Genomic DNA, 57,671 nt, shown 5'->3' on the forward strand with positions numbered 1-57,671 from the left:
TGGTACCAGCCCGACCTCGGTGGCCAGCAGCCACCGGGCTATCAAACGCGGCGGATCACCGTGGTGAAGTTCGACAAGAACCGCTACGCGCAGATCGCGCTGTATCCCGGCGACGCGCAGGAACTGGGGGCGCTGCAATCCCTCGCCCAGGGCATGAACCTGACGCCGTCGGCCGTGGCCGCCGGGCGCTGAAGATGACGGGGATGCTGAAACGCACGCATCCCCGCACCGGCACTGCAGCGGGGCCGGCCTTAGAAGCGGCCTTCCTGGAAGTCCACGAACGCCTGCATCAGCTCCTGTTTGGTGTTCATCACGAACGGGCCGTGGCGCATCACCGGCTCACGCAGCGGCCGCCCGGCCACCAGGATCAGCCGCGCGCCGTCGGCGCCGGCCTGCAGCTGGAGCTGTTCACCGCCGCCCAGCACGGCCAGCTCCTGCCGCGCGACCGGACGCGCATCCTCGCCTTCGCCGATCGACAGATCGCCTTCAAACACGTACGCGAAGGCGTTGTGCCCTTCCGGCAACGGGTAGCTCCACTGCGTCTGCGCGGCGAGCGTGATGTCCAGGTAGAGCGGGTCGGTGGCCGGCTGCACGATCGGGCCGACCGTGTCGCCGACCTGCCCGGCGATCACCTTGACCTGCACGCCGGCCGCCGGGGTGGCCACCGGAATGCGCTCGGGCGCGAACTCCTGGTACTTCGGCTCGGTCATTTTGTCGCGCGCCGGCAGGTTCACCCACAGCTGGAAGCCGCGCATCTGCCCGGACTCCTGCTCGGGCATCTCCGAATGCACCAGGCCCCGCCCGGCGGTCATCCACTGCACGCTACCGGGCGTCAGCAGGCCTTCGTTGCCGTGGTTGTCCTTGTGCCGCATGCGCCCATCGAGCATGTAGGTGACGGTCTCGAAGCCGCGGTGGGGGTGGCTGGGGAAGCCGGCGAGATAATCCTCGGCGCGGTCGGTGCCAAATTCATCCAGCAACAGGAACGGGTCCAGGTCGGGCAGCGACGGCCCGCCGATCACCCGGGTCAGGCGCACGCCGGCCCCATCGGAGGTGGCCATGCCACGGATGGTGCGCTGCACGCGCACCGGGGTTGGGCTGCTCATGTCGACTCCGACGAAAGGATGGTACCGACAAGATGGGCGCGCCATGCCAGGTGGCCAACCGTCATGTCCGCAACCAATTGTTCCAGCGATGGTGTCCGCCGCCTGTGCAGGGCGCGTGGACGCGCACGGCCACTGTCCGCCTTTTCACTCCACCCGCGTTGCGACCTACGACCAAAGTACTAGCGGCAAGCCCCTGCCTGTGCATTGACCGTGCCGGTGGCAAGGGGGACTCTTACGACGATCTCCAGGGAGACGCAATCTCATGAAAGGTTTTTCCAAGCTGGGCTGGGCCGCGCTCGCGCTGCTCGGCGCATTCTGTCTGGGCGTGGTCGCACTGCGCCGGGGCGAATCCATCAACGCGTTGTGGATCGTGGTCGCCGCGGTCTCGATCTATCTGATCGCCTACCGCTTCTACAGCCTGTTCATCGCCGACAAGGTGATGCAGCTCGACCCTACCCGGGCCACCCCGGCCATTCTCAACAACGACGGGCTCGACTACGTCCCCACCAACAAGCACGTGCTGTTTGGCCACCACTTCGCCGCGATTGCCGGCGCCGGGCCGCTGGTGGGGCCGGTGCTGGCCGCACAGATGGGCTACCTGCCCGGCCTGCTGTGGCTGGTGGTCGGCGTGGTGCTGGCCGGTGCGGTGCAGGACTTCATGATCCTGTTCATCTCCAGCCGCCGCAACGGTCGCTCGCTGGGTGACCTGGTGCGCGAGGAAATGGGCCCGGTGCCCGGCACCATCGCCCTGTTCGGCGCGTTCCTGATCATGATCATCATCCTGGCGGTGCTGGCCATGGTGGTGGTGAAGGCGCTGGCGGAAAGCCCGTGGGGCATGTTCACGGTGATCGCCACGATGCCCATCGCGATCCTCATGGGCCTGTACATGCGCTACATCCGCCCCGGCAAGATCGGGGAGATTTCCATCATCGGCCTGATCCTGCTGCTGCTGGCGATCTGGTACGGCGGGCGGATCGCGGCCGACCCGGTCTGGGGCCCGGCCTTCACCTTCACCGGCATCCAGATCACCTGGATGCTGATCGGTTACGGCTTCGTGGCCTCGGTGCTGCCGGTATGGCTGCTGCTGGCCCCACGCGATTACCTGTCCACGTTCCTGAAGATCGGCACCATCGTGGCGCTGGCGATCGGCATCCTGATCGTCATGCCGGAACTGAAAATGCCCGCGCTGACCCAGTTCGCGGCCAGTGGCGACGGCCCGGTGTGGAAGGGCGGAATGTTCCCGTTCCTGTTCATCACCATCGCCTGCGGCGCGGTCTCCGGTTTCCACGCGCTGATCGCCTCGGGCACCACGCCCAAGCTGCTCGCCAATGAGCGCCACATGCGCTACATCGGCTACGGCGGCATGCTGATGGAATCGTTCGTCGCAGTGATGGCGCTGGTGGCCGCCTCGATCATCGAGCCGGGCATCTACTTCGCCATGAACAGCCCGGCGGCGGTCATCGGCCCGGACGCGGTATCGGCGGCGCATTACATCAGCACCACGTGGGGCTTTGCGATCACCCCCGAGCAGCTGGAAGCCACCGCATTGGCGATCGGCGAGCCGACCATCCTGCATCGCGCCGGGGGTGCCCCCACCCTGGCGGTGGGCATCGCGCAGATCCTGCATGAAGCCATTCCCAGCGGCAGCAACGCGATGATGGCGTTCTGGTACCACTTCGCGATCCTGTTCGAGGCGCTGTTCATCCTCACCGCGGTGGATGCCGGTACCCGTGCCGGTCGCTTCATGCTGCAGGACCTGCTGGGCAACTTCATCCCGGCCCTGAAGAAGACCGAATCGTGGACGGCCAACATCATCGCCACTGCCGGCTGCGTGGCCTTGTGGGGCTACCTGCTGTACACCGGCGTGGTCGATCCCTTCGGTGGCATCCAGACCTTGTGGCCGCTGTTTGGCATCTCCAACCAGATGCTGGCCGGGATCGCGCTGATGCTGGGCACCGTGGTGCTGTTCAAGATGAAGCGCGACCGCTTTGCGTGGGTAACCGGCGTGCCGGCGGTATGGCTGCTGATCTGCACCACCTATGCGGGCCTGATCAAGATCTTCGACAAGAACCCCGCCCAGGGCTTCCTGGCGCAGGCGCACAAGTACCAGGACGCGATCGCCACCGGCACCATCACCGCGCCGGCCAAGAGCCTGGAGCAGATGCAGCAGATCGTGGTCAACGCCTACGTCAACACCGGCCTGACCGTGCTGTTCCTGTTCGTGGTGGCCTCGATCCTGTTCTATGCGATCAAGACGATTGCCACCGCGCGTCGCAACCCGCAGCGCAGTGACAAGGAAACCCCGTACGTGGCCCTGCAGCCCCACCAGATGGCGGACCTGTAATGAGTACCGAACTGGTTCCTGTGGGGCAGTACCAGGCGCACCGCCGGCTGTGGCGGCGCCTGGTGCAGACGGCCCGGCTGTGCTGCGGCATTCCCGATTACGACAACTACGTGCGGCACGTGCGGGAAAACCATCCGGACCGCGAACCGATGGACTACAAGACCTTCTTCCGTGAGCGCCAGGAGGCGCGGTACGGGGGAAAGAATGGTGGCCGCTGCTGCTGAGCGGCGACACCGGTTGAATACGGCAACGGCGGCGCGAAAGCGCCGCCGTTTTTCATGGCCGGGCCAGGTTGTCGTCCGGTAACCATGAACCACACCCGGTTCGCCCGGTACCCGTGAACCTCACCCGGTAGTGCCGGCCGCTGGCCGGCTCCTCATGAACCCAAGGTTTCACCTGGAGCCGGCCAGCGGCCGGCACTACCCGGAATGATCAGCTCCGTTGCCAGGGACGTGCGACTCCCTACCCGGTCAGGCCCCGGCCATCCATTTCAGGATCAGCCCGGTGACGTAGGCCAGGCCGGTGCCGGTGGCGTAGCCGACGGTACCCAGCAGCACGCCGACCGGGGCCAGGCTCGGGTGGAACGCGGCAGCAACCACCGGCGCCGAGGCGGCCGCGCCGATGTTGCCCTGCGAACCGATCGCAAAGAAGAACAGCGGCGCGCGCAGCAGCTTGGCGGCAATCCACAGCACCAGGATGTGGGTCAGCATCCAGATCGCCCCCAGCGCGAACAGCCACGGACGGTCCAGCAGCGACAGCAGGTCCATCTGCATGCCGATGCAGGCAATCAGGAAATACAGGAACAACGTGCCCAAGCGCGATGCCCCGGCCGATTCCAGCCGGCGCGCGCGGGTGAAGCTCAGGCCGAGGCCGAGCGCGGTGGACAGCAACACCACCCAGACGAACGCGCTGTCCAGGCTGAACTGGCTGGCCCAGCTCACGTTGGCCTTGAACCAACCGCTCAATGGCGCGGCAATGGCATGCGCCAGACCCACCCCGCCCAGCGCCACGCCCACGATCACCATCAGGTCGGTAAGGCTGGGAATGCGTGCGTTCTGTGCCTCATAGGCCGAAATGCGTTCCTTCATTTCGTCGATGGCGCGGGTGTCGGCACCGCTGCGCGTATCGATCTGCTTGGCGCGGTTGGCCAGGAACAACAGCACCGCCATCCACAGGCTGGCGCAGGCCACGTCGACCACCGCGAACTGGCCGAAGGTGGTGGCATCGGTGCCGAACACCTCGCGCATCGCCACCATGTTGGCGCCGCCACCGATCCAGCTGCCGGCCAGTGCAGCCATGCCCTTCCAGGTATCGCCGGCGACGGTGGCCGGGTGGATCCACGACATCGCCTGGAACGACACGATCGCACCGAGGATGATCCCCAGCGTACCGGCGCAGAACATCACCAGCAGCTTCGGGCCGAGCTTGAGGATGCCCTTGAGGTCGATCGACAGGGTCAGCAGCACCAAGGCGGCCGGCAGCAGTACGTCGCGGGCGACCGGGTTGTACAGCGATGTGTTGTGGCCGTCGATGACACCGGCGGTGTTGTAGATGGCCGGGATGAAGTAGCACAGCAGCAGCGCCGGCACCCAGGCGAAGATCTTCTTCAGCAACGGGGTTGGGCCACTGGCGGCCCAGAAAATCAGCGCCAGGGTAGCGGCGATCAGGCCGAGGCCGACGATGTCACTGGTGATGAGGGCAGTACTGGGTTCGGTCGGCATGCAGCCATCCTCTGTCGATCGAAGGGGGAAAAAGAAAACGCCGCTATAGAGCGGCGCTTTCATCAGCTTAACATTGTCTTCACGGTGCGCATGGCGCACCGCAGCGCCACCTCAGGCCGACGACGTCACCGTGCCGGGCCCGCGCGGTGGCAGCGACGCGCCGAGGTCGAGGATCACGCGGGTCCCGCGCGGCAGGCAGGGCTCGATCTGCAGCGCCCAGCCCAGGTGCTCGCACAGCTTGGCGATCAGCTCCAGGCCGATGCCGCTCTGGCCGGTGCGGTCGCCGCGCGCCAGCCGCGCGTAGACGGCCGCGATCTCTTCCGGGCTCATGCCATGGCCTGGGTCCTGCAGGGTCACCACGGCCCGCCCGGACACCTGAACGTGGATGGTGCCGCGCCCGCTGTTCTCGATCGCATTGCGCAGCAGGTTGCCAATGGCCGCCTGCACCACGGCCGGCGGCGCCACGATATCGACCCGGGCCAGGCCGTCCAGTTCGATCCGCAGGTCCTTGTCGCCCATCAGGTGGCGATGGTCCTCGATGATGTCCGGCAGCAGTTCATCCAGCGCGATGCGTTCGCCCAGCGCGGCCAGCCGTGCCGGTTCGCGGGCCAGCACCAGCAACAGCTGGATCAACTGCTCCACGCCCTGGGCGGTGCGGTGCACGCGCTGCATCTGCTGGCGCGCACGCTCGGGCAAGGCGGGCTGTTCCAGCGCCAGTTCGGCAGCACCGGTGATCACCGCGATCGGCGTGCGCAGCTCGTGGCTGGCGGTACTGACGAACACCCGTTCGCGCTCGACGAATTGTTCGTTGCGGGCCAGGTAGTCATTGAGCGCATCGGCGATCACGTACAGCTCCGAACTCCCGCGTGGATCCACCTCGACCCGTTGCCCGGGCATGCCCGGCCTGAGCCCATGGATGTGCTGGGCGAGCGACCGCAAGGGGCGCACCAGCCGGCTGACGCCCAGCGAGGCCATCAGCACGGTGACCACGATCATCACCACGCCGGCCAACATCACCCACCGCGTGGCGAATTCTTCCAGCTCGTGGAAATCGTTGATGTCCAGCACCAGCGCCAGCCGGCCCAGTGCTTCGGTGTCGCGCACCATCACCGCGCTGGAGCGGCCACTGACCAGCACGCCATCGTGCAGGCCGGGATGCAAGGTGCGCAGGCTCGCCGGCACTGTATCGGCGCCGTTGAGGGTGAACAGGCGCAGCGTGTCCGAATCCTGCCAGCGGTAATGCGGCTCGTGCTGGATATGGTTGACGATGCTGTCCAGTTCGGAGTTGAGCAGCGCGCGCCAGGCCGAATGCTCGGCATGTTCATGAACGTAGTTGCCCACGCTGAACACCGCCACCGAAATCACCGCCAGGTACGCCAGCAACCACCAGACCAGGCGCCGGTGCAGCGGCACGGGCTTACGCTTGCGCATCGTCACTTTCCGTCGCCACCAGGCCCAGCCGGTAGCCGACCCGCGGCAGGGTATGGATCAACTTCTGCTGGAACGGGCCATCAACGCTGCGGCGCAGTTCGTACACGTGCGAACGCAGCAGGTCGCCATCGGGCGGTTCATCGCCCCACAGCGCGAACTCCAGCTGCTGGCGGGTGACCGCGCCCGGGCTGGCACGCATCAGCAGTTCCAGCAGCTTGCGGCAGGCCGGATACAGGTGCAGTACCTGGCCGTTGCGGTGTGCCTCCAGGGTCGCCAGGTCCAGTTTGAGATCGGCCACCTCCAGCACCTTGCGCGGGTTGCGGCCCTTGGCGCGCACCATCAGCGCCTCCAGCCGCACTTCCAGCTCGGGCAGCGCAAAGGGTTTGGTCAGGTAGTCGTCGGCCCCGGCGCGGAAGCCGGCGATCTTGTCCGGCAGCTCGTCGCGGGCGGTGAGCATGATCACCGGCACCTCCGAAGCGTGCTCGGCACGCAGCCGACGCAGCACTTCGGGCCCTTCCATGCGCGGCAGCATCCAATCCAGGATCAGCGCGTCATACGGATGGGTCGCCGCCAGGTGCAGGCCGGTGACACCATCGGGGGCCACGTCGAGCACATGCCCGCGCGACTCGAAATAGTCGAACAGGTTGGCGACCAGTTGGCGGTTGTCTTCAATGACCAGGAGCCGCATGGCAGACTCTCGAAAGCGGATCGGCGCATGGTAGCCGGATCCGTGTCGGAATCCGGTCGCAATGCGGCGGTTTCGACGCTTTTCCTACGCTGTCAGGGCGACAGTGGCTGTTTTGCCGAAGGGTTCCTCCGTGTCCGACTCGCTGCTGCTGCGCCACCGTTGGCAGATTCTTGCCTGCGTGTTGATCGTGCTGGCCCTGGCGGCCGGTATCGGCCTGCGCCAGCCGTCGCCCCCTGACGAGCCGCGTTTCGTGCTGGCGGCGCGGGCGATGATCGACAGTGGCCAGTGGCTGCTGCCGCACCGTGGCAGCGAGCTGTACGCGGAAAAACCGCCGGTGTTCATGTGGATGCAGGCGGCCAGCTACCAGGTGCTGGGGCACTGGCCGGTGGCATTTCTGCTGCCTTCGCTGCTGGCCGCGCTGCTGACCCTGTGGCTGAGCTGGGACCTCACCGGCCGCCTGTGGAACCGGCGGATCGCGTGGTGGGCGATGTTGGGGTTGTTCAGCTGCCTGCAGTTCGGCCTGATGGCCAAGCGAGCCCAGATCGACATGGTACTGGTGGGGCTCACCACGCTGGCCATGTGGGGCCTGCTGCGCCACCTGCTGGAAGCCCCCAACCGCCGCGCGTTGTGGATTGCCGGGTTTGCCGCCGGGCTGGGGACGGTCACCAAGGGCGTGGGCTTCCTGCCACTGCTGGTGCTGCTGCCGTGGGCGCTGTGGCGCTGGCGCATGCGGGGCAGTGAGGATGGCCACGGCGGCCGCGGCACGGCATTGTGGTGGCTGTTGCCGGCGTTCGTGCTGGGCACCCTGGTATGGCTGGCGCCGCTGGGCATCGCACTGCTGCACGGTTCGGACCCCAGCCTGCGGGCGTACGCCGGCGAGCTGTTGCTCAAACAGACCGGCACCCGTTACACCAACGCGTGGCACCACGTGAAGCCGGCCTGGTACTACCTGCAGGTGATGGCCACCCTGTGGCTGCCCGGCAGCCTGCTGCTGCCTGCCCTGTTGCCAGCGTGGTGGCGACGGCTGAAGCGGCGGGACGGGCGCTGGTGGCTGCTGCTGGGGTGGGCGCTGCTGGTGCTGCTGTTCTTCAGCGCCAGCCCGGGCAAGCGCGAGGTCTACCTGTTCCCGATGCTGCCGCTGCTGTGCGTGGCCGCCGCGCCCTTGCTGCCGGGCCTGCTGCGACGCGCCGGACCGCGCTGGCTGCTGCTGGCCTACGTCGGCGTGCTGGCGGCCGCCGCGCTCTACGTTGGCAGCCAGCTGCTGGGCGGCAGTGCGTGGGCCCACGCGCAACTGGGCCGGCGCGGCATGCCCGACAGCCTGTTGCCGCTGCTGGGCGGCTGGATGCTGGGGGCTGGCATCGTGCTGGCCGTGCTGGTGGCCTGGCTGCGCCAGCGGCGGGCCGCGCTGCTGGTGGTGCTCACCGCCGGCCTGCTCTGGAACCTGTACGGCTGGGGCCTGATGCCGGCGCTGGATCCTTACAGTTCGGCCTCCGCGCTGATGCAGCGGGTGGGCGAGCGGATCGGGCCCGATGCCGAGCTCGGGCTGCTGGCCTGGCGGGAACAGAACCTGTTGCAGGCCGATCGCCCGGTCACCGAATTCGGGTTCAAACGGCCCTGGGAAGCGCAGTGGCAGCAGGCCGGGCCGTGGCTGGCGCAGTCGCCGGCGACGCGCTGGATGCTGGTGCTGGACCAGGCGATGAGCCCGTGCGTGGATCCGGCCCAGGTGATCGACATCGGCAGCAGCAACCGCAACCGCTGGCAGCTGGTGCCCGGTAGCGCGTGGCGGCAGGACTGCCGGGCGCACCTGTCCGACGATGCGGCCTCGCCCGACGAAGCGGACTGAACCGGACTGAACCGATAGCGTCTGCAACGTCGGTTTAACCCGCGCCGAACACGGCTCCGACCGCGCTCCGACAGGCCACTGACGACCATGGCGCCGGTTTCCCGATCCGGCCCTCCGTTGATGTCCTACCCGTCCACCGTGTCCCTGCCTGCCCCGCCCCTGGCGTCGGCCCTGTCCCCGCAGTTCCTGCGCGGGCACCTGTGGGTACCCTTGCTGGCCACCTTGTTGGCCAGCGCCGCGTTGATGGGCGCCGGCGGCGACCAATGGCTGGCCGATCAGTTCTACCGGCTGGAAGGCCATCACTGGGCCCTGCAGAACGCCTGGGTCACCAGCCATCTGGTGCACAAGGTGGGCAAGTGGGCGAGCAGCTTCGCCGCACTGGTGGCCATCCTGTTGTGCTTCCACGCATGGCGCAGCGAATCGGCGGCCCGCTGGCGCTGGCCGCTGCTGTACCTGGTGCTGGCGGTGGCGCTGGGAACGGGAGCGGTGTCGCTGCTCAAATCGGTCACCAACATGGATTGCCCCTGGGACCTGGCCCGCTATGGCGGCCTGCGCGACTACGTCGGTCTGTTCGCCAGCCGTGCCCCCGGGATGCCGCGCGGGGTGTGCTTCCCGGCCGGGCATTCCAGTGCCGGCTTCGCCTGGGTCAGCCTGTACTTCTTCGCCGTGATGGTGCGCCCGGCCTGGCGCTGGCGTGGGCTGGCGGTGGGCCTGCTGGCCGGGGCGGTGTTCGGGCTGTCGCAGCAGCTGCGCGGCGCGCATTTCCTTTCGCATGACCTGTGGACGCTGGCGACCTGCTGGGCGGTGTCGCTGGGCCTGTACCTGCTGGTGCAGCGTATCGATGCCGGCCCATTGGCAGTGCGCACCTTGCGCACCCCGGAAGACGCCGCATGAGCGCCACCCTGCCGCGCACCGCGCGCTTTCCGACCCTGGCGGCTGCATTGGCCTGGCGCCCGCAGCTGTCCACCGAACGTCTGATCGTGCTGACCAGCGTGTTCTTCGCGCTGGCCTGCAACGGGCTGTTCTGGCACAGCGCGATGGCCACGCATCCAGGCAGCCTGCGCTTTGCGACCTCGCTGTTGCTGTTTCTGGTCGGTGCGCACTGCCTGCTGATGGGGCTGCTGGTGTGGCGCTGGAATGCCAAGGTCGTGATCGGGGTGCTGCTGCTCGGCACGGCGATGGCTGCGCACTACATGAGCAGTTACCACATCTACCTGGATGCGGACATGCTGCGCAACGTGCTGGCCACCGACCACAAGGAGAGCCGCGAGTTGATGACCCCGGCGCTGATCGCGCCGCTGCTGCTGTTGGCACTGCTGCCGATGCTGGTGCTGTGGCGCGTGCAGCTGGTCAAGCGCGGCTGGGGCAAGGCGTTGCTGTGGCGGGGTGGCTTCCTGCTGCTGTCGGCGTTGGTCACGCTCGGCGGTGCGATGCTGTCGTTCCAGGAAATGTCGGCGCTGATGCGCAACCAGCGCGAAGTGCGCTACCTGGCCACCCCCGGCAACTTCCTGCTGGGGCTGCCCAAGGCGTTGCGCGGCGACAACCCGATGCAGCGCGCGCCGAAACTGCCACTGGGCACCGACGCCATGGCGACCCCGCGCGCAGTCGGTAGTCGTCCACGGCTGCTGGTGATCGTCATGGGCGAAACCGCGCGCGCGCAGAACTGGGGCCTCAACGGCTATGCCAAGCAGACCACGCCGGAACTGGCCCAGACCAGCGTGATCAACTTCCCGGACATGCATTCGTGCGGTACCAGCACCGAAGTATCGCTGCCCTGCCTGTTCTCGCCGTATGGCCGGCACGACTACGATGAAAAGAAAATCCGTGCGCACCAGTCGCTGCTGCACGTGCTCGAGCATGCCGGCATCAAGACCTTGTGGCGCGACAACCAGTCCGGTTGCAAGGGCGTGTGCGAAGGTCTGGAAATGCAGCCACTGGATGATGCGAAGAACCCGGAACTGTGTGCGAACGGCCGTTGCATGGACGAGATCCTGATCGACAACCTGGCCACGCAGGTGCGGGCCAGGCCCGGCGACCGGGTAGTGGTGCTGCACCAGCTGGGCAACCACGGGCCGAGCTACTTCGAGCGCTATCCGGCGCGGTTCCGCCGCTTCACCCCCACCTGCGACACGCCCGACCTGGGCAAGTGCAGCCGCGAACAGATCACCAACAGCTACGACAACGCGCTGCTGTACACCGACCATATGCTCAGCCGCACGATCGGCACGCTGCAGGGCATGGACGACTACGACACGGCGATGATCTACCTGTCCGACCATGGCGAATCGCTGGGCGAAAAGGGCCTGTTCCTGCACGGCGTACCGTATGCGATCGCCCCGCAGGAACAGACGCGGGTACCGATGACGATGTGGTTCTCGCCCTCCTTCGCTGCAAACCGCGGGCTCAACCTGGCCTGTGTGCGCCAACGCGCAACGCAGTACACCGACCACGACAACCTGTTCCCGTCGGTGTTGGGGCTGATGCAGGTGAAGACATCGGTGTATGAGCGCGACCGGGATCTGTTCGCGGCGTGCGAGGGCTGAGTTGGCGGATGGTTCCAAATGCCCCTGTGCGCACCGCAAGCCGAGTCCTGGCGCAGCGTTGAGGATCTTGGTTTTGCACTGCGGTCCCGAACGCTGATGGGCCAGCGTCACCACCAACGGTGGTGACCTACCTAGGCAAAGGCATGGGTGCCCGCATATCTGGAACATTGGCAGCCCGTGGCAAAGATCGACGTGTGCCCGTGTGTTCCGCAAGCCGAGCCCCTTGGCGGCCGGCAGGCCCTTGGCAAAATAAAGGAGGAGGCCGTCGCCGCAGGCGTCGGCCGGGGGACATTTGCACAAGGGCCTGCCGGCCGCCAAGGGGCCCCACACGCTCGCGGCATGCCCAAGCGAAGACACCGCAGCAGTGATGCCCTGCGCCGTGGCCGTGGCCGTGGACATGGACGTAGAGAGGATCGTGCTGCCCTGCCCCTTGCGGTAGAACCGGCGCCCCACTAGCCTTCGCCGGTCTGTCACCACCCAAGGATGTCCCCGTGAACCATCGCCCGCTCCTGCTGGCCCTGGCTGTGAGTGCTGCTGCACTGACGCTGGCGGCCTGCCAGAAGGAACCCTCCCCGGCCGACGCGCCCGCCGCCAGCACTGCCGCGCCGGCCGAGACCGCGGACCAGTTCATTGCCCGCGTCAACGCCGAGTACAAGGCCATGTACCCGGAAATGACCTCCGCCCAGTGGCTGTCCTCGACCTACATCAACGAGGATTCCGAGCGCGTGGCGGCCAAGGCCAACGAGCGCTGGTTGACCGTGCTCAACACCTGGATCACCCAGGCCGGCAAGTACGACGGCCAGCCGATGAGCGAAGACACCAAACGCCAGATCCACCTGCTCAAGCTCATGACCTCCATGCCGGCCCCGCGCGACCCGGCCAAACTGTCCGAACTGACCCGCATCGCCAGCCGCATGGAAGGCGCCTACGGCTCGGGCAAATACTGCACCGACGAGGCCAACCCGCAGAGCTGCCGCCAGCTGGGCGACCTGGAACAGGTCCTGGCCAGCAGCCGCGATTACGACAAGCAGCTGGATGCCTGGCAGGGCTGGCATGGCACCACCAAGCCGATGCGCGCCGATTACCAGCGCTTCGTCGGCCTGGTCAACGAAGGCGCCAAGGAAATGGGCTTCACCGATGCCGGCCAGATGTGGCGCAGCGGCTATGACATGCCGCCTGAACAGATCGGCCCGGAAACCGACCGCCTGTGGGAACAGGTCAAGCCGATGTACGAGCAGCTGCACTGCTATGCGCGTACCAAGCTGGACGACACCTACGGCAAGGACAAGGCCGAAACCGACGGTGGCCTGATCGCCGCCCACCTGCTGGGCAACATGTGGCAGCAGGACTGGTCCAACCTGTGGGACCAGCTGGAGCCCTACCCCGGCGCTGGCAGCCTGGACATCACCGCCGCGCTGGAAAAGCAGTACCAGACCAACCTGAGCGGCGCGCTGGCCAAGGCCGGTGGCAGCAATGCCAACGTCGAAGCGCTGTACAAGGCGCAGCGTGAGGCCGAGCTGCGGACCGCCAAGCAGATGACCGAACGCGCGCAGGACTTCTACGTCTCCCTCGGCATGCCCGCGCTGCCGAAGTCGTACTGGGACAAGACCCAGTTCATCAAGCCGCTGGACCGCGACGTGGTCTGCCACGCCAGCGCGTGGGACATGAACATGGACGGCGACGTGCGCACCAAAATGTGCATCAAGCCCACCGAAGAAAACTTCACCACGATCTACCACGAGCTCGGCCACATCTATTACGACCTGGCCTACAACCCGCTGCCGCCGTTGTTCCAGGGCGGTGCCAACGATGGCTTCCATGAAGCGATCGGCGACACCATCGTGCTGGCCATGACCCCGCAGTACCTCAACTCGATCGGCCTGGTCGACAAGCCGCAGGAAAGCCGCGAGGCCACCATCAATGCGCAGATGCGCATGGCACTGAGCGGTGTGTCGTTCCTGCCGTTCGGGCTGATGATCGACCGCTGGCGCTGGGGCGTGTTCGATGGCTCGATCACCCCGGACCATTACAACCAGGCGTGGTGGGAGCTGAAGGCGAAGTACCAGGGCGTGGCCCCGGCCAGCGCGCGTGGCGAGGAGTTCTTCGATCCGGGCGCGAAGTACCACGTGCCGGGCAATACCCCGTACACGCGCTACTTCCTGGCGCGCATCCTGCAGTTCCAGTTCTACAAGGGCCTGTGCGATGCGTCCGGCTACAAGGGTCCGTTGCACCAGTGCAGCTTCTACGGCAACAAGGAAGCGGGGCAGAAGTTCTGGGCGATGCTGAGCAAGGGTGCCAGCCAGCCGTGGCAGGCCACGCTGCGTGAAATCACCGGCGGCGACAAGCTGGATGCCGGCCCGATGATCGAGTATTTCACGCCGGTCAATGAATGGCTCAAGCAGCAGAACCAGGGCCAGATGTGTGGCTGGAAGGCGCCCACCGCAGCGGCGGCACCGGCCGCGCCCGCGCCCGCAGCACCCTGACCGATGGGGCCGGGCCCTGCCCGGCTCCATCGAGTGCAGAAAAAACGGGCTTCTCCCCGGTGAGGGGAGAGGTTCACCCCACGGGCGATGGCAGCTTGCGGGGTGTCTTCGCTTGGTTCTTACGCTAGCGTCCGGGGCCGCTTGGCGGCTCGGCTTGCGGTACGCGGTAGGTCACCACCGTTGGTGGTGACTCTGGTCGCCGGAGAAGAACCAAAGAAAAACCGGCCGAAAGGCCGGTTTTTCTACCTCCGCGCAATGATCTGCTCGCGCCGATGAGGGGATTTACGCGTTCGGCTTCAGGCTTGCCCCGAATTCCAGTTTGAACTGCTCGAAATCCTTGCCATCGGCCTGCGCCTCGGTGTGCGCGGCCTCCTTCAACGCGTCCGAATACACCAGGCGCACCGGCGTACCCTGCCGCTCGTGCAGTTCGGCCGCCTGCATGATCAGGCACAGCACGCGCGCGGCGCTTTCGGTCTGGCCGGCGATGCGACCGTCCATGCCCAGTACCCACTCACCATCACGGCGCACGATGCCGGCCAGCAGCGTGCGCTGCTGGTCGCGCAGTTCGGCGTGCGGTTCCACCGGCGAGGCATGGGCCTGCTCACGGTTGGCGGCCTGGGTTTCACGGCGCCGACGGATGTCGCGGCGCAGTTTGGAGGTGGTCGACATCGGGGGAGTTCCGGACTGCAGCAAAGCGCCAAGGATACCGCACGCGCCCTGGGGGCCTGCGTGGGCGGGCCGCGGAGCCGGTCAGTCGATCACCCGGCCGTGCCGCCAATAGCCCATGAAGGTGATCGCGCGCTTGTCGATGCCGCAGTCCTTGACCAGGTGCCGGCGGATCGCCATCACCGCGCCGGCCTCACCGGCGACCCAGGCATACAGGGCACTGCCATCGGCGCTGGCCTGTTCCCAGAGGATGTCCTGGTCGATATCGATATCGGCCAGCTCCTGCTCGGTGGCGCGGGTGCCGAGCAGCCCCACCCGCGTACGCACGGCCTCCTGCAGCAGGGCCCCGTGCGGCGCACCTTCACGTGCAAGCCAGAACAACTGTGCGCCCACCGGCGCCTGCAGCGGCAACACGTCGGCATCGTGCTCGACCTCCAGGAAGGCCTGCACCTGGGGCGGATGCGGCCACTGCGCCAGCGCTTCGAGGATGCCGGCGACGGCCGGCAGCGCGGTGTCGTCTGCCACCAGCAGTACCCGCCGGGCCTGCAGCGGCGGCTTCCACTCGTAGCCTTCGCTGCTGGCCTCCACCTGCGCATCCGGTGCCAGCAGGCTTACCCGGTCGCCGATGCGGGCGTGGGTGGCCCAGCGCGAGGCCGGCCCGGTCTCGCCGTGCAGCACGAAGTCGACATCGACCTCGCCCGCTTCCGGGCGCAGCGCACGGATGGTGTAGGTGCGCATCGGTGCGCGCTGGTGGTCGGGAAGTGCGCGGTAGCGCGGGTACCAGTCCTCGCCCTGGGGCACGTCGGGCGAGTCCTGGCCGGGCAACGGGAAGAACACCTTGATGCGCTGGTCCGGTCCTTCGGTCTTCATGTTGGCCACGTCGGGCGCGGCGAAGACCATGCGGGTCAGCGAAGGAGACAGCGTGGTGCGCTGCTTGAGCGCGACATCGAACAGGCGGTAGGTCTGCTGGGCAGCCATGCGATCACCCTGGAGCGTGGCGGAAGTGGATTCCGCAGGCGGCGTAATGGCTGTCGTGGAGCACGAACTGGCTGGCGAACGCACAGGATACGCCGCCGGTCACCGCTGGCAATGCCTGCGACGCCAGGCGTGCTTTGTAGGCACGCCTGGCCTGCGCCGAATGCTAGCCGGGGAGGGCCGCCGCCGCGCGGCGACGCTCGCAGTGGCGTTCCCAGTACCAGAAACTGGCACCGATGGCGAAGAACCCGGCATAGCCCAACGCCAGGTGTATTGGCCGGCTGCTGAGCATCGGTGAGACCACGCCCGCCACCAGCGTATTGATCATCAACTGGATGAACATCTGCATCGACGAGGCCAGGCCGCGCTGGTGCGGGTACATGTCCAGCACCGCCAGCGCCAGGATCGGGAAGATCAGCGCCATCCCCACCCCGCCCAGGAAGATCGGCATCACCGCCCACGGCAGCGCGATCTGCGGCACCGCCAGCACGTAGCCGACATTGAGCAGCGCCGACACCGCGCACAGGCTGAAACCGATCGCGATCTGCCGCTCAGCCACCACCCGGCCGGCCATGCGCCCGGACAGGAACGAGCCCATGGTCATGCCGCCGATGGTGGGAATGAACAGCCAGGCAAAACCGCCCTCGCCCAGCTTGAGGTGCTGCATCACCACTACCGGCGCCGAGGCGATGTAGAGGAAAATGCCGGAGAAATTGAACGCACCCGCCGCGGCCAGGCGCAGCAGCCGCGCATTGGAGCCCATGCGCAGGTAGCTGCGCAGCAGTTCGCGCATCGACAGCGGGGTGCGTGCCTGCACCGGATGCGTTTCCGGCAGCCACTTGCCGGTCGCCAGCAGCAGCACCACGCCGAACAACACCAGGAACCAGAAGATCAACGGCCAGTCACCGCCGCCGAGCAGGATCCAGCCGCCGATGATCGGTGCGATCGCCGGGGCCACGCCGAAGATCATCGACACCTGGCTCATCAGGCGCTGCGCGTCCGCGCCGTGGTACAGGTCGCGGATCACCGCGCGGCCCACGATCACCCCGACGCCAGCGGTCACGCCCTGCAGCGCGCGGAACACCAGCAAGGTGGGCATGTCGCGCGACAGTGCGCAGCCGATCGAGGCACCGATGAACAGCACCAGCCCGCCGATGATCACCCGCTTGCGCCCGAACGCGTCGGACAACGGCCCGTGCGCCAGGCTCATCAGGCCGTAGAACAGCAGGTAGACACTGATGGTCTGCTGGACCGCGACCTGGTCGACCTGCATGCGGTCACCCAGCAACAGGAAGGCCGGGAAGATGGTGTCGATGGAGAACGGGCCGAACATCGCCAGGCCTGCGAGCAGCAGGGCCAGACGGCGGGTCGAGGGCGAGGCGGGCGTCATGCGGGCTTCCGTCTGGGCTATGCGCGAAACGCACGGCGGGCGCCAGCCCGGAACGGGCGACGCCAGATGAATACGAGGATCCGGCCATCATAGGCCTTTGCCGGGCACCGCACCATGCCTACCGCCCCGTTCCGGCGTGGGCGGGTGCGCCCATTCATGCGTGGTAGGGCCGCAGCCGGCGAGGCCACTGGGCTATAATCGCCGGGCTACATGGTGGGAGAAGCGGAGCGTTGTTTTGAAGCCCCCGCTGCCGAAGGCGCAACGCCCGTAATCGCTCAGGCCCGATACCACCCGCATCAAAACTCTGGAGAGACCGGCCACTGCCGGCGCCGAAGGGGCACGAAGCACGCAGATGCGCGCTTTTAAACTCTCAGGCAAAAGGACAGAGGGGCACCCAGGAAGACCGCAAGGTCCGGTGGTTGGCGCGCGCCTGCGACGCGCCCCGGTCCGTGCAGACTTCCGAACGTGCGTGCCCACTCTTCGAGATGCCAGCCATGTCCCCGACTACCTCCGCCCAGCGCGCCCCCTCCCTGCGCGAGCTTGAACACAGCCACGCGTTCGTCGAACGCCACATCGGCCCCAACGACGCCGAGATCGCGCAGATGCTCGACGTGGTCGGCCACGCCTCGCTGGACGCGCTGACCGATGCGATCGTCCCGGCCGGGATCAAGTCGCCGGCCCCGCTGGCGCTGCCCGACTCGCTGACCGAAGTGCAGGCACTGGCCAAGATCCGCGCCATCGCCGACAAGAACCAGGTGTTCCGCACCTTCATCGGCCAAGGCTACTACGGCACGCTCACCCCGAACGTGATCCTGCGTAACGTGCTGGAAAACCCGGCGTGGTACACCGCCTACACGCCCTACCAGGCCGAGATCTCGCAGGGCCGCATGGAAGCGCTGATCAACTTCCAGACCCTGTGCGCCGACCTCACCGGCATGGAGATCGCCAACGCCTCGCTGCTGGACGAAGCCACCGCCGCGGCCGAAGCGATGACCCTGGCCAAGCGTTCGGCCAAGAGCAAGTCCGACACCTTCTTCGTGCATGACGCGGTGCACCCGCAGACGCTGGAACTGCTGCGCACCCGCGCCGAGCCGATGGGTATCGTGCTGCGCGTGGGCACCCCGGCCGAAGCGCTGGAAGCGGACAGCTACGGCGTGCTGCTGCAGTACCCGGACACCTTCGGTCATATCGGTGACTACAAGGCGCTGGCCGATGCCGTGCACGCACGCGGCGGCCTGGTGGCCGTGGCCACCGACCTGCTCGCGCTGACCCTGATCGCCGCTCCCGGCGAATGGGGCGCGGACATCGTGGTGGGCAACTCGCAGCGCTTCGGCGTGCCGTTCGGTTTCGGTGGCCCGCACGCGGCCTTCATGGCCTGCCGCGACGCCTACAAGCGTTCGATGCCGGGCCGCCTGATCGGCGTCTCGGTCGATGCACAGGGCAACGCCGCCTACCGCCTCACCCTGCAGACCCGCGAGCAGCACATCCGCCGCGAGAAGGCCACCTCCAACATCTGCACCGCACAGGTGCTGTTGGCGGTGATGGCCTCGATGTATGCGGTGTACCACGGCCCGGACGGCCTGACCCGCATCGCGCGCCGCACCCACCGCCTGGCCGCGATCCTGGCCGCCGGCCTGCGCAGCGCCGGGGTGAATGTCGGCGAGCACTTCTTCGATACCCTGCATGTCAAGGACATCGACGCCAAGGCGATCCATGCCAAGGCCGCCGCGGCGCGCATCAACCTGCGCGCGATCGACAGCGAAGCAGTCAGCATCAGCCTGGATGAGACCGCTACCCGCGCTGACATCGTCGCGCTCGGCCAGCTGTTCGGCGCCACCGTCGACGTGGACGCGCTCGACGCGGCCACCACCGATGCACTGCCGGCCGGCCTGGTGCGCACCAGCGCGTTCCTGACCCACCCGGTGTTCAACACCCACCACAGCGAACACGAACTGCTGCGTTACCTGCGTTCGCTGGCGGACAAGGACCTGGCCATGGATCGCACCATGATCCCGCTGGGCAGCTGCACCATGAAGCTCAACGCCACCGCCGAGATGATCCCGGTGACCTGGCCGGAGTTCGCCAACATCCATCCGCTGGCCCCGGCCGACCAGGCCACCGGCTACAAGGAACTGATCGACGGGCTGGAAGCGATGCTGGTGGAATGCACCGGCTACGACGCGGTCAGCCTGCAGCCCAACTCCGGCGCGCAGGGCGAATACGCCGGCCTGCTGGCGATCCGCGCCTACCACCGCTCGCGCGGCGAAGGCCATCGCGATGTCTGCCTGATCCCCGACTCGGCGCACGGCACCAACCCGGCTTCGGCGCAGATGTGCGGCATGAAGGTCGTGGTGACCAAGACCGATGCCAACGGCAACGTCGATGTCGAAGACATCCGCGTCAACGCCGAGAAGTACGGCGACCGCCTGGCCGCGCTGATGATCACCTACCCGTCCACGCACGGCGTGTTCGAGGAAGAGGTGGTGGAGATCTGCGAGATCATCCACCAGTACGGCGGCCAGGTGTACACCGACGGCGCCAACATGAACGCCCTGGTTGGCGTGGCCAAGCCCGGCAAGTGGGGCTCGGACGTGTCGCACCTGAACCTGCACAAGACCTTCTGCATTCCGCACGGCGGCGGCGGCCCGGGCGTCGGCCCGTGCGCGGTCAAGTCGCACCTGGCGCCGTTCCTGCCCAAGGTACTGGGTGGCGAAGGTGACGTGGGCATGGTCAGCGCGGCCAGCTTCGGCAGCGCCTCGATCCTGCCGATCAGCTGGATGTACATCACCCTGATGGGCACCGCCGGCCTGCGCAAGGCCACCCAGGTGGCCCTGCTCAACGCCAACTACATCGCCAAACGCCTGGCCCCGCACTTCAAGACCCTGTACACCGGCCGCAACGGGCTGGTCGCGCATGAGTGCATTCTGGACGTGCGCCCGCTGGAGAAGACCTCCGGCATCGCCGCCGAGGACGTGGCCAAGCGCCTGATCGACTTCGGCTTCCACGCCCCGACCCTGAGCTTCCCGGTGGCCGGCACGCTGATGGTGGAACCCACCGAAAGCGAATCGCTGCACGAACTGGATCGCTTCATCAACGCGATGATCCAGATCCGCGAGGAAATCGCCGCGATCGAAGACGGCCGCCTGGACCGCGAAGACAACCCGCTCAAGCACGCCCCGCACACCGCCACCGCAGTGTCGGCCAGCGAGTGGCCCCATGCCTACCCACGCGAACTGGCCGCCTTCCCGCTGGCCAGCCTGCGCCAGCAGAAGTACTGGCCGCCGGTGGCGCGCGTGGACAACGTGTACGGCGACAAGAACGTGATGTGTGCGTGCATCCCGGTGGATGCGTACAAGGAAGATGAAGGCGTGGAGGTCTAAGCCTTCCTGCCCGGTAGGTGCCGACCGTTGGTCGGCACACAACGAAAACGGCCCGCGCAAGCGGGCCGTTTTCGTGGGTTTGACCCGTCCTGAATTGAGTTGACACCTTTTCCCACAGGAAGAGGAATGTTCAATGAATTCAACAATCAGGCGCAGCCAGCGGGATTACTCGCTGGCCTTCAAGTTGTCGGTGGTGGACCAGGTCGAGCGTGGGGAGCTGACCTACAAGCAGGCCCAGGAGCGCTACGGAATCCAAGGACGGAGCACCGTGCTGTCGTGGCTTCGGCGACATGGTCGGCAAGACTGGTCAGGTGGGGCATCATCTGCCCCCATGACCACAGCTCCCAAGTCCGGAACGGCCAAGCCGCTGACACCGGAACAACAGATCAAAGTCCTGCAGGTTCAGCTGCGGGAGGCGACCGAGAAGGCGCAGCTTTTCGAGGCCATCGTGGATGTGCTCAAGGAAGACTACGGGGTGCGCATCGTAAAAAAGCCTTCCGGCAAGTCCTCACGCAAAGGCGCCTCCAAGGCGTAAGCGTGGCAAGGGCTTGCCGGCATTTTGGTATCAGTCGCCAAGCGTACTATCAGGCAGGCCATCGTCAGCAGCGGCAATTGGCCGACGGTGCTCGGGCGCTCGCGCTGGTAGGTGGCTATCGAGCGCGCCAGCCGCGCATCGGCACGCGCAAGCTGCATCATCTGATTGGACCGACGCTTCAAGCATCGGGAGTGGCAATGGGGCGCGACCGTCTGTTTGGCGTCCTTCGTGATGCCCGGCTGCTGGTCCCCATGCGGCGGGCGTACCACAAGACGACCGACAGCCATCACCGCTTCCGGCGGCACCCCAATCTTCTCAAGCCCGGCGAAGGGCGCGTGGTACCGACCGGCAGTGAGCAGGTCTGGGTAGCCGACATTACCTACCTGCCCACGCAGGGGAAATTTGTATACCTGAGCCTGATTACCGATGTGTGGTCGCGCAGGATCGTGGGCTGGAGCGTGCACGACACCCTGCAGACCGAACAGGTCGCCCAAGCACTGCAGATGGCGCTGAAGGAACGAAAAACGCGGCAGCAGCTGATCCATCACTCCGACCGGGGCATCCAGTACTGCTCGGACTACTACCAGAAGATCCACGCCAGGCATGGGGTGACCTGCTCGATGACCGATGGCTACGACTGCTACCAGAATGCGCTGGCCGAACGGGTAAATGGGATATTGAAGGGCGAGTTCCTGCTGCACCGGCCCCGGGACCTGCTGCAGGCACGCCAGATGGTCGCCGAGTCGGTGGGGATCTATAACGCCGAGCGGCCGCACCTGTCGCTTAAAATGCAAACGCCCGATGCGGTGCATCGGGCGTCTCTGGCCGCCTGACGGCGGCCAGATCATCCGCCACAGGTGTCAACCTATGGCAGGACGGGTCAGTTCTTCGCGCGCATGCCTGCAGTTCTCCTGCCTGGGCGGGGATGGGCACGCCCATGGGGCACGCGTCCTGCGGGTGAGCCTCCCCCACATGAGCGAAGACCACGTTTCCGGGCACCCCTCGAGCTGCCGGCGATGTGCCGACCAACGGTCGGCACCTACCCGGGCGCGTCCGAGCCCGCTGGCGGCCGGCAGGTCCTTGGCAAAATAAAGGAGGAGGCCGTCGCCGCAGGCGGCGGCCGGGGGACATTTGCACAAGGGCCTGCCGGCCGCCAGTGGGCTCGGACGCGTGCGCCCTGGCCGAACAGTGCGATACCCCGCTGTTGCGGTCGCGCCCTGCGGGTGAACCTCCCCCACATAGGCGAAGACCACGTTTCCGGGCACCCCTCGAGCTGCCAGCGATGTGCCGACCAACGGTCGGCACCTACCCGGGCGCGTCCGAGCCCGCTGGCGGCCGGCAGGTCCTTGGCAAAATAAAGGAGGAGGCCGTCGCCGCAGGCGGCGGCCGGGGGACATTTGCACAAGGGCCTGCCGGCCGCCAGTGGGCCCCGGACGCGCGCGCCCTGGCCGAACAGCGCAGTACCCCGTTGTTGCTGTCGCGCCCTGCGGGTGAGCCCGTCCCCATCCGGGCGAACACATTTTTATGGGCCTCCCTCGATCTGCCAGCGATGTGCCGACCAACGGTCGGCACCTACCGGGGTGGTGCCACGTTGGCTGCGTGCGCCGACCAACGGTCGGCACCTACCGGAATCGGCGCGCCACTTCGCTGCTGATCGCAATCACCGCCGTCAGCGCGGCCATCGACAGGAACTGCAGGCGGGTGTGGCTCTCGGACAGCAGCAGGCCGAAGATCAGCGCCAGTACCGCCAGACCAATCACGGTGAGGTACGGGTAACCGGCCATGCGGAACGGCAGGCGGGTGCCATCGCGGTCGGCGCGGTGGCGCAGGATCAACTGCGACAGCAGCGAGATCGTCCACACCAGCAGACAGGTCGAGCCGACGATGTTGAGCAGCACCGGCAGCACTTTGTCCGGGAACAGCAGCTCCATCACCGTGGCCGCAAAACCAAACAACACGCTGGCCAGCACCGCGATGATCGGCACCTGGCGCGGGTCGGTCCAGCCCAGCACGGCAGGTGCTTCGTTGCGCTGAGCCAGCGAATACATCATGCGCGAGGCGCCGTAGAGGTTGGCATTGAGCGCCGACAGCAGCGCGATCACCGCAATCAGGGTGATCGCCGTGGCCGCGCCGGGAATGTTGGCCACCTGCAGCACCGCGGCGAACGGCGACTTCAACGATTCGCTGTTCCACGGCACCACCGCGATGATCACGCTCAGCGAGCCGATATAGAACACCAGGATGCGCCAAGCCACGGTACGGATCGCCCGCGCGATGCTGCGCTCGGGGTCTTCGGTTTCGGCCGCGGCCACTGCCACGATTTCAGTACCGCCGAAGGCGAAGATCACCACCAGCAAGGCCGCACCCACCCCGGCCAACCCCTTGGGCGCGAAGCCGCCGTGGTCGGTGAAGTTGGACAGGCCCGGCGAGGCCACGTCCGGCAGCCAACCCATCAACAGCGCCACGCCGATCAGGATGAAGGCAATGATCGCGACCACCTTGAGGATGGCGAACCAGAACTCGAACTCACCGAAGTTCTTCACCCCGAGCAGGTTGATCGCAGTGAAGAACAGCATGAAGGCCAACGCGGCCATCGGCACCGGCACCACCGGCCACACCGTGGCCAGCAGCCCGGCCGCACCCACCGCTTCGGCGGCGATCACGATCACCAGCTGCACCCACCACAGCCAGCCCACGGTGGCCCCGGCGGTAGCGCCCATGGCATCGGCGGCATAGACCGAGAAGGCACCACTGGTCGGCTTGGCCGCGGCCATCTCGCCCAGCGCGTTCATCACGATGATCACCAGCGCACCGGCCACCAGATAGGACAGCAGCACGGCCGGCCCGGCGGCCTGCACGCCGACCCCGGAGCCGAGGAACAGGCCGGCGCCGATCGCGCTGCCCAGGCCCATCATGATCAGCTGGCGAGGCTTGAGCGCGTGGCCCAGGCGGGTGGCGGCAGGCGTCGGAGTCTGGGATGCGGGCATCGGAATCGCTTGGCGGGCAACAGGTGCGACACGATACCCTGTCCGGCCAGCGGACGGCATGGGCCGGAAGCCCCGGCCGGGATCAGGCGTCGCTGCGCTCGCCGATCTGCGCGCGGTAGCCACGCGGGGACACCCCGACTTCGGCCTTGAATTTACGCGTGAACGCGCTCTGGTCGGTGAACCCGCAGGCCTGGCCGATGCTGGCGATGGAATCGGGGCCGTGCAGCAGGTGCACCGCCATCTGGATGCGCAGGCGCGTCAGCACCTGCTGCGGGGTCATCTGGAACACCTTGCGGAAGGTGCGCTCCAGCTTGGACAACGAGAACCCGGTGATGTCCAGCAGGGTCTGCATGCGCACGTTCTCGGCGTAATGCGCGTTCAGATGCGCCAGCGCCAGCCGCAGCTGCTCGTACTGGGTGCCCAGGCTGTCCTTCTGGCCAAGGTCGCGCGAGATGCCGATCAGCCCCTTGATCTCCCCCTCCACCAGCAGCGGCCGCTTGCAGGTGAGGCACCAGCCAGGCTCGCGATTGGCGAACAGGTGCAGCTCCATCAGGTTTTCGATGACCTTGCCGGCCAGCACCTGCTCGTCCTGGGTGGCGTAATCGGCGCCCAGTCCGGTCGGGTAGATCTCCGCCGCAGTGCGGCCGATCACGTCCTTGCGCGATTTCAGCCCCAGCCGGCGCAGCATGGTCTGGTTGATGTGCGTATAGCGCCCGTCGCGGTCCTTCATGAAGAACAGCACGTCGGGGATCGCATCAAACAGGGCTTCGATGTCGGCAGGTTCAACGCGCATGGGGCGGCGGGACGCAGGTGGGCACGGCAGCAAGGATACCCGCCCCGCCGCGCCCCACCCAGCGCCGGGCGGCGGCATGTGAAGCGCGGGTGGATGCACGGTCGCGATTTCGCACCGTCGATTAACGCCGCGCACGCCAGTGTTGCAACTTGAACCCACGCCAGCCCGGAGCCGCCTCATGGCCGCCAGCAAGCCCCGCAGCAAAGCCACCGCCAACCCGCCCGCCGATGCCCGCGGCAGCGGCGACGAACTCCACCAGCGTGCCGGCGGCAGCCATCGGGTACTGACCAGCAACCAGGGCATCCCGGTCGATGACAACCAGAATTCGCTGCGTGCCACCCCGCGCGGGCCGACCCTGCTGGAAGACTTCATCCTGCGCGAGAAGATCACCCACTTCGACCACGAGCGTATTCCCGAGCGCATCGTGCACGCCCGCGGGACGGCGGCGCATGGTTACTTTGAACTGACCCGTTCGTTGTCCGACTACACCCGCGCGCGGGTGCTCAGCGAGGTGGGCGTGCGCACCCCCGTGTTCACCCGTTTCTCCACCGTCGCCGGCGGCGCCGGTTCGGTGGATACCCCGCGCGACGTGCGCGGCTTCGCGGTCAAGTTCTACACTCGCGAAGGCAACTGGGACCTGGTCGGCAACAACATCCCGGTGTTCTTCATCCAGGATGCGATCAAATTCCCAGACCTGATCCACGCGGTGAAGATGGAACCGGACCGCGGCTTCCCGCAGGCGGCCAGCGCCCACGACACCTTCTGGGACTTCATCTCGCTGATGCCCGAATCGCTGCACATGGTGATGTGGGCGATGAGCGACCGCGCCATCCCGCGTTCGCTGCGCATGATCGAGGGTTTCGGCATCCACAGTTTCCGCCTGCTCAACGATGCGGGCGAGTCGACCTTCGTCAAGTTCCACTGGCGGCCCACGTTGGGCGTGCAGTCCACGGTGTGGGATGAAGCGGTGAAGCTGCAGGGCGCCGACAACGACTTCCATCGCCGTGACCTGTTTGAAGCGATCACCGCCGGCGACTTCCCCGAGTGGGAGCTGGCGGTGCAGTTGTTCACCGAAGAAGAGGCCGACGCGTTCCCGTTCGACCATCTTGACTCGACCAAGATCATCCCCGAATCGCTGGTGCCCCTGACCGTGGTCGGGCGCATGGTGCTGGACCGCTGGCCGGACAACTTCTTCGCCGAGACCGAGCAGGTCGCCTACTGCCCGGCCAACGTGCCACCGGGGATCGACTTCAGCAACGATCCGCTGCTGCAGGGCCGGTTGTTCTCCTACCTGGATACGCAGCTGAGCCGACTCGGCGGCCCGAACTTCCACCAGATCCCGATCAACACGCCTAAATGCCCGTTCGCCAACCACCAGCGCGACGGCCACATGCAGATGGGCGTGCCCAAGGGCCGGGTGGCCTACGACCCCAGTTCGCTGCAGGACGACAGTCCCCGCGAAAGCGCGGACGGCTTCCCCAGCCACGCCACCCCGCCCGATGACGGGCGCAAGGGCCGGGTGCGCGCCGAGAGCTTTGCCGACCATTACAGCCAGGCGCGGATGTTCTTCCGCAGCCTGGACGCGCCGGAGCAGGCGCACCTGGCGTCAGCGATCGTGTTCGAACTGTCCAAGGTCGGGACTGCCAAGGTGCGCGAGCGTACGGTCGGCCATCTGCGCAACATCGATGAAGCGCTGGCCAAGCGGGTGGCGGCAGGCCTTGCGATGCCCACACTGCCTGCCCCCGCAGCAACGGCCACGCCGGCCCGGGACTTTCCCCAGGCACCGGAAGTACGTGTCATTGGCCGCGGTAAAAACCTGCTCAAGGGCCGCTGCATCGGCATCCTGTTCGACGAGGGCTCAGATGCGGGGTTGATCAACAGCCTGCGCAAGGCCGCCGACAAGGCCGGTGCCCGCATCACGCTGGTGGCCCCCAGGCTGGGGGGCGGCAAGCTCAGTGATGGCAAGGTGCTGGTCGCCGACGGGCAACTGGCCGGTACCCCATCGGTGCTGTTCGATGCGGTGGCGGTGGTGCTCGGCAACGACGCGGCCAAGCGCTTGGCCAAGGAGTCGGCTGCGGTCAATTTCGTTGCCGATGCCTGGGCGCACCTCAAGGCGATTGCCGCCGATGAAGGTGCGCAGGCGCTGTTGAAGACCGCGCGTGTGGGCAAGGATGCGGGCGTGGTGGAAGCCGAAGATGCCAAGGGCTTTCTGGCCGCTGCCGCCACCCGCCAGTGGGCCCGTGAACCGAAGGTACGCACGCTGGCCTGATCCTTTTTTCCGGCACAGGAGACCTGTCATGCCCCGTGGCGATAAATCCAGTTACACCGACAAACAGAAGCGCCAGGCCGAACACATCGAGGAAAGCGAGAAGGAGCAGGGTCGCAGCGATGAAGCGGCCGAGCGCATCGCGTGGGCCACAGTGAACAAGCAGGATGGCGGTGGCAAGAAGGGCGGGGCCACCGGCAAGACGGCGAAGTAGCGGCAACGAAGCACACCACTGCGTGCACCGTCGGCGAGGCGAACACAACGACCCTGTGCGGGTGCTGCGCATGCCGCACCCGTGTCAGTGGTTGCTGCCTGCCAGCGCCTTGTTATTGCAGGCCAGGCCGCCGGCGTTGAGCGCCTCGATGCGCAGGCATCCTTGCAGACGCTCGATCCGCGCCGGATCCACCGCGATGAAATCGATCCCATCGAAGTACACGCACCAGCGGCTGCCGCAGTCGAGCAACAAGCCTGTCTGTGCGGCCGGGTGGTTGGTTAGATGAACCAGGGTAAACGCACGCTGTTGATGCTCCGGTGCACTCCATAGGCGGTAGCGCTGATCGGTGCGTGCGGCCATGTCTTGGCCCACGTGGGTACCCCACAACGGAGCGAACACCATCACGACCAGCCCGACCAACAGCAACAGCAACCCCGTGGCCCCTTTTTCCCATTGGGTGGCGATACGATCCAACCGGGTGACCTCGCTGCGCTTGAGCCATGCCCCACTGCGAAGGCGTGTTCTCAGCCCGAGCCGAAACAGGCGCAGCCGAGCGCGGGTTCGACGTACCCAGCGTCGCCGAAAAAGGCGCACGAAGATAATCAGCCCCCCGACGCCAGCGCCACCGATCAGTAATCCCGCAAGCGCCGCCAATGGGACCGGGATGCCCAACCGTGGCAGCCACTGCAAGCCGCGCGCGAGCGTGTACCAGACCACCTCGAACCCTCGATAGACCACTGATTGGGCGTCGTGATCGATCAAGCCGCTGCCCAATCCCAAGCCGCTCCAGTATGCCTGCTCGTAGGTCCGCCCCAGCAGGTACGCCCCCGGAACCACGATCACCAGCAGCTTGCCCAGACCTTCCAGCCAACCCCACAAACGTGGGGGACGTGGGATGGCGCCCCCGCTCATGGTGACGCGCGCGCGGGCTTGGGCACTGCCGGTGCCTTGACCGGCACCACGACCGCCTGGACGCGCTTGATGGACGAGATCGGTACTGCTTCAGCGCGGTGTTGCCATGGCCACCACAGGAACACGAACGCGCTGCTGCTGCCGAGCAGGCGCGCCTCGCCGGGCAGCGGCGCGCTGTCGCCAGCCAGATGCACCGTGACCGCGGTTCCCTGCCCGCCGTCACGGATGCTCTCGGCCTTGTCCAGCGAGTAGATCGCCGCGCCCAGCGCCATGAAACAGACCACCGCGATGCACAACCCGGTCAACGGCCGCAGTCCGTAGACCTCCCAACTGGTCAACGGCGAGCGCGAGAACAGCACACGCCAGCCCCAGTGCCGCGCGCGCAACGCATCCACTTTGGCCGGATTACGCCGGCGCAGGGTATCCGGCCAGCCGGCGATGATGGCCAGCACGATGCCGCCGCCCAGAATGGTCACGTACGCAGGATCACGCAGCCCGGCGACAAGAAAGTCGCTGATCTGCAGGTAGTCCAGGATCGACAGCTGAAAGCGCAGGTAGAAGAAATAGCTCGACCACAGTCCGAGCACCGACAGGAATACGTAGCCAGCGCTGACGATCAACGCCGGTTCCTGGCGCAGCTGTCGCCACAACATCATCACCACGGAATCTTCATTGCCATGCGCCACTGGCAACACCGACCAATCGGTCGCCGGGTTGCCCTCCTGTGCTGCTGCCTGGCCGCTGCCGAGGTGCGCGATGGCCGGCACGTCGCCATGAATATCGCTCTGTTCCCTGTTTTCCATGCAGCCCCCTGGAATCTGGGCAGAGCATCGCCGAAAACGTGACGGCAAGGAAGACGCTGCGCAGTCGCCGATGACATCCTGCGCGGGGTGGTTACCGGTCCGAGCAGACCGGCAACCACGATTTCAACGCTCGCCCATCACGCCGCGCGGCGTGCCGCCGTTGCGCGGGCGTGGCCTTGTTCCAGCGTGAACACCGCCACCGATTCGGTCAGCGCGTGCGCCTGTTCCTCCAGCGAACGGCTGGCCGCGGTGGCTTCTTCCACCAGGGCCGCATTCTGCTGGGTCACCTGGTCCATCTGCACCACCACCTGGTTGACCTGCTCGATACCGGCCGCCTGTTCCTTGGTGGCTGCGGCGATGTCGCTCATCAACTGGTTGGTCCGCGCGCTGGCCTGGGTCAGCCGCGCGATCGCCGCTTCCGATTCCACGGTGACGCTCAGCCCGGTCTTGACCTTCTCGCTGGACTCGTCAATGAGGTCCTTGATTTCCTTGGCTGCGGTGCCGGCACGCTGGGCAAGCGTGCGCACCTCGCTGGCGACCACGGCAAAACCACGGCCGTTATCGCCTGCGCGGGCCGCTTCGACGGCAGCGTTCAGGGCCAGGATGTTGGTCTGGAAGGCGATGCCGTCGATCACCGAGGAGATCTCGGCGATGCGCGCGGAGGACCTGTCGATCTCGCCCATCACCGCCGCCATCTGCGCGATCGCCTGCTCGGTGGCGCGCACGGCAATAGCCGACGCATGCGCTTCCTGATCGGCCTGGCTGGCCAGCTCGGCATTCTGGCGCACGGTGGAGGTCAGTTCTTCCATCGAAGCAGCCGCTTCTTCCAGGTTCGCTGCCTGCTGCTCGGTGCGACGCGACAGGTCATTGTGGCCGGCCGCCAGTTCCTGCGCGGCGTCATTGATGCTGCCGGCGGCGCCCTGGATCTGCTGCACGATGCCGGTCAGCTGCGCGGCGGTGAGGTTGGCGTCGTCGCGCATCTGCGCGAACACCCCTTGGTAATGCCCTTCCATGCGCGAGGTGAGATCACCGGTGGAGATCGCGCGCAGCACGATCGACAGGTCGGCGATGCTCGACTGCGAGCTGGCCATCATGCCGTTGAGGTTGGCCACCATCGCGCGGAACTGGAACTGGAACGCGGGCTCGTCGCCACGCACCGAGAAGTCACCGGCACGTGCGGCGTTGGCCAGCGTATCGATCTGCTGGTTGATCGCCACCAGACTGGCCTTGACCGTGGCCATGGTGCGGGTCAGCAGGGCTTTCTCACCAGGATAGCTGTCCAGGTCGCGGCGCAGGTCGCCGATCGCGTAGTCCTGCATCACCTCGACCATGTGGGTCTGCACCGCCACATGCGAGCCGACCAGTTCGTTGGTGGCGCGCAGCATGCGGCCGTAGTCGCCGGGCAGCGCGGCGGCATCCATGCGGTAGCTGATCGCGCCGGCCTCGTGCTGCTGGGCCATCCGCAGCTGGGCGGTGATGGCCGCCTGCACGTTCTCGCGCACGCTGGCCATGGCGTTGCCGAGCAGGGTCAGCTCGTCGCGGCCGCCCAGCCGGAAATCCTGGTCCAGCTCGCCGCGGGCCATGCGCTCGGCCAGGCCGACCGCACGGGCCAGGGGCCCGGTCAGGCTGCGGCCAATCAGGATCGAGGCGGCGATGCCGACCAGCAGCGCGGTGCCACCGAGCACCAGCAGCTGCAGCAGGGTCCGCTCGCCCAGGCGTATCGCCTCGGCGGCGGCCTCGCGGCTTTCCTTTTCCTCATAGGCCACGCCATCGGCCAGCGCCTTGTTCCAGCCATTGGCGGCCTCCTGCACCGGGCCCAGGGTGAGCGCAACGGCGCCGGGGAAATCGTCCTGCGCCATCAGATCGCTGGTCTGCTTGTTCAGCGGACGGGCCTGCGCGCGCCGGGCGGCGATCTGCTCACCGATCATCTTGCCATCGGTATCGGTCGGCAGCGCCTGATAGGCGCTCCAGCTGGCCTCGTAGCGCTTGACCAGTGCAGCGATGCGGGCTTCATCGGCTTCGCGCTCCTGGCCCTGGCGGATCAGCATCTCGCGGCGCACGACCATCATCTGGTTGTTGGCATCGAGCATCTCCGACAGCAGCCGTACCTTGGCCACGCCGATCTCGACCACCTGCTGCATCGCGTGCTTCTGTACGGCACTGCCGGTGGCACCGGTAGCAACCACGGCCGCGACCAGCAGCAACAACAGGCCAAAGCCCATACCTAGACGCCAGACGACTCTGACGTTCCTCAAAAAATCCATGACGACAATCCAAAACGTGGGGGGTGCCGGGTTATCGGCCCACCCCGCCGCGTTCTTGATCGCCGCCCCTTGACGACTGGGGCGCGGTTCACCTTGATGGCCACCGTGCCAGCCAGCGGCATCCTTCTTCCATACGGGGGTTTCCCTGCTTTCGAGAGGCCTACGGATCGCTCGATGCCATCGGGAAGAATGGATTACCGATGCGGGGCCAGAACCAGGCCCAGGGCTGTGCAGACCGCGTCGCACGCGCCGATCAGATCCAGTACCAACCGCTCGCTTACGTCCATATCGCCCTCATACTCGGCGACATTGCGCTGTTGATGGCACTTGTCCAGCACGCGCCACACTTCCGGCCCCAACCGGAGTGTATGCGGCAGTGTCTGAAAAACGATGTAGCGATGCGCTGGACGAAAGCCCTGCCGCCTCAATGCAGCCAATCAGAGGGCATGGGCCGCGTTATAGGCCAGGTCAAACCGGCTTTCCAGAGACAAGGAGGGGTTACGGGCGTCATGCAGACGCGCCATGCCCGAACGCCGCAGACCTTCAAGCTCCCGTGCATCCGGGGGCTCGATTGCCAGCGGCTTACCCGCCCCGGCCAGATTGTGCAGCGCTGAGTTCATCCTCTCCTCCGATGACCCAGATTTTGGGCTGTGCCATCACGCGCATCAAGAAGGCATTTTCATCGTGAACGCGCTTGGCGAATTCATGGCTTGAATACAGCGTGGGATTCACCGGCCGGCCCAGCCGCGCCTCAACCCCATCCAAGGCAAGCATCACGTCGGCGTAGCCCAAGGTGTCCGACACGATCAACAGATCGATATCGCTGCGCGCAGTGTCGCTGCGTTTGGCGATGGAGCCGTAGACGAAGGCAGCCTTGATGCGTTCCTGCAACGGTGCAAGCGCCTCACGCAAGGGCCCAGCCAGTCCGACGGTCTTCTGCACGATCGACACCAGCTCGTTGTAAACCGGTGCCGAGTGGTTGGCTTGGTAGCGCTTCTGGTTGCCCGAACGCCTGAGGGTGATCAAGCCTGCGCCCTCCAGCTTGGCCAGCTCCCGCTGTACCGCCCCAGAGCCCGCACCGAGTGCCGAAATCAGTTCGGCCACGCCGCATTCGCGATGGGGTTGCCCGAACAGCAGGCCCAGCACGCGTTGCTGGGTCTGGGTGAACAGTGCATCGGCCAAGCCAACGCCCCGGCGTGGATTGCGCATGGAAGGATTCGTTTTCGTACCCATAATGGGTATGTTAATACCCATATTGGGTATTTGCAAGCCGGCCGTACGTGTCGGTAGCGCCAGACCCCATGAAAAAGCCCCGCTTTCGCGGGGCTTTTTCGTTACACATCAACGCGGCACAGCCCATGCGGCCGGGCAGAGCCCGGCGCTACATGGCCCTCAGGCGAACGGGTCCTGCAGGACCATGGTGTGGTCGCGGTCCGGGCCGGTGGAGACGATGCTGACCGTGCAACCGGCCAGCTCTTCCAGCGCGCGCAGGTAAGCGCGGGCGGCCGGCGGCAGGTCGTCCCAGTTGGTGATGCCGTGGGTGTTCTCGGTCCAGCCCGGGAACTCCAGGTACACCGGCGTGCACTCTTCCCAGCCCTGCGCGTCCAGCGGCGCGTACTCGGTGCGCTTGCCGCGGTATTCGTAGGCGATGCAGACCTTCAGTTTTTCCATGCCGTCCAGCACGTCCAGCTTGGTGATGCACAGGCCGCTGATGCCGTTGATGGCCACGGCGCGCTTGAGCGCGACGATGTCCATCCAGCCGCAGCGACGCGGGCGACCGGTGGAAGCGCCGTATTCGGCGCCGCGGTCACGGATGCCCTGGCCGACTTCGTCGTCCAGCTCGGTCGGGAACGGGCCGCCGCCGACGCGGGTCGCGTAGGCCTTGGCGATGCCCAGCACGTAGTCGATCGCGTCCGCGCCCACGCCGGCACCGGCCAACGCGCCACCGACGGTGGTGTTGGAACTGGTGACGTAGGGGTAGGTGCCGTGGTCGATGTCCAGCAGCGCCCCCTGCGCGCCTTCGAACAGCACGCGCTTACCCTGCTTGCGCAGGTCGTGCAGGATGCCGGCCACGTCGGACTTCATCGGCTCGACGTACTCGCCGAAGGCCAGTGCTTCGTCGTAGGTCTTCTGGAAGTCGACGGCGTCGGTCTTGAGGTAATTGGTCAGCACGAAGTTGTGGTAATCCAGCGCGGTGCGCAGGAGTTCTTCCAGCTGGGCCGGGTAATGCAGGTCGGCGATGCGGATGCCGCGACGCGCCACCTTGTCTTCATACGCCGGGCCGATGCCACGGCCGGTGGTGCCGATCGCCTTGCCGCCGGCAGCGCGTTCGCGCGCCTGGTCCAGGGCGATATGGTAGGGCATGATCAGCGGCGCGGCCGGGGAGATCTTCAGGCGCGAACGCACTTCCACGCCGGAGGTTTCCAGCTCGGCGATTTCCTTCTGCAGCGCGGCCGGGGAGATCACCACGCCGTTGCCGATCAGGCACAGCGCGTCGGCACGCAGGATGCCCGACGGGATCAGGTGCAGCACGGTCTTCTTGCCGTTGATGACAAGCGTGTGGCCGGCATTGTGGCCGCCCTGGAAGCGCACGACGGCGCCGATTTCCTCGGTGAGCAGATCGACGATCTTGCCCTTGCCTTCATCGCCCCATTGGGCACCCAACACGACAACTGACTGACCCATGACGGGTAACTCCTGGTTTTGTGCGGCCATCGGGGCCGCGGGTTTGGGACCGTGACGGGGCGGCCGGTCAGCGCGGGATGGCGCGCTCCAGCGGGGAGCGGGCCGACGCTGGGGTACCCAGACACGGAAAAAGCCGGACGAGAGGCTCCATGACAGAGTGCCCGACCGGCTTTTGTGCATTATCCGGGTTTCCGGTGGCGCCCGCCACCCCGGCCAGCGGCGGCTTCATGCGGCGTTGTCGTGCCGGCCGCTGGCCGGCTCCTCAGCCAGGATCGGGAGCCGGCCAGCGGCCGGCACTACCTAGTGCTTCAGCCACCACAGGGTGGTCAGCCCGGCCAGCAGGATCACCCCGCCCCAGGTGCGCAGGGCGGTGCTGCGCAGCATCAACAGCTGTTCGGCCATGCGCTTCCAGGCCAGCGGCGCGACGAACAGGAACAGGCCTTCGAGGACGGCCACCAGGCACAGCGCGGAGAACAGTTCTTTCATTGCAGCTCCAGAAATGAAACGGGGACCCGGTCTGCACCGGGTCCCCGTGGGTTGCTGCCGTCTGCGGCCTCAGCGATCGCTCTTGAGGTACTGCAGGAACGGGTCGTTCTTGTCCAGCACGATCACGCCGTTGCCGTCGGTCATGGAGGTACGGTAGGCCTCCAGGCTGCGGTAGAAGGCGTAGAACGACGGGTCGGCCGAACCAGCCCTGCCGTAGATCCGTGCGGCTTCGGCATCGCCGGCACCGCGCAGCTGCTGGGCGTCACGCTCGGCTTCGGCCACGATCACCGTGCTGTCGCGGTCGGCCTGGGCACGGATGGTCAGCGACTGCTCCTCACCCTCGGCGCGCAGCTTGGCGGCCTCCTGCTTGCGCTGGGCGCGCATGCGCTCGTACACATCGTTGATCACCTGGCTGTCGGTGGGCAGGTCGATCTGCTTGATGCGCAGGTCGATGATCTGCATGCCCAGCTCCTTCACCGCTTCGTTGATCCCGGTCAACTGGCCGGCGATCAGTTCGCTGCGGTCACCGGACACCAGCTGCTGCAGCGAGCGCGAGTTGATCTGGTTGCGCAGCGAATCGGTGACGATCGGCGCCAGGCGCGCATCGGCCACGGTGGCGTCGCCGCCGGTGGCACGGTAGTAATCGCGCACGTTGGAGATGTAGCCAATGGCGAAGAAGTCGACGCTGACGTCCTTCTGCTCGGCCGTGAAGTAGCGGGCCGGGGCAGTGGCAAGGACCTGGAAGCGACGGTCGAACACCCGCACCGTTTCCACCAGCGGCACCTTGAAGTGCAGGCCCGGCTTGATGTCCGCACGGACCACCTTGCCCAGGTTGAGTACCATCGCGGTCTGGTCCTCGCGGACCACGTAGACCGACCCCAGCAGGCCCAGCAGGGCGGCCACGGCCAACCCGATCCAAAGGGAATTTTTCATCGGCTGGCTCCTTCACGACCGGTCGGGCGGGTGGTCGGGCGTTCGGTGTTGCGCCCGCCATCCACCGGGGTACTGGCGGGCAGCGAGGGCAGCATCACTTCCGGAGTGACCGCCGGGGCGGCGCTGCTGCGGTTGTCGCCGGGCATCGGCACGTAGATCAGCTGGCGGCCATCGCCACCGATGATCTTGCGGTTCTCCGACAGCACCTGTTCCACGGTTTCCAGCCACAGGCGCTTGCGGGTGACCTCCGGGGCGTCCTTGTACTGGGTCTGCAGCAGGGTGAAGCGCTGTGCATCACCCTCGGCCTTGGAGACGGCAGCCAGCTTGTAACCTTCGGCGGTGGTACGGGCCCGCGAGGCCTGGCCACGCGCTTCGGGCACCACCTTGGCCGCATAGGCCTGGGCTTCGTTGATCAGCCGTTCCTTGACCTGCTGGGCACCGTTGACCTCGTCGAACGCGGGCTTCACCTCTTCCGGCGGGCGCGCGTCAGGCAGGGTCAGGCCGGTCACGGCCAGGCCGGTACGGTAGGCCTTCAGCGCGGCCTGCAGGCGTTCCTGGGCGACCAGGGCCAGCGGGCCACGGTTGTTGAGCACGGCATTGAGGTCGGCACGACCGACCTGCTCGCGCACGGCGCTCTGCGCGGACTGCTCCAGCACCTGGTCGGCGGAGACCGAGCCGAACAGGTACAGGCGCGGATCGTCGATGCGGTACTGCACGTTGACCGAGACGTTGACGATGTTCTCGTCACGGGTCAGCACCGGCACCTGGCTGCTGAAGGTCTTGATCTGGGTGGCGTTGACCTTGGTCACCGACTCGATCGGCCACGGCAGCTTGAAGTTGGGGCCGGGCAGCAGGACCCGCGAGTACTCGCCGAAGCGAAGTACCACGCCGCGTTGCTGTTCGCCGATCAGCTGGAAGCTGGAGAACAGCAGCAGCAGGACCACCGCGGCTGCCACCCAACGCAGGATGTTGCCATCGAACATGTCCTTCAGAGGGCCGGGAAAACCACCCCAACCGCCGCCATTGCCGCTACCGCGGGGTCCAAACGGCCCCCGTCGATTCTCGTCGGGGCCTTGTCCGCCCTTGTTGCCGCCGGGTGTATTCCAGGCCATGCACGCTCCATCAGTGAAAGGTTGCCTGCGGGTCATTCCGCACCGTCAACCATGAATCCTGCTCGATTCTACAAGATGGGGCGCTTTCACAGGATTGGAAGGGCCATGTGATAGCCGGGAGCGATTCATCCCCCGCGCGCGCCCAAACCACCGGCCCCGGGACAGCAGCGGGTAAGGTGTCGCTTCCCCCCTGTCAGGCATCTTCATGGCAATCCCCGATCGTTTCAACGCCTTCCGCATCCACCAGGACGACGGCGGCCATCGCAGCGGCATCGAATCGATCGGGCTGGACCAGCTCAACCCGGGCGAGGTGGTGATCCGCGCGCAGTGGTCCTCGGTGAACTACAAGGACGCGCTGGCCGGGACCGGCAAGGGCCGCATCCTGCGCCGTTTCCCGCTGGTGGGCGGAATCGACGTGGCCGGGGTGGTGGTGGCCTCCACCGACTCGGCCTGGCGGGAGGGCGACGCGGTGCTGGCCACCGGCTGCGGGCTCAGTGAGGACCGCGATGGCGGCTACAGCCAGTACGTGCGGCTGGCCTCGAGCGCGGTGATCGCCCAGCCCGGCGGGCTCACCCCGCGCGAGGCAATGGTGATCGGCACGGCCGGCTTCACCGCCGCACTGGCGCTGCTGCGCATGACCGACAACCGGCTCACCCCCGCACACGGCCCGCTGGTGGTGACCGGCGCCACTGGCGGGGTGGGCTCGCTGGCGGTGGATATCTTCAGCCGGGCCGGCTTCGAGGTGCACGCGGTAAGCGGCAAGGCCGACCAGGCCGGCTTCCTGCGCGGCCTGGGTGCCCGCGAGGTGCTGCCGCGCGAGGCGCTGGCCACCACCAGGCCGATGGAATCGGCGCGCTTCGGCGGCGGCCTGGACAATGCCGGTGGGCCGATGCTGGCCAGCCTGCTGGCCCAGACGGTGCCCTATGGCAGCGTGGTCAGTGCCGGGCTTGCGGCCAGCCCGGCGCTGGACATGACGGTGATGCCGTTCATCCTGCGCGGCGTGTCGCTGCTGGGCGTGTCCTCGGCGGCGGCACCGCGTGCACTGCGCGAGCAGGTGTGGGAGCGGCTGGCCGGCGACTGGAAGCCACGCCACCTGGCGGCCATCTGCACGCGCGAAACCGGCCTGGACGGGTTGACCGGGGTGTTCGACGCGATGCTGGCCGGCGGCGCGCTGGGCCGCACTGTCGTGCGGATCGACTGAGCGTCGCAGGCAGGCGACGGACGGCAGGCCGGGCGCTTCCCGGCCATGCGGGCGCAGCACTACACTGCGGGCATCACATGGGGAACAACATGGCACGCATTCTGATTGTCGACGATTCACCGTCGCAGCTGCTGGGGATACAGCGCATCGTCGAGAAGCTCGGGCACGAAATCCTGACCGCCACCGACGGCGCCGCCGGGGTGGAAGCGGCCAAGGCAGAGCTGCCCGACCTGGTGCTGATGGATGTGGTGATGCCCAACCTCAACGGCTTCCAGGCTACCCGCACGCTGGCCCGCGATGCGACCACCAAGCACATCCCGGTGATCCTGGTGACCACCAAGGACCAGGACACCGACCGCATGTGGGGCATGCGCCAGGGGGCCAAGGCCTACATCACCAAGCCGTTCTCCGAAGACGAATTGTCCGAAGTACTGGAGCGGGTCTTCAGCAACCAGGAACCGCCGACGGCGTGATCGCTACGTTTTTCGTCCGTTGCCGCGCGTTGCGCGGCCAGCCGACCAACGGTCGGCTCTACGCGCCGAACTACCGTGTGACCCATCGACCCGGCGCGTGTACCGACCCTGGGCCGGTACACGCGCGGATTCACATCGTTTCGCCGAACGCCTTGGCCAGCGCCCGATAGGCCTTCTTCTGCGCCTCTTCGGTGGGCGCCGGGGCGATGATTTCCAGTTCGACGATCTGGTCCCCGTCCGGGTTGCCCGGCAGGCCACGACCGCGCAGGCGCAGCTTGCGGCCGGCATCGGATTCGGCCGGCACCTTCAATTCCACCGCTCCGCCCAGGGTCGGCACGCTGATGCTGGTGCCCAGCGCGGCCTGCCACGGGGTCACCTGCAGCGTGTACAGGATGTTGCGGCCATCGACCTCGAACTGCGGGTGTTCGGCGTATTCCACTTCCAGCAGCAGGTTGCCGCCGCCGGTGCCCTGCCCGGTCAGGCGGATCACCTGGCCCGGCCGGATGCCCTTGGGAACCCGTACGTCCAGCTGCTTGCCGTTGACGGTGATGCGCAGGCTGTCGCCCTGGTAGGCCGCTTCCAGCGGCACCGACAGTTTGGCGCGGGTGTCGCGGGTGGGCTGCGGGCCCTGCCCGGCACCGCCAAAGCCACTGGCCCGGCCTGCCCCCGCCCCCGCACCCCCACGCTGGCGCGCAAACAGGCTTTCGAAGAAGTCGCTGAAACCGCCGCCGGCACCGCCGCCGAAGGTTTCCTCGAAATCGAAGCCGCCCGGGCCACCGCCGTAGTTCGGCGGCGCATGGAATTCTTCGCCCGGCCGGTAGCCCTGGGCCTTGAGCTGGTCATAGGCAGCGCGCTTCTGCGGATCGCGCAGCGCTTCATAGGCCTCGTTGAGCGCCTTGAACTTGTCCTCCGCGCCAGCCTCCTTGCTCACGTCGGGGTGGTACTTGCGCGCCAGCCGGCGGTAGGCGGTCTTGATTTCGGCATCGCCCGCGCTGGGTTCCACCCCAAGCGTGGCGTAGTAATCCTTGAATTCCATCGATACACCTCAGTAAGTTCGGTCGCCCGCGCGCCGGCGGACACCGTCCACATAATTCTAACGGCTGGCGAAAGGCGCTGCCGTGAGCCTGGCCGCTTGATCCTGCGCAATGCGGCGGCAACAGGCCGGGGCGTACGCTGGCCCCGGCAGCGTCGCACTGCCGTTGGATGGGGTGTACCGGTCTGGATTTCAACGTGTTGACACGGCCATCCCACACCCCCCACTACCCTGCCTGAGTCCAAGGAGCCCACATGACCATCCACGTTGGCGACCGCATTCCCGAAGTCACCCTCAAGCGCATCCGCGAGGGCATGGAAACCATCGATACCCATGCCCTGTTCGATGGCCGACGGGCGGTGCTGTTCGCCGTCCCCGGCGCATTCACCCCTACCTGTTCGGCACGCCACCTGCCCGGCTACGTCGAGCACTTCGGCGCGTTCCGCCATCGCGGCATCGATGTGTTCTGCATGGCCGTCAACGACCCGTTCGTGATGAAGGCCTGGGCAGAAAGCCAGCACGTGCCCGATGGCCTGCAGATGCTGTCCGACGGCAACGGCGAGTTCACCCGCGCGCTCGGCCTGGAGATGGATGCCAGCAGCTCGGGCATGGGCCTGCGTTCGCGCCGCTTCGCGTTGTATGTCGAAGACGGAGTGGTCCGCCAGGCCTTCATCGAAGCCCCCGGCAAGTTCGAGGTGTCTTCCGCAGAGCACGTGCTGGAGAACATCCCGCACTAGTGCGGCGACCTTCGCGCATCACAACCTGCAACAGAGGAAACCGGCCAGCCATGTCAACGCCAGCCAAGAAGACCCGCCCCACTCCCGGCAACGCCCGCCCTGCCGGCATCAGCGATACCGCCACATTGCGCGCCAAGGCCCGCAAGGGCATCGAGGACGGTGCCATCACCGACAGCTACAGCGCTGACCGCAAGGCAGTGATCAAGCTGCTCAACGATGCACTGGCCACCGAGTACGTCTGCGTGCTGCGCTACTACCGCCATTACTTCATGGCCAAGGGCATGCTGGCCGAGCCGATCAAGGCCGAGTTCCTTGAGCATGCCCAGCAGGAACAGGCGCATGCCGGCAAGCTGGCCGAACGCATCGTGCAGCTGGGCGGCGAGCCCGACCTCGATCCCGCCACGCTGACCGCGCGCTCGCACGCCGAGTACAAGGAAGGCAAGGACCTGCGTGACATGGTCCGCGAGAACCTGATCGCCGAGCGCATCGCCATCGACAGCTATCGCGAGATGATCAATTTCGTCGGCGACAAAGACACCACCACCAAGCGCATCCTCGAAGAGATCCTCGCGCAGGAGGAAGAGCACGCCGACGAGTTTGCCGACCTGCTGGAGGGGTGGATCGGGGAATAGCCCGACCGGACCGGCAGCCACCGGCAGGATCGGTCGCCACCGACCGTTGGTCGGTGGCGTGACATCAGCGCAGGATGCGGAATCGCACCTGCGTCCAGGCCCCATCTGCGGCCAATGCGGTGAGCGTGTGCTCACCGGTCTCCTCGAAATCACGCTGGAACAGCCGCGCGCCTTCGGTGCGGGCGATCCAGCGGCCATCCAGCAGCCAGTCGATCGACTGATCGGTGCCGATCGCGCGCAGCTGCAGGCGCACGCCGTGTTCTGCATTGGGCGCGCGGGCCAGGGTGGCGCGGTCGTTGAGGCCTTCGATGTGCAGGTTGCCGCCATTGTCGCGGCCATCATCGCGGCAGTCCGCTGACAGCGCCGGCAACTGCGACGCGCGCCGTTGCGCCAGCGTCAACCAGGGCGACAGCAGCGCCGGCCAACGGGCGATCTCGCGCGTTTCGGCCGTATGCGGCAGCGTGCAGTCCGGTGACAGCCGCAGGCCACTGCGCGCGTCCACCTCGAAGCGTTGGCGACCGGTCCGCCACAACCGTGCATCGCGTTCGGCGAAGGTCGGCGGCACCACGCCGTCCAGCACGAACGCCTGCATCCGGCGCTGGCACAGCCCCTCCGGCGTGCTGCCGGCAAGCTCGCCGGTGGGCCAGCAGATCTCCTCGGCAGTCACGCTGGGCGGCATCGGCGCGGCACTGGCATCGCCGGCCTGGCGCGGCAGGCTGTCGACCACTTCAAACATCAACGGCAGCGCGGTGACCGCACCGTATTGCCCCGGCAGCGGCGTGCCATCCGGTCGCCCGACCCATACCCCTACGGTGTAGTGGCGGGTGCTGCCGATCGCCCATGCATCGCGGTAGCCGTAACTGGTGCCGGTCTTCCAGGCCACCCGCGGGCGGCCGGTAACGTCGAAGGTGTCGCCACCGTACCCGGGGCGTGCGTTGGATTCGAGCACCTCACGGGTGATCCATGCAGCGCCGGGGGACATCAGGCGCCGTTCGATCACCGCATCCTCGGCGGTATAGCGCACGCGCCCGGCAATGCCGTTGCGGTTGAACGCGGCAAACGCGCCCACCAGGTCCTCCAGGCGGGCGCCGGTGCCGCCGAGGATCAGCGACAGGTTGGGCGCGCTGCCATGCGGAAAGCGCAGGTTGATGCCGGCATGCGCCAGGCGTGCAGCGAACCGCGCCGAGCCGACCCGGTCCAGCAGGTCCACCGCCGGCACGTTGAGCGACAGCCGCAAAGCGGTGGCCGAACTGACCGGCCCGTTGAACGCGGCATCGAAATTGCCCGGCCGATACCGGCCAAATCCCTGCGGCGCATCCACCATCAGGCTTTCCGAATGGATCAGGCCATCATCCAGCGCCATGCCGTACAGGAACGGCTTGAGCGTGGAGCCGGGCGAGCGCCACGCCTGCACCATGTCCACGTGGCCCAGCCGCTGCTTGTCGCCGAACGCCACCGAGCCGACGTAGGCACGGGCCTCCAGGGTGCGGTTGTCGACCACCAGCAGCGCGGCCGAGGTGCGCTCGGGCAGCTGCGAGAAGTACGACGACACCCGTTCCTCCAGGGTGCGCTGCAGGCCGATGTCCAGCGTGCTTTCGATCCGCGCCGCGCGCGGTTGCGCCGAGCGCAGGCGTTGCGCCAGCAAGGCGGCGTGCAGCGGCGGCTGCAGCGCGCGGGTGACCACCGGCTCGATACGCGCATCGTCCACCTCCTCGCGTGACCACACGCCCAGTGCGGCCATGCGTTCGAGCACTTTGTCGCGCGCACGCTGCGCCGCTTCGGGGTGACGGTCCGGACGCAGCCGGCTGGGCGCCTGGGGCAATACCGCCAGCAATGCCGCTTCGGCCTGCGACAGGCGCGCGGCCGGTTTGCCCAGATAGGCCCAGCTGGCCGCCTCGACGCCTTCGATGGTGCCGCCGTACGGCGCGCGCTCCAGGTACAGCGCCAGGATCTGCGGCTTGCTCAGGTGCACTTCCAGCTGCACCGCGCGCAGCATCTGCTTGGCCTTGCCCCACGGCGTGCGCGAATGCGGGTCAAGGATGCGCGCCACCTGCATGGTCAAGGTGGAGCCGCCGGAGACGATGCGCCCCTGCAGCAGCCATTGCTTGCCGGCACGCAGCAGCCCCCACGGATTGATGCCCGGATGCTGCCAGAACCAACGGTCTTCGTAGGTGAGCAGGGCCTGCAGGTACAACGGCGATACGTTGTCGACCGCGGCCGGGTAGCGCCACACGCCGTCGGCATCGGCGAACGCGCGCAGCGGGGTACCGTCTCGCGCCACCACCAGGGTGCTGGTGTCGCGCTGCCTGGGCAACGGTGGCGGGAAGGCCAGGTCCAGCACCAGCAGCACGGTCAACAGCGCAGCGGTGCCCCAACGCAGCGTCGGCAACAGCCAGCGCCGCGCCGTTGTCCACAACAGGCGCTTGGCAGGAAAAGACTTCATCGGCTCGACGGCAGGAGTGCGCGGGCCCTCGTGGCGACGAGGGCCCGCGCGACGGTCAGGGCTGGACCACGGTCAACGTGGTGGGATTGCTGCGGCCGACCCCGCGCAGGTCCGGGCGGTACATGTCCTCCACCAGCGGCGGCGGCACCGTGTAGGTGCCCGGGGTGACCGCGCGCACCAGGTAGAACACCTTGGCGGTGCTGCCCCGCGAGAGCTTCAGCGCGGCCACGTAGCGGTCGTCGCGGAACTCTTCGTGGCGCAGCGTGGCCGCATCGCCACGATCATTGACCTTCAATCCGTCCACGACCACGTCGGCCCACTGCTTGGCATCGCCCAGGTTGAAATTCTCGATCTCCAGGCCGGCCGGCAACAGGTCGGTCAGCAGGGCATCGGGCATGTCCAGGTTCGGGGTGATGCTGACGCGGACGATCAACGCCTCGCCCTCCTTCAGCGCGCGCGGGGTCCACGGCTTGCCATCGGTGGTGTACCAGGTGCGCTCCACGCCGAGGTGGCGGCTGTCCGGCTCCGGCGCGGTCCGCGGGATACCGGCCACTTCCAGGCTGGCAAACATCGGCGGCTCCCCCTGCGGACTGAAACGCACGCCCTTGGCCAGCGCGGCATAGTCGAAGCTGCGCCCGAACATGCGCCGCGCGGCGATGCTTTCGGTGGCATCGCCGATGGCCAGCTGCCCGGACACCAGCTTGGTCTGGTTGGCCGACAGCGCCTTGCCCAGGCGCGCGATGGCCACCTGCTCCTGCGTGCTCAGCCACATCCAGCCGCTGTTGCGGCGGGCATCCAGCGCGCGCCCCAGGTCGACCGCACGGGCGTCATAGGCCGGCTTGGACAGCTTGCGCTCGTGCAGCAGCGCGATCATCAGCGCGTCATCGCGCACCGCACTGCCGTAGTCGCCAAAGTACTGCGGACGCTCGCTGCTGGGTTTGGCGAAGCCGGCGGCAATGGCCGCCTCCCCGCGCTTGTGGTCGCCCTGCAGCGACAGCGCGATGCCCAGGTGGACCATCGACAGGCCCGTCAGCGACTTGCTGCGTTCGTTGTCGTACAGCGCGCGCAGCGTGCCCAGCGGCGCGCGGTTGACCCGTGCCAGCACATAGCCGGAGTACGCCTGGTTGGCAAACTTGAGATTCTCGCGGCGGTCCTCGCCGTAGAACTGGTTGCCACCGGACAACAGGTCTTCACTGAGGCGATTGAGCGCCTTCTGCAGCACGTTGTCGGGCACCGCGAAACCGCCGTCCTTGGCATCGAGCAGGAATTCGGTGATGTACGGGGTCAGCCACGGATTGACGTAGCCGTCATCGCCCCACATGGAGAAGTTGCCGTTGGCCACCTGCATCGAGGCCAGTCGCCCGAATGCGCCTTCCATGCGCTCGCGGCGGGTCTTGGCATCCAGGCCGTCGGCGCCGAGCATGGCCGAGGTCGCCTCGTCCAGCATCAACGCCGCATAGCCCTTGCTGGTGGTCTGCTCGGCGCAGCCATAGGGATATTTCAAGGCGCCATTGAGGGCGCTGGCGAACGGGATCGGCGGCAACGCACTGACCAGCATGCGCGCGGTCACCGAGTCGTTCATCAGGCCATCGGCCAGGCCGGTGTCCATGCTGACGTCGGCCAGCGGATCCAGCGTGCGGGTCTGTGCACGCAGTACCTGCGGCCACGCCGCGCGCACCGGCAGGTCGTAACGGCGATCCACCTTGAAGCCGTTGCCGTCCACCCGTACCCGCACCTTGGCCACGGTGTAGCCTTCGCGCGCGGTCAGCGGGAAACTCAACGTGCTCTTGGCGTCGGCCTTGAGCTGCAGCGTGCGCGTGGGTTCACCGAGCGTCAGCGGGCCGATGCCATCGACCTGCACCTTGAACTCGCCCGGCGTGCCGGTGAAGTTCTGCACGTCCAGGGTGACCGTGCTGCGGTCGCCGGGGGCCAGTACCCGCGGCATGCTCGCTTCGGCCAGGATCGGCGCGCGCACCACCGTCTCCACGTCGCGCTTGCCGTACTGGTCATCGGAATAGACCAGCGCCGAGACACGCAACGTGCCATTGAAGTCCGGCACCTTCAGCGCGATCCGCGCGATGCCCTTGGCATCGAGCTTCACCGGGCCGGAGAACAGGTCCACGGTCTGCACGCGCGCGGTGGGGCGCTTGGCCTGCGGCAACGCCGCCAGCGCCATGTCGCCACCGAACTTGAGCTTGCCGCTGCTGCCATCGAAGCTTTCGATCACGCGGCTGTAGATGTCGTAGGCATCCACACCCAGGCGGCGCTGCGCGAAGAAGTGGCCGCCCGCATCGGGCACCGGGAAGCGGGTGATGTTGAGGATGCCCACGTCCACCGCCGACACGGTCACATGCGCGACCTTGCCGGCCAGCTGCGGGGCGCTCACGGTCACCGGCAGGGTCTGCTCGGGACGCATCTGCTTCGGGGCGGACAGGCCCACGGCAATCTGGCGCGCCTTGCGATCCATCGGCACGTGGACCACGCCGACCGCGCGGGCCGGGGTGATCTTGCTGGGCGCGCTGCCACCCCGGAACACCAGCGCGGTGATGTAGACATCGTGGCGCTCCCACTCGGCGGTCACCGGGATATCGAAGGTGCTGCCCGGCTTGGCGTCGATCTCCTGCACGTACAGCATCTTGTCGCTCTCCACCATCAGCACGCCCTTGCCGGCATGCGGCGGGGTGACGGTGACGCGCAGCTTGTCGCCGGCCTTGTAGCCGGTCTTGTCCAGCGCCAGCTTGACCTTGTCCGGGCGGGCATCCAGGCCGCGGTTGTCATCGCCCCAGCTCCAGCCGGCACGGAACGGATACCGGCTGGTCAGCCCGGTGCCCGGGTCGAACACTTCCAGGCGGTACTCGCCCCACTCCACCGGGAAATCGATGGCGGTGGCCACAGCGCCGGCATCGACGGTGCGCGTTTCCTTGTTCTCGAAACGACGGGTGAAGTCGTAATCCCAGCGGTTGTCGTTGAAGGTCCAGTGGTAGTCGCGGAGTTCGCGCACCAGGGTGATCTTCAGGCCTTTGGCCGGCTGCGGCTTGCCAGCCGCATCCACCCGCATCAGCTCAAAACGCGCGTTGCTGTTGGCATCGGCGCCGTCATCGGGGTTGAACAGCGGGCGCACGCCCACCAGTACCGGGGCCGGCCACATCACCCGCTTTAAGGTACGGGTGACGGTGCGGCCACCGGTTTCGTAAACGCTGCCGGAGATCACCACCGCGATCGGCGCGGTGGGCTTGACCTCGTCGGGCAGGGCTACGTCCTGGCGCAATTTGCCGTCGGCCGGGAACTGGGTATCGATGATGTCGCGCGCCTCGCGCGGCAGGGCGGTGGTGGGGTCGCCGAAGAAATAGCCCGGCAGCGACTCCACCGGGGATTGCTCGGCGGCCACGGCCAGGCGTGCGGTGAAGCGGTTGCCGTCGGCCGGCGCGCCATACAGGTAGGCGGCATCGGCCTGCAGCGTGAGCGGCTGGCCCGGCTTGAGGGTCTTCTGGGCGCTGTCCAGGTCCAGCTTCATGCGCTCGGGCAGGAATTCCTCGATGCGCAGGGTCATGCCCTGGATGGCTTCCTTGCTGGCCGGATCGGTACGGAACTCGACCTGCCAGCGCCCGGTCGGCGCTTCCACCGGAATCAGCTGTTCAAAGCTCAGGTAGCCCTGCTCGCCCGGCTGCAGGCGGGTCTCGCGGAAGGTCTTGCCGTCGGGCTGCTTGAGGCGCAGGAACACCGGCTGCGGCTTGGTCGGCTTGCCATCGTTGTCGCGCAGCAGCGCGGAAATGCGCACGGTTTCACCCGGGCGGTACAGATCGCGGCCGGACCAGGCGAAGACGTCGAACCAGGCGTTGTCCCGACCGGCCACCGCGAACTCGCTCAGGTCCAGCGCCGGCTGGTTGAACGGCAGCAGCGAGGTATCGCCACCGCTGCTGGCAATCAGCACATGGCCGGCATCCAGGGTGTAGTTGAGCAGCGCATTGCCGTTGCCATCGGTGCTGCCCTTGAGCACCACTTCACCCTTGCCATCGAGGATGCGCAGGTCGATCTTCTTCAACGACGCACCGCTCTGCAGCGAGGCGGTGTGCACGAACAACTTGTCCTTGTAGGCGCGGGTGTGCAGGCCGATGTCGCTGACGGTGAAGAAGGCGGTATCGAACTCGCTGTCGAACGAGCCGCTGCGCTTCATCACCGCGAAATACAGGCCCGGCTCCTGCAGTTCCTTGATGTCCTGGGTGGGCAGGTAGGTCAGCACGCGTTCGTTCTGCTTGCCGCCCAGCACGAAGCGGTTGACGTAGACCGGCTCGGCCAGCGTGGACATCGGGGTCTTGTCGCCGTACTCGCTGTCCAGCTCCCAGCTGCCGCGACGGCCGCCGCGCTGGTACTGGCTGAAGAAGTTCGGCAGTTCCTTTTCGCGCACGCGCAGGAACTCCACGTCCACTTCCTGCACGTTCACCGAGACCACCGGCAGGCCACGGCTGTCCTTGGCCGGCAGCACGCTGCCCTGCGAGGCGAACCCGGCCACCGGCTTGAGCTCGCCGCTGAACACCTTCTGGCGCAGTTCCTTGCCGATCCGGCTGCCATCGGCGGCAAGCAGGTCGGGCGAGACGATCAGGCTGTACTCCTTGGCCGCTTCCACGAACGGATAGCGCAGGGTCAGGCCGTCATCGGAGAGCGTCCAGCTGCTGTCCTCGGTGCCGACCTTCTCGGCGAAGCGGACCAGTTTGTCGAAGTCCTGGGTGCCGACCAGCGGGCGCGAGAACTCCAGCGCCAGCGAGACGCCGTCGCCCTTCTGGTCCGGATAGGCCCGCACCAGGGTGAATTCGGTGACCGTCTCGGCCTTGGCGGTGATCGGTGCACCGGACGCGGTGGGCAACTGGCCACTCTCGTTGCGCTTGCACCCTCCGATTCCGATGGCCAGGCCGGCGACCAGCGCCAGGCCTGCGATTCCCTTCCAGCTCCACTGCCCGACCCGACTGCGGATAGCCATGACGTCACTCCTTGATCAAGGCGGCCATTATAGGCACCGTCCGGTAGCTGCCGGCCGTTGGGTGGGCGGGCCGGGCCATGCGCAGCCGACCAACGGTCGGCTCTACCCCGGATCATTCGGCTACGTACAGGCCTACATACTCATGCACCGGCATGGCCTCCAGCTTCACCGGGTCCAGCGAGGCATCCAGGATGCGGCGCTGCTGCCGGGTCGGGAAGGTGGCGGCCAGGTTCGCGCGGAACTTGTCTTCCAGCAGCGGGATGCCTTCGGCACGGCGGCGGGCGTGGCCGAGCGGGTACTCGACGGCTTCCTCCATCACGGTGCCATCGCTGAACACCACGTGCAGCGCATTGGCGATGCTGCGCTTGTCCGGGTCCAGGTAGTCGACGGTGTAGCGCGGCTCCTCCACGCAGGTGATCTTCGCGCGCAATGGGTCGATGCGCGGATCGGCAGCAACGTCATCCTCGTAATCTTCAGCCACCAGCCGGCCGAAGATCAGCGCGATGGCCACCATGTACTGCACGCAGTGATCGCGGTCGGCCGGGTTATGCAGCGGGCCGGGCTTGTCGATGATGCGCAGGCAGGCCTGCTGGGTGCGCAGGGTGATCTGCGCGATGTCCTCGCTGCGCTGGCCGGCCGCGCGCATCCGCGCCTGCAGCTGCATCGCCGCTTCCACTGCGGTCTGCCCGTGGAATTCGGCCGGGTAGCTGATCTTGAACAGCACGTTTTCCATCACATAGCTGCCATACGGGCGCTGGAAGCGGAACGGTTGGCCGCCGAAACTGACCTCGTAGAAACCCCAGGTGGGCGCGGTCAGCGCACTGGGGTAGCCCATCTCGCCGGCCGCGGCCATCAGCGACAGCCGTACCGCGCGGCTGGTGGCGTCGCCGGCCGCCCAGCTCTTGCGCGAGCCGGTATTGGGCGCGTGCCGATAGGTGCGCAGCGATTGCCCATCCACCCAGGCCAGCGAGACGGCGTTGAGCATGCGCTCGCGGTCCAGCCCGAGCAGGTGCGAGACCACCGCGGTGGAGGCGACCTTGACCAGGACCACATGGTCCAGGCCGACCCGGTTGAAGGCATTCTCCAGGGCCAGGCAACCCTGGATCTCATGCGCCTTGACCATCGCGGCGAGCACGTCGCGCATGGTCAACGGGGCGCGGCGCAGTGCCTCGGCATTGCGACTGAGCCAGTCCGCCGTGGCCAGGATGCCACCGAGATTGTCGGAGGGATGGCCCCACTCGGCGGCCAGCCAGGTGTCGTTGAAGTCCAGCCAGCGCACCATCGCGCCGATGTTGAAGGCGCCCTGCACCGGGTCCAGCTCGAAGCGGGTGCCGGGCACGCGCGCGCCGTTGACCACCCGGGTGCCGGGCACCAACGGCCCCAGCAGCTTGCTGCAGGCCGGGAACGCCAATGCGGCCAGGCCACAGCCAAGTGTGTCGACCAGGCAATGGCGCGCGGTGGTGTAGGCCAGCGGCGAGGTGACCTTGTAGTCGCGCACGTAATCGACGATGTCGGCCATGACCGCATCCCATGGCGGCCGTTGGTTGCTGTTGGGGTCGTGACCGGACATCGCGTTCTCCAGGGTTACAAAGTGTCGGCAGGCACCCGTACCGCGCCTTCCATCAGCACGCGCGCGCTGCGGCTCATGATGGCCTTGGTGACTGTCCACTGACCGTCAACGAAGCGCGCTTGGGCGCCGACCCGCAGCGTGCCGGACGGATGGCCGAAGGTGACCGCCTCGCGCTCACCGCCACCGGCGGCGAGGTTGACCAGCGTGCCCGGGATCGCCGCGGCGGTACCGATGGCCACCGCGGCGGTGCCCATCATCGCGTGGTGCAGCTTGCCCATCGACAATGCGCGCGCATGCAGGTCGATCTGCCGGGCGGCGATCTGCTTGCCGCTGGAGGACACGTAATCCTGCGCCGGGGCCACGAAGGCGACCTTGGGGGTGTGCTGGCGGGTGGCGGCCTGCTCGATGCTGTCGATCAGGCCCATGCGCACCGCGCCGTGCGCGCGGATCGCCTCGAAGCGGGCCAGCGCGGCCTTGTCCTCGTTGATCGCCGGCTGCAGTTCGGTGCCGGTGTAGCCCAGGTCGGCAGCATTGAGGAAGATGGTGGGGATGCCGGCGGTGATCATCGTCACCTGGAAGCTGCCAACGCCGGGTACGTCCAGGGTGTCGACCAGATTGCCGGTGGGGAACATCGCCCCGCCCTCGCCGTCATCGGACGGATCGAGGAATTCCAGCTGGATCTCGGCGGCGGGGAAGGTCACCCCGTCCAGCTCGAAGTCACCGGTTTCCTGGACCTGGCCGTCCACGATCGGCACGTGCGCCAGGATGGTCTTGCCGATGTTGGCCTGCCAGATCCGCACCGTGCAGGTGCCGTTATGCGGAATGCGCGCGGGGTCGATGAAGCCGTTGCTGATCGCAAACGGACCGACCGCGGTACTGAGGTTGCCGCAGTTGCCGCTCCAGTCCACGAACGCGGTGTCGATGGCGACCTGGCCGTACAGGTAATCCACGTCGTGGTCAGGCACCGACGGCGCGGAGATGATCACGCACTTGCTGGTGCTGGAGGTGGCCCCGCCCATGCCATCGGTGTGCTTGGCATACGGGTCGGGTGAGCCGATCACCCGCATCAGCAAGGCATCGCGTGCCGGGCCCGGCTGCTGCGCGGCGGCGGGCAGGTCGGCATGGCGGAAGAACACGCCCTTGCTGGTGCCACCACGCAGGTAGGTGGCGGGAATGCGGAGCTGGGGGAGAGCGGTCATGGCGTGGAATCCGACAAAGGTTGAAAAAGCGCGTCCAGTCCACGTTTTGCGTGCCAGATGCGGATCACCTGGACGTGGTTCGCGAACTCGGTGTAGTAAACAAGGTAATCATCGAAGTGGCGGACAGGATGGAATCGCGGCGCGCAACCCAATGCCGGCAGCAGGTCGGCGTGGCGGCTTGAGCCCGCGCCTGGATGGTTCTCGATGAGTTCCAGCGTCGCCTGCAGTGCGTCGATGAACGCCAACTCCAACGCGACCCCGCCTCGCTCGGCGTACCAGTCTGCTGCTTGATCAGCATCGACGACTGCCAGCGGATTCCAGCGCGACGGTTTCATTTGACGCCGCGTTGGCGCGCTCTTTCACGCATGCGATCAAAATGATCCGCCGCGAGCGGCACCGCCGGCCCCGATGCAAGTCCTTCAGCCAGCAGCTGCCCCAGCAGCTCAGCCGCCTTGGACCGCTGCCGCTGACGGATCAGGTCACGCACGTAGTCGGAGGTACTGGAATAGCCGCCCTCACTGACTTCCTCGTCGACGAATTGCTTGAGTGGATCACTGAGCGAGATGTTCATGGTGGCCATGGGCGACTCCTTTGGCAATTTTTGCCACTGAAGTGTGCGCCTGCGGTCTACACGCCGCAAACGCACCCCATTCATCCTTCTGGTGGAGGTCATCCACAGCCTTTCACACCGCCTGCACGGATTCCAGGAAGTCCTGCGCAAAACGCTGCAGCACCCCGCCGGCCTCGTAGATCGACACTTCCTCGGCGGTATCCAGACGGCAGGTCATCGGCACCCGCAGCTGTTCACCGCTGCGGCGGTGGATGACCAGGGTGAGCTCGGCGCGCGGCACGCGCTCGCCGAGGACATCGAAGGTTTCGGTGCCGTCGATGCCCAGCGTGGTGCGGGTGACGCCGGGCTTGAACTCCAGCGGCAGCACGCCCATGCCGATCAGGTTGGTGCGGTGGATACGCTCGAAGCCCTCAGCAGCGATCGCCTCCACGCCGGCCAGGCGCACGCCCTTGGCGGCCCAGTCGCGCGAGCTGCCTTGGCCGTAATCGGCGCCGGCGATGATGATCAGCGGCTGCTTGCGCGCCATGTAGGTTTCAATGGCTTCCCACATCCGGGTGACGGTGCCCTCAGGCTCCACCCGCGCCAGCGAACCCTGCTTGACCTGGCCATCGACCACGACCATTTCATTGATCAGTTTCGGGTTGGCGAAGGTGGCGCGCTGCGCGGTCAGGTGGTCGCCGCGGTGGGTGGCGTAGGAGTTGAAGTCCTCCTCGGGCAGTCCCATTTTCGCCAGGTACTCGCCGGCCGCGCTGCTGGCCAGGATCGCGTTGGACGGGGACAGATGGTCGGTGGTGATGTTGTCGCCCAGCACCGCCAGCGGACGCATGCCACTGAGCGAGCGTGCACCGGCCAATGCGCCTTCCCAATACGGCGGACGGCGGATGTAGGTGCTCTGTTCGCGCCACGCATACAGCGGGCTGATCGGCGCGCCGTGTTCGACCTTGAAGGTGAACATCGGCTCGTAGACCTGGCGGAACTGCTCCGGCTTGACGCTGGCCTTGACCACCGCATCGATCTCGGCATCACTGGGCCACAGGTCCTTGAGCGTGATCGGGTTGCCATCGGCGGTGTGGCCGAGCGCATCCTTCTCGATGTCAAAGCGCACCGTGCCGGCGATGGCGTAGGCCACCACCAGCGGCGGCGAGGCCAGGAACGCCTGCTTGGCATACGGGTGGATGCGGCCATCGAAGTTGCGGTTGCCCGACAGCACCGCGGTGGCATACAGGTCGCGGTCGATCACTTCCTGCTGGATTTTCGGGTCCAGCGCGCCGCTCATGCCGTTGCAGGTGGTGCAGGCGAAGCCGACGATGCCAAAGCCCATCTGCTCCAGGTCGCCGAGCAGGTTGGCCTCTTCCAGGTACAGCTGCACCGCCTTGGAACCGGGTGCCAGCGAGCTCTTCACCCACGGCTTGCGCGCCAGCCCGGCGCGGTTGGCGTTGCGCGCCAGCAGCGCGGCGGCGATCACGTTGCGCGGGTTGCTGGTGTTGGTGCAGCTGGTGATGGCGGCGATGATCACCGCGCCGTCCGGCATCAGCCCCTGCGCCTGTTCCGCCCGACCACTCTCAAGCTTGGCTTCGTCGGCAATGCCACGTGCGGCCAGTTCGCTGGTGGCCACGCGCTTGTGCGGATTGGACGGGCCGGCCATGTTGCGCACCACGCTGGACAGGTCGAACTGCAGCACGCGCGGGTACTGCACGCCGGCCAGGTCGTCCGACCACAGGCCAGCGGCCTTGGCATAGGTTTCCACCAGCTGTACCTGGGCCTCTTCGCGGCCGGTCAGGCGCAGGTAGTCCAGGGTCTGGTTATCGATGGAGAACATCGCCGCGGTGGCGCCGAACTCCGGGGTCATGTTGGAAATGGTGGCGCGGTCGCCGATGGTCAGCGCGCTGGCGCCTTCGCCGTAGAACTCGATCCACGCCCCCACCACGCGCTGGCTGCGCAGGTACTCGGTCAGCGCCAGCACGATGTCGGTGCAGGTGATGCCCGGCTGCGGGCGCCCGGTGAGTTCCACGCCGATGGTGTCGGGCAGGCGCATCCACGAAGCGCGGCCAAGCATCACGCTCTCCGCTTCCAGGCCGCCCACGCCAATGGCGATCACGCCCAGCGCATCCACGTGCGGGGTGTGGCTGTCGGTGCCCACGCAGGTATCGGGGAAGGCAACGCCATCGCGCACCTGGATCACCGGGGACATTTTCTCCAGGTTGATCTGGTGCATGATCCCGTTGCCCGGCGGAATCACATCGACGTTCTTGAACGCCTTCTTGGTCCAGTTGATGAAGTGGAAGCGATCTTCATTGCGACGGTCTTCAACAGCACGGTTCTTCTCGAACGCGGCCTTGTCGAAACCGGGGAATTCCACCGCCAGCGAGTGATCGACGATCAGCTGGGTCGGCACCACCGGGTTGATCTGGGCCGGGTCGCCACCGGCATCGGCGATCGCATCGCGCAACCCGGCCAGGTCCACCAGCGCGGTCTGGCCGAGAATGTCGTGGCACACCACGCGCGCGGGAAACCACGGGAAATCCAGCTCCTGGCGGCGCTCGATCAGCTGGCGCAGCGACGCCTCCAGCGTGGCCGGGTCGCAGCGGCGCACCAGGTTTTCGGCCAGCACGCGCGAGGTATACGGCAGCGTGGCATAGGCCCCCGGCGCGATCGCATCAACGGCCGCGCGGGTATCGAAATAGTCCAGCGAGGTGCCGGGAAGGGGCTTGCGGTGTTGGCTGTTCATCATGGCTGGCGTTGACTGCTTGGTTGGCGGGCCGGGGCGTCGTGACACCGGCGAAAGGGAGCTGCGACGCCGCAACGGAACAGGGCCGGCATGACCGGCCCGCTCCGCAACGCACCCGTTACCGGGTGCGGTACGTCTGCATCACTTGCGCTGGTCGATCGGCACGAAGGCCTGGTCTTCCGGCCCGGTGTAGTTGGCGCTCGGGCGGATGATCTTGCCGTCGATGCGCTGTTCGATGATGTGCGCGCTCCACCCGGAGGTCCGTGCGATGACGAACAGCGGGGTGAACATCGCCGTCGGCACGCCCATCATGTGGTAGCTGACCGCACTGAACCAGTCCAGGTTCGGGAACATCTTCTTGATGTCCCACATCACCGTTTCCAGGCGCTCGGCGATGTCGAACATCTTCACGTTCTGCTGCTCTGCCGACAGCTCGCGCGCCACTTCCTTGATCACGTCGTTGCGCGGATCGCTGACGGTATACACCGGGTGGCCGAAGCCGATCACCACTTCCTTGCGCTCCACGCGCGCCTTGATGTCGGCCTCGGCATCGTCGGGGCTTTCGTAGCGCTTCTGCACTTCAAAGGCCACCTCGTTGGCGCCACCGTGCTTGGGACCGCGCAGCGCGCCGATGCCACCGGTGATGCAGCTGTGCATGTCGCTGCCGGTGCCGGCAATGACCCGGCAGGCAAAGGTGGACGCGTTGAACTCGTGCTCGGCATACAGGATCAGCGAGGTGTGCATCGCCTTCACCCACGAATCCTGCGGCTTTTCATCGTGCAGCAGGTGCAGGAAATGGCCACCGATGGAGTCATCGTCGGTTTCCACGTCAATCGCGCGGCCGTTATGGCTCCAGTGGTACCAGTACAGCAGCATCGAGCCCAGGCAGGCCATCAGCTTGTCGGCGATGTCGCGCGCGCCCGGATGGTTGTGGTCGTCCTTCTCCGGCGACACGCAGCCCAGCACCGACACGCCAGTACGCATCACGTCCATCGGGTGTGCAGACGGCGGCAGTTCTTCCAGCGCCGCCTTGACCGCGGCCGGAATGCCGCGCAGCGACTTCAACTTGGTCTTGTAGGCCACCAGTTCGGCGCGGGTAGGCAGCTTGCCGTGTACCAGCAGGTGGGCGATTTCCTCGAACTCGCTGGTATTGGCCAGGTCCAGGATGTCGTAGCCACGGTAGTGCAGGTCGTTGCCGCTACGGCCCACCGTGCACAGCGCGGTGTTGCCTGCAGCGGTGCCGGACAGGGCGACGGATTTTTTCGGCTTGAAGCCGGGGGCAGTGGTTGCTTCGCTCATGATCCCTCCAGAAAACAGTGGTGCAACGTTACTTCTTGGCGGCAAACAGCGCGTCGAGCTGCTGCTCGAAGGCGTGGTAGCCGATACGGTCGTACAGTTCCTCGCGCGTCTGCATCGCATCCACCACATTACGCTGGTGGCCTTCGCGACGGATGGTCTCATACACGTTCTCGGCGGCCTTGTTGGCGGCGCGGAACGCAGACAGCGGGAACAGCTGGATGGCGACGCCGGCCGAGGCCAGTTCGTCACGCGTGAACAGCGGGGTCTTGCCGAATTCGGTGATGTTGGCCAGCACCGGCACCTTCACCGCGTCGACGAAGCGACGGTAAGTGGCCAGGTCGTAGGCGGCCTCGGCGAAGATGCCGTCGGCACCGGCCTCGACGCAGGCGATGGCGCGCTCGATCGCCGCGTCCACGCCGTCCACCTGGATGGCATCGGTGCGCGCGATCAGGAAGAACTCCGGATCGGTCTTGGCATCGGCGGCGGCCTTCACGCGGTCGACCATCTCGCCCTGGGTGACGATTTCCTTGCCCGGCCGATGGCCGCAGCGCTTGGCGCCCACCTGGTCTTCGATATGGCAGGCGGCCGCACCGGCCTTGATCAGCGACTTCACGGTGCGCGCGATGTTGAACGCGCTGGGGCCGAAGCCGGTATCGATGTCCACCATCAGCGGCAGGTCGCACACATCGGTGATGCGACGCACGTCGATCAGCACATCTTCCAGGGTGTTGATGCCCAGGTCCGGCAGGCCCAGCGAGCCTGCGGCGACGCCGCCGCCGGACAGGTAGATGGCGCGGTAGCCGGCGCGCTGGGCCAGCAGCGCGTGGTTGGCGTTGATCGCACCGATCACCTGCAACGGCGATTCGGCGGCCAGGGCGGCGCGAAAACGGGCGCCCGCGGAAGAAACAGAGGTGCTCATGCGGCATTCCATCGTGAGTGACCCGAATAAGGGCGCAAGGGTCGTGCCAACTGGCAAGTGTCTGATTTGATTGAGACAGCGCGGCGGCACGCACGTTTCATCCTGAAACATTGAAACAGCTGTAACATGACTGGAACTGAAACATTGAAACACGCCCATGTCGATCAGCCTGCCCCGCCACCGCTCCCGCCCGCTCGATCCGGACCCCGGCAGCCTGCCGGTGATCTGGACGGTGAGCGTGTCACGCCTGACCGGCCTGCTGGGCGATGTGATTCCCGAATTCGACCGCCGCGCGCGCATCGTGCCGATCAACCTGGGCTTCGAGGAAGCGGTGGACGTGATCGGCCAGCGGCTGCGCCGCGAGCATTGCGACGTGGTCATTGCCGGCGGCTCCAACGCGGCGTACCTGCGCAGCCGGCTGGAGGTGCCGCTGGTACCGATCCAGGCCAACGGCTTCGACCTGATGGAAGCGCTGGCCCGCGCCCGTCGCATCGCACCGCGGATCGGGCTGGTCACCCACGCCACCGACGTGCCCAGCTTCGGCAGCTTCCAGCACAGCTTCGGGCTGGACATCGAACATCGCCGCTTCGTCACCCGTGAGGACGCGCGTGACTGTATCGCCGACATGCGCGCCAATGGCATCGAGGTGATCGTCGGCACCGGCATGGCGATCGACCATGCCGAGCAGGTCGGCCTGCCCGGGGTGCTGCTGTACTCGGCCGATTCGGTGCGCCAGGCCTTCGAGCACGCGCTGGAACTGACCCAGACCCTGGCCCGCTCCGGCGCGCCCTCGCTGCGCCGGCGCCCGGCGGCCAAGCGCCGCGATCCCGCCCATGCGCTGCTTGGCGACAGCCCGCCGATGCAGCGGGTACGCGAGCGCATCGCGCTGTATGCCCCACACGACAGCACCGTACTGGTCACCGGCGCCACCGGCACCGGCAAGGAACTGGCGGCGCGGCAACTGCATGCCGGCAGCGGCCGGCGCGGGCGCCTGGTCGCACTCAACTGCGGCGCCATCAGTGAATCGCTGCTGGAAGCCGAACTGTTCGGCTACACCGAAGGTGCCTTCACCGGCGCACGGCGCGGCGGCCGCGTGGGCCTGGTCGAAGCGGCCGACGCTGGCACCCTGTTCCTGGATGAAATCGGCGAACTGCCGCTGCCGCTGCAGACGCGCCTGCTGCGCGTCCTGGAGGAACGCGAAGTGCTGCGCGTGGGCGCGACCGAACCGACGCCGGTCGATGTACGCGTGGTGGCCGCCACCTTGCAGACGCTGGAATCACTGGTGGAGGCCCGGCGCTTCCGCGGCGACCTGTATTACCGGCTCGCCGCCCTGC

General features: G+C 66.9%; 44 protein-coding genes, 1 pseudogene and 1 riboswitch (2 of these 46 running past the window's edge). Of the genes and pseudogenes, 16 read left to right on the forward strand and 29 right to left on the reverse strand.

All coding sequences use genetic code 11. The features are described from left to right. Nucleotides 1-192: the 3' end of a hypothetical protein gene (locus AC3IR9_RS15380; protein ID WP_489291752.1), read on the forward strand. The gene continues 270 nt to the left of window position 1, outside the view; 192 of the gene's 462 nt are visible here — the last part of the coding sequence; the start codon falls outside the window, past its left edge; it ends in the stop codon at nucleotides 190-192. Between the two features lie 59 nt (nucleotides 193-251). On the opposite strand, the gene AC3IR9_RS15385 is transcribed toward AC3IR9_RS15380, so the two are convergent. Then, complete coding sequence (locus tag AC3IR9_RS15385; RefSeq protein WP_489291754.1) at nucleotides 252-1,103, reverse strand: pirin family protein; 852 nt, start codon at nucleotides 1,101-1,103, stop codon at nucleotides 252-254. Nucleotides 1,104-1,365: 262 nt separating this feature from the next. Between AC3IR9_RS15385 and AC3IR9_RS15390 the strand changes: the two genes are divergently transcribed. Both AC3IR9_RS15390 and AC3IR9_RS15395 read left to right on the forward strand, forming a co-directional pair. Then, nucleotides 1,366-3,447: a carbon starvation CstA family protein gene (locus AC3IR9_RS15390; protein ID WP_489291756.1), complete on the forward strand. Its 2,082-nt coding sequence runs from the start codon at nucleotides 1,366-1,368 to the stop codon at nucleotides 3,445-3,447. Next, complete coding sequence (locus AC3IR9_RS15395) at nucleotides 3,447-3,671, forward strand: YbdD/YjiX family protein (RefSeq protein WP_489291758.1); 225 nt, start codon at nucleotides 3,447-3,449, stop codon at nucleotides 3,669-3,671. The genes AC3IR9_RS15390 and AC3IR9_RS15395 overlap by 1 nt, the downstream gene beginning before the upstream one ends. Nucleotides 3,672-3,917: 246 nt before the next feature. Here AC3IR9_RS15395 and AC3IR9_RS15400 read toward each other — a convergent pair whose 3' ends face one another. From AC3IR9_RS15400 to AC3IR9_RS15410, 3 genes are all read right to left on the reverse strand, one after another. Next, nucleotides 3,918-5,168 (reverse strand): DUF819 family protein, encoded by a 1,251-nt coding sequence (locus tag AC3IR9_RS15400; RefSeq protein ID WP_489291760.1) that lies wholly within the window; start codon nucleotides 5,166-5,168, stop codon nucleotides 3,918-3,920. 111 nt (nucleotides 5,169-5,279) lie between these two features. Further along, a complete protein-coding gene (locus AC3IR9_RS15405) occupies nucleotides 5,280-6,599 on the reverse strand; it encodes a sensor histidine kinase (RefSeq protein WP_489291762.1) in 1,320 nt (439 codons plus the stop codon). Next, a complete protein-coding gene (locus AC3IR9_RS15410; RefSeq protein ID WP_489291764.1) occupies nucleotides 6,586-7,287 on the reverse strand; it encodes a response regulator transcription factor in 702 nt (233 codons plus the stop codon). Before AC3IR9_RS15410 ends, AC3IR9_RS15405 begins: the two co-directional genes overlap by 14 nt. 130 nt (nucleotides 7,288-7,417) lie before the next feature. On the opposite strand from AC3IR9_RS15410, the gene AC3IR9_RS15415 reads away from it, so the two are divergent. The 4 genes from AC3IR9_RS15415 to AC3IR9_RS15430 all read left to right on the forward strand — a co-directional run bounded on the left by AC3IR9_RS15415 (nucleotide 7,418) and on the right by AC3IR9_RS15430 (nucleotide 14,156). Further along, on the forward strand, nucleotides 7,418-9,130 hold the full coding sequence (locus AC3IR9_RS15415; RefSeq protein ID WP_489291765.1) for an ArnT family glycosyltransferase: 1,713 nt from the start codon (nucleotides 7,418-7,420) through the stop codon (nucleotides 9,128-9,130). A gap of 120 nt (nucleotides 9,131-9,250) precedes the next feature. Next, nucleotides 9,251-10,024, forward strand: coding sequence for a phosphatase PAP2 family protein (locus tag AC3IR9_RS15420; RefSeq protein WP_489291766.1), 774 nt, complete (start codon nucleotides 9,251-9,253; stop codon nucleotides 10,022-10,024). Continuing rightward, the gene (locus tag AC3IR9_RS15425) at nucleotides 10,021-11,673 is read left to right on the forward strand and encodes a phosphoethanolamine transferase (protein ID WP_489291767.1); all 1,653 of its coding nucleotides are present in this window, start codon (nucleotides 10,021-10,023) and stop codon (nucleotides 11,671-11,673) included. The genes AC3IR9_RS15420 and AC3IR9_RS15425 overlap by 4 nt, the downstream gene beginning before the upstream one ends. 491 nt (nucleotides 11,674-12,164) lie before the next feature. Continuing rightward, nucleotides 12,165-14,156, forward strand: a complete 1,992-nt coding sequence (locus AC3IR9_RS15430) for a M2 family metallopeptidase (RefSeq protein ID WP_489291768.1) — start codon at nucleotides 12,165-12,167, stop codon at nucleotides 14,154-14,156. A gap of 282 nt (nucleotides 14,157-14,438) precedes the next feature. Here the strand turns inward: AC3IR9_RS15430 and AC3IR9_RS15435 are convergent, their stop codons facing one another. The 3 genes from AC3IR9_RS15435 to AC3IR9_RS15445 all read right to left on the reverse strand — a co-directional run bounded on the left by AC3IR9_RS15435 (nucleotide 14,439) and on the right by AC3IR9_RS15445 (nucleotide 17,187). Further along, complete coding sequence (locus AC3IR9_RS15435) at nucleotides 14,439-14,825, reverse strand: hypothetical protein (protein ID WP_489291770.1); 387 nt, start codon at nucleotides 14,823-14,825, stop codon at nucleotides 14,439-14,441. Between the two features lie 81 nt (nucleotides 14,826-14,906). Next, nucleotides 14,907-15,800, reverse strand: coding sequence for a siderophore-interacting protein (locus AC3IR9_RS15440; RefSeq protein WP_489291772.1), 894 nt, complete (start codon nucleotides 15,798-15,800; stop codon nucleotides 14,907-14,909). A 163-nt stretch (nucleotides 15,801-15,963) separates the two neighbouring features. Then, entirely contained in the window at nucleotides 15,964-17,187 is a 1,224-nt protein-coding gene (locus AC3IR9_RS15445; RefSeq protein WP_489291774.1) for a multidrug effflux MFS transporter, read from the reverse strand. A 294-nt stretch (nucleotides 17,188-17,481) separates the two neighbouring features. Further along, nucleotides 17,482-17,583: riboswitch (glycine riboswitch) on the forward strand. Between the two features lie 89 nt (nucleotides 17,584-17,672). Here AC3IR9_RS15445 and gcvP point away from each other — a divergent pair. Next, nucleotides 17,673-20,567, forward strand: coding sequence for an aminomethyl-transferring glycine dehydrogenase (gcvP, locus tag AC3IR9_RS15450; protein WP_489291776.1), 2,895 nt, complete (start codon nucleotides 17,673-17,675; stop codon nucleotides 20,565-20,567). A 133-nt stretch (nucleotides 20,568-20,700) separates the two neighbouring features. Continuing rightward, a protein-coding gene (locus AC3IR9_RS15455) for an IS3 family transposase (RefSeq protein WP_489291031.1) occupies nucleotides 20,701-21,935 on the forward strand; the annotation gives its coding sequence in 2 pieces (ribosomal slippage) (nucleotides 20,701-21,052 and nucleotides 21,052-21,935; 1,236 coding nt in all). A 789-nt stretch (nucleotides 21,936-22,724) separates the two neighbouring features. Here AC3IR9_RS15455 and AC3IR9_RS15460 read toward each other — a convergent pair. Both AC3IR9_RS15460 and AC3IR9_RS15465 read right to left on the reverse strand, forming a co-directional pair. After that, nucleotides 22,725-24,089: an amino acid permease gene (locus AC3IR9_RS15460; RefSeq protein ID WP_489291778.1), complete on the reverse strand. Its 1,365-nt coding sequence runs from the start codon at nucleotides 24,087-24,089 to the stop codon at nucleotides 22,725-22,727. Between the two features lie 82 nt (nucleotides 24,090-24,171). Beyond that, complete coding sequence (locus AC3IR9_RS15465; protein WP_489291779.1) at nucleotides 24,172-24,882, reverse strand: AraC family transcriptional regulator; 711 nt, start codon at nucleotides 24,880-24,882, stop codon at nucleotides 24,172-24,174. Nucleotides 24,883-25,060: 178 nt separating this feature from the next. On the opposite strand from AC3IR9_RS15465, the gene AC3IR9_RS15470 reads away from it, so the two are divergent. Further along, nucleotides 25,061-27,151, forward strand: a complete 2,091-nt coding sequence (locus AC3IR9_RS15470; protein WP_489291781.1) for a catalase — start codon at nucleotides 25,061-25,063, stop codon at nucleotides 27,149-27,151. 28 nt (nucleotides 27,152-27,179) lie between these two features. Continuing rightward, nucleotides 27,180-27,359, forward strand: a pseudogene (locus AC3IR9_RS15475) (HupB); the annotation flags it as partial. A gap of 87 nt (nucleotides 27,360-27,446) precedes the next feature. On the opposite strand, the gene AC3IR9_RS15480 reads toward AC3IR9_RS15475, so the two are convergent. From AC3IR9_RS15480 to hflK, 10 genes are all read right to left on the reverse strand, one after another. Then, nucleotides 27,447-28,274, reverse strand: a complete 828-nt coding sequence (locus AC3IR9_RS15480; RefSeq protein WP_489291783.1) for a hypothetical protein — start codon at nucleotides 28,272-28,274, stop codon at nucleotides 27,447-27,449. After that, nucleotides 28,271-29,077: a hypothetical protein gene (locus AC3IR9_RS15485; RefSeq protein WP_489291785.1), complete on the reverse strand. Its 807-nt coding sequence runs from the start codon at nucleotides 29,075-29,077 to the stop codon at nucleotides 28,271-28,273. The genes AC3IR9_RS15480 and AC3IR9_RS15485 overlap by 4 nt, the downstream gene beginning before the upstream one ends. A 137-nt stretch (nucleotides 29,078-29,214) precedes the next feature. Continuing rightward, entirely contained in the window at nucleotides 29,215-31,341 is a 2,127-nt protein-coding gene (locus tag AC3IR9_RS15490) for a methyl-accepting chemotaxis protein (RefSeq protein ID WP_489291787.1), read from the reverse strand. A 194-nt stretch (nucleotides 31,342-31,535) separates the two neighbouring features. Continuing rightward, nucleotides 31,536-31,679: a hypothetical protein gene (locus tag AC3IR9_RS15495; protein ID WP_489291789.1), complete on the reverse strand. Its 144-nt coding sequence runs from the start codon at nucleotides 31,677-31,679 to the stop codon at nucleotides 31,536-31,538. A 99-nt stretch (nucleotides 31,680-31,778) separates the two neighbouring features. After that, entirely contained in the window at nucleotides 31,779-31,961 is a 183-nt protein-coding gene (locus AC3IR9_RS15500; RefSeq protein WP_489291790.1) for a hypothetical protein, read from the reverse strand. After that, complete coding sequence (locus AC3IR9_RS15505) at nucleotides 31,924-32,550, reverse strand: transcriptional regulator (protein ID WP_489291791.1); 627 nt, start codon at nucleotides 32,548-32,550, stop codon at nucleotides 31,924-31,926. The genes AC3IR9_RS15500 and AC3IR9_RS15505 overlap by 38 nt, the downstream gene beginning before the upstream one ends. A gap of 183 nt (nucleotides 32,551-32,733) precedes the next feature. Beyond that, a complete protein-coding gene (locus AC3IR9_RS15510) occupies nucleotides 32,734-34,026 on the reverse strand; it encodes an adenylosuccinate synthase (RefSeq protein ID WP_489291792.1) in 1,293 nt (430 codons plus the stop codon). A 300-nt stretch (nucleotides 34,027-34,326) separates the two neighbouring features. After that, the gene (locus tag AC3IR9_RS15515; RefSeq protein ID WP_489291794.1) at nucleotides 34,327-34,512 is read right to left on the reverse strand and encodes a DUF2065 domain-containing protein; all 186 of its coding nucleotides are present in this window, start codon (nucleotides 34,510-34,512) and stop codon (nucleotides 34,327-34,329) included. A 69-nt stretch (nucleotides 34,513-34,581) separates the two neighbouring features. After that, complete coding sequence (hflC, locus tag AC3IR9_RS15520) at nucleotides 34,582-35,445, reverse strand: protease modulator HflC (protein ID WP_489291795.1); 864 nt, start codon at nucleotides 35,443-35,445, stop codon at nucleotides 34,582-34,584. Beyond that, nucleotides 35,442-36,557: an FtsH protease activity modulator HflK gene (gene hflK / locus AC3IR9_RS15525; protein ID WP_489291797.1), complete on the reverse strand. Its 1,116-nt coding sequence runs from the start codon at nucleotides 36,555-36,557 to the stop codon at nucleotides 35,442-35,444. The genes hflC and hflK overlap by 4 nt, the downstream gene beginning before the upstream one ends. A 205-nt stretch (nucleotides 36,558-36,762) precedes the next feature. On the opposite strand from hflK, the gene AC3IR9_RS15530 reads away from it, so the two are divergent. Both AC3IR9_RS15530 and pilH read left to right on the forward strand, forming a co-directional pair. Then, nucleotides 36,763-37,758: a YhdH/YhfP family quinone oxidoreductase gene (locus AC3IR9_RS15530; RefSeq protein ID WP_489291798.1), complete on the forward strand. Its 996-nt coding sequence runs from the start codon at nucleotides 36,763-36,765 to the stop codon at nucleotides 37,756-37,758. Nucleotides 37,759-37,847: 89 nt separating this feature from the next. After that, nucleotides 37,848-38,231 carry a twitching motility response regulator PilH gene (gene pilH, locus AC3IR9_RS15535; RefSeq protein WP_489291800.1) on the forward strand — a complete coding sequence of 128 codons (384 nt, stop codon included), beginning with the start codon at nucleotides 37,848-37,850 and terminating at the stop codon, nucleotides 38,229-38,231. Nucleotides 38,232-38,361: 130 nt separating this feature from the next. Here pilH and AC3IR9_RS15540 read toward each other — a convergent pair whose 3' ends face one another. Beyond that, complete coding sequence (locus tag AC3IR9_RS15540) at nucleotides 38,362-39,267, reverse strand: DnaJ C-terminal domain-containing protein (protein WP_489291801.1); 906 nt, start codon at nucleotides 39,265-39,267, stop codon at nucleotides 38,362-38,364. Between the two features lie 251 nt (nucleotides 39,268-39,518). On the opposite strand from AC3IR9_RS15540, the gene AC3IR9_RS15545 reads away from it, so the two are divergent. Continuing rightward, entirely contained in the window at nucleotides 39,519-40,001 is a 483-nt protein-coding gene (locus AC3IR9_RS15545) for a peroxiredoxin (RefSeq protein WP_489291803.1), read from the forward strand. Nucleotides 40,002-40,051: 50 nt separating this feature from the next. Then, nucleotides 40,052-40,633 (forward strand): ferritin-like domain-containing protein, encoded by a 582-nt coding sequence (locus AC3IR9_RS15550; RefSeq protein ID WP_489291804.1) that lies wholly within the window; start codon nucleotides 40,052-40,054, stop codon nucleotides 40,631-40,633. Nucleotides 40,634-40,697: 64 nt separating this feature from the next. On the opposite strand, the gene pbpC is transcribed toward AC3IR9_RS15550, so the two are convergent. The 9 genes from pbpC to prpB form a co-directional block, all read right to left on the reverse strand. Next, nucleotides 40,698-43,076, reverse strand: a complete 2,379-nt coding sequence (pbpC, locus tag AC3IR9_RS15555) for a penicillin-binding protein 1C (protein ID WP_489291805.1) — start codon at nucleotides 43,074-43,076, stop codon at nucleotides 40,698-40,700. A gap of 55 nt (nucleotides 43,077-43,131) precedes the next feature. After that, nucleotides 43,132-48,051, reverse strand: coding sequence for an alpha-2-macroglobulin family protein (locus tag AC3IR9_RS15560; RefSeq protein WP_489291806.1), 4,920 nt, complete (start codon nucleotides 48,049-48,051; stop codon nucleotides 43,132-43,134). A gap of 112 nt (nucleotides 48,052-48,163) precedes the next feature. Further along, on the reverse strand, nucleotides 48,164-49,621 hold the full coding sequence (locus tag AC3IR9_RS15565) for a bifunctional 2-methylcitrate dehydratase/aconitate hydratase (RefSeq protein ID WP_489291807.1): 1,458 nt from the start codon (nucleotides 49,619-49,621) through the stop codon (nucleotides 48,164-48,166). A gap of 14 nt (nucleotides 49,622-49,635) precedes the next feature. Continuing rightward, entirely contained in the window at nucleotides 49,636-50,820 is a 1,185-nt protein-coding gene (prpF, locus tag AC3IR9_RS15570; RefSeq protein ID WP_489291809.1) for a 2-methylaconitate cis-trans isomerase PrpF, read from the reverse strand. Next, nucleotides 50,817-51,155: a type II toxin-antitoxin system RelE/ParE family toxin gene (locus AC3IR9_RS15575; RefSeq protein WP_489291810.1), complete on the reverse strand. Its 339-nt coding sequence runs from the start codon at nucleotides 51,153-51,155 to the stop codon at nucleotides 50,817-50,819. The genes prpF and AC3IR9_RS15575 overlap by 4 nt, the downstream gene beginning before the upstream one ends. Next, nucleotides 51,152-51,400, reverse strand: coding sequence for a type II toxin-antitoxin system ParD family antitoxin (locus tag AC3IR9_RS15580; protein ID WP_489291812.1), 249 nt, complete (start codon nucleotides 51,398-51,400; stop codon nucleotides 51,152-51,154). The genes AC3IR9_RS15575 and AC3IR9_RS15580 overlap by 4 nt, the downstream gene beginning before the upstream one ends. Nucleotides 51,401-51,503: 103 nt before the next feature. Then, entirely contained in the window at nucleotides 51,504-54,119 is a 2,616-nt protein-coding gene (gene acnD, locus AC3IR9_RS15585) for a Fe/S-dependent 2-methylisocitrate dehydratase AcnD (protein WP_489295858.1), read from the reverse strand. Nucleotides 54,120-54,260: 141 nt separating this feature from the next. Further along, entirely contained in the window at nucleotides 54,261-55,418 is a 1,158-nt protein-coding gene (gene prpC, locus AC3IR9_RS15590; protein ID WP_489291813.1) for a bifunctional 2-methylcitrate synthase/citrate synthase, read from the reverse strand. Between the two features lie 28 nt (nucleotides 55,419-55,446). Continuing rightward, a complete protein-coding gene (prpB, locus tag AC3IR9_RS15595) occupies nucleotides 55,447-56,337 on the reverse strand; it encodes a methylisocitrate lyase (protein ID WP_489291815.1) in 891 nt (296 codons plus the stop codon). A gap of 163 nt (nucleotides 56,338-56,500) precedes the next feature. Here prpB and prpR point away from each other — a divergent pair, with 163 nt between their 5' ends. Then, nucleotides 56,501-57,671, forward strand: partial view of a propionate catabolism operon regulatory protein PrpR gene (gene prpR / locus AC3IR9_RS15600; RefSeq protein WP_489295860.1) — the 5' portion only. It continues 455 nt past the right edge of the window; only the first 1,171 of its 1,626 coding nucleotides appear in the window; its start codon is at nucleotides 56,501-56,503; the stop codon falls past the right edge of the window.

The organism is Stenotrophomonas sp. GL_101 (assembly GCF_057835675.1).

What these genes read in the sequence shown, in the direction of transcription:
- AC3IR9_RS15385 (WP_489291754.1), bottom strand. Translation starts at nt 1,103, where the DNA reads ATGAGCAGCCCAACCCCGGTGCGCGTGCAGCGCACCATCCGTGGCATG.
- AC3IR9_RS15390 (WP_489291756.1), top strand. Translation starts at nt 1,366, where the DNA reads ATGAAAGGTTTTTCCAAGCTGGGCTGGGCCGCGCTCGCGCTGCTCGGC.
- AC3IR9_RS15395 (WP_489291758.1), top strand. Translation starts at nt 3,447, where the DNA reads ATGAGTACCGAACTGGTTCCTGTGGGGCAGTACCAGGCGCACCGCCGG.
- AC3IR9_RS15400 (WP_489291760.1), bottom strand. Translation starts at nt 5,168, where the DNA reads ATGCCGACCGAACCCAGTACTGCCCTCATCACCAGTGACATCGTCGGC.
- AC3IR9_RS15405 (WP_489291762.1), bottom strand. Translation starts at nt 6,599, where the DNA reads ATGCGCAAGCGTAAGCCCGTGCCGCTGCACCGGCGCCTGGTCTGGTGG.
- AC3IR9_RS15410 (WP_489291764.1), bottom strand. Translation starts at nt 7,287, where the DNA reads ATGCGGCTCCTGGTCATTGAAGACAACCGCCAACTGGTCGCCAACCTG.
- AC3IR9_RS15420 (WP_489291766.1), top strand. Translation starts at nt 9,251, where the DNA reads ATGTCCTACCCGTCCACCGTGTCCCTGCCTGCCCCGCCCCTGGCGTCG.
- AC3IR9_RS15425 (WP_489291767.1), top strand. Translation starts at nt 10,021, where the DNA reads ATGAGCGCCACCCTGCCGCGCACCGCGCGCTTTCCGACCCTGGCGGCT.
- AC3IR9_RS15435 (WP_489291770.1), bottom strand. Translation starts at nt 14,825, where the DNA reads ATGTCGACCACCTCCAAACTGCGCCGCGACATCCGTCGGCGCCGTGAA.
- AC3IR9_RS15440 (WP_489291772.1), bottom strand. Translation starts at nt 15,800, where the DNA reads ATGGCTGCCCAGCAGACCTACCGCCTGTTCGATGTCGCGCTCAAGCAG.
- AC3IR9_RS15445 (WP_489291774.1), bottom strand. Translation starts at nt 17,187, where the DNA reads ATGACGCCCGCCTCGCCCTCGACCCGCCGTCTGGCCCTGCTGCTCGCA.
- gcvP (WP_489291776.1), top strand. Translation starts at nt 17,673, where the DNA reads ATGCCAGCCATGTCCCCGACTACCTCCGCCCAGCGCGCCCCCTCCCTG.
- AC3IR9_RS15460 (WP_489291778.1), bottom strand. Translation starts at nt 24,089, where the DNA reads ATGCCCGCATCCCAGACTCCGACGCCTGCCGCCACCCGCCTGGGCCAC.
- AC3IR9_RS15465 (WP_489291779.1), bottom strand. Translation starts at nt 24,882, where the DNA reads ATGCGCGTTGAACCTGCCGACATCGAAGCCCTGTTTGATGCGATCCCC.
- AC3IR9_RS15470 (WP_489291781.1), top strand. Translation starts at nt 25,061, where the DNA reads ATGGCCGCCAGCAAGCCCCGCAGCAAAGCCACCGCCAACCCGCCCGCC.
- AC3IR9_RS15480 (WP_489291783.1), bottom strand. Translation starts at nt 28,274, where the DNA reads ATGAGCGGGGGCGCCATCCCACGTCCCCCACGTTTGTGGGGTTGGCTG.
- AC3IR9_RS15485 (WP_489291785.1), bottom strand. Translation starts at nt 29,077, where the DNA reads ATGGAAAACAGGGAACAGAGCGATATTCATGGCGACGTGCCGGCCATC.
- AC3IR9_RS15490 (WP_489291787.1), bottom strand. Translation starts at nt 31,341, where the DNA reads ATGGATTTTTTGAGGAACGTCAGAGTCGTCTGGCGTCTAGGTATGGGC.
- AC3IR9_RS15500 (WP_489291790.1), bottom strand. Translation starts at nt 31,961, where the DNA reads ATGAACTCAGCGCTGCACAATCTGGCCGGGGCGGGTAAGCCGCTGGCA.
- AC3IR9_RS15505 (WP_489291791.1), bottom strand. Translation starts at nt 32,550, where the DNA reads ATGCGCAATCCACGCCGGGGCGTTGGCTTGGCCGATGCACTGTTCACC.
- AC3IR9_RS15510 (WP_489291792.1), bottom strand. Translation starts at nt 34,026, where the DNA reads ATGGGTCAGTCAGTTGTCGTGTTGGGTGCCCAATGGGGCGATGAAGGC.
- AC3IR9_RS15515 (WP_489291794.1), bottom strand. Translation starts at nt 34,512, where the DNA reads ATGAAAGAACTGTTCTCCGCGCTGTGCCTGGTGGCCGTCCTCGAAGGC.
- hflC (WP_489291795.1), bottom strand. Translation starts at nt 35,445, where the DNA reads ATGAAAAATTCCCTTTGGATCGGGTTGGCCGTGGCCGCCCTGCTGGGC.
- hflK (WP_489291797.1), bottom strand. Translation starts at nt 36,557, where the DNA reads ATGGCCTGGAATACACCCGGCGGCAACAAGGGCGGACAAGGCCCCGAC.
- AC3IR9_RS15530 (WP_489291798.1), top strand. Translation starts at nt 36,763, where the DNA reads ATGGCAATCCCCGATCGTTTCAACGCCTTCCGCATCCACCAGGACGAC.
- pilH (WP_489291800.1), top strand. Translation starts at nt 37,848, where the DNA reads ATGGCACGCATTCTGATTGTCGACGATTCACCGTCGCAGCTGCTGGGG.
- AC3IR9_RS15540 (WP_489291801.1), bottom strand. Translation starts at nt 39,267, where the DNA reads ATGGAATTCAAGGATTACTACGCCACGCTTGGGGTGGAACCCAGCGCG.
- AC3IR9_RS15545 (WP_489291803.1), top strand. Translation starts at nt 39,519, where the DNA reads ATGACCATCCACGTTGGCGACCGCATTCCCGAAGTCACCCTCAAGCGC.
- AC3IR9_RS15550 (WP_489291804.1), top strand. Translation starts at nt 40,052, where the DNA reads ATGTCAACGCCAGCCAAGAAGACCCGCCCCACTCCCGGCAACGCCCGC.
- pbpC (WP_489291805.1), bottom strand. Translation starts at nt 43,076, where the DNA reads ATGAAGTCTTTTCCTGCCAAGCGCCTGTTGTGGACAACGGCGCGGCGC.
- AC3IR9_RS15560 (WP_489291806.1), bottom strand. Translation starts at nt 48,051, where the DNA reads ATGGCTATCCGCAGTCGGGTCGGGCAGTGGAGCTGGAAGGGAATCGCA.
- AC3IR9_RS15565 (WP_489291807.1), bottom strand. Translation starts at nt 49,621, where the DNA reads ATGTCCGGTCACGACCCCAACAGCAACCAACGGCCGCCATGGGATGCG.
- prpF (WP_489291809.1), bottom strand. Translation starts at nt 50,820, where the DNA reads ATGACCGCTCTCCCCCAGCTCCGCATTCCCGCCACCTACCTGCGTGGT.
- AC3IR9_RS15575 (WP_489291810.1), bottom strand. Translation starts at nt 51,155, where the DNA reads ATGAAACCGTCGCGCTGGAATCCGCTGGCAGTCGTCGATGCTGATCAA.
- AC3IR9_RS15580 (WP_489291812.1), bottom strand. Translation starts at nt 51,400, where the DNA reads ATGGCCACCATGAACATCTCGCTCAGTGATCCACTCAAGCAATTCGTC.
- acnD (WP_489295858.1), bottom strand. Translation starts at nt 54,119, where the DNA reads ATGAACAGCCAACACCGCAAGCCCCTTCCCGGCACCTCGCTGGACTAT.
- prpC (WP_489291813.1), bottom strand. Translation starts at nt 55,418, where the DNA reads ATGAGCGAAGCAACCACTGCCCCCGGCTTCAAGCCGAAAAAATCCGTC.
- prpB (WP_489291815.1), bottom strand. Translation starts at nt 56,337, where the DNA reads ATGAGCACCTCTGTTTCTTCCGCGGGCGCCCGTTTTCGCGCCGCCCTG.